This is a genomic window from Chromobacterium haemolyticum (assembly GCF_002081825.1).
Classification (GTDB): Bacteria; Pseudomonadota; Gammaproteobacteria; order Burkholderiales; family Chromobacteriaceae; genus Chromobacterium; species Chromobacterium fluminis.
Genome location: NZ_MUKU01000006.1, coordinates 114416 through 169717 on the forward strand (window position 1 = coordinate 114416; position 55302 = coordinate 169717).

The 55302-nt window shown below is 61.5% G+C and carries 55 protein-coding genes, 1 tRNA gene and 1 pseudogene (2 of these 57 only partly in view); 39 read left to right on the plus strand and 18 right to left on the minus strand.

What is annotated here, in order from left to right; genetic code table 11:
- On the minus strand, nt 1-667 hold the 5' portion of the coding sequence (gene alr / locus B0T39_RS06025) for an alanine racemase (RefSeq protein WP_081545271.1). It extends 407 nt beyond the left edge of the window; the window shows 667 of its 1074 coding nt (coding positions 1-667); the start codon lies at nt 665-667; its stop codon lies off the left edge, out of view.
- Nucleotides 668-780: 113 nt separating this feature from the next.
- On the opposite strand from alr, the gene B0T39_RS06030 reads away from it, so the two are divergent.
- On the plus strand, nt 781-1401 hold the full coding sequence (locus B0T39_RS06030) for a DedA family protein (RefSeq protein WP_019101991.1): 621 nt from the start codon (nt 781-783) through the stop codon (nt 1399-1401).
- A gap of 67 nt (nt 1402-1468) precedes the next feature.
- On the opposite strand, the gene B0T39_RS06035 is transcribed toward B0T39_RS06030, so the two are convergent.
- Nucleotides 1469-1795 carry an FKBP-type peptidyl-prolyl cis-trans isomerase gene (locus B0T39_RS06035; RefSeq protein WP_081545272.1) on the minus strand — a complete coding sequence of 109 codons (327 nt, stop codon included), beginning with the start codon at nt 1793-1795 and terminating at the stop codon, nt 1469-1471.
- A gap of 187 nt (nt 1796-1982) precedes the next feature.
- Between B0T39_RS06035 and B0T39_RS06040 the strand changes: the two genes are divergently transcribed.
- Both B0T39_RS06040 and B0T39_RS06045 read left to right on the plus strand, forming a co-directional pair.
- Complete coding sequence (locus tag B0T39_RS06040) at nt 1983-2765, plus strand: DUF2189 domain-containing protein (RefSeq protein WP_081545273.1); 783 nt, start codon at nt 1983-1985, stop codon at nt 2763-2765.
- Between the two features lie 11 nt (nt 2766-2776).
- Nucleotides 2777-3727, plus strand: coding sequence for a D-2-hydroxyacid dehydrogenase (locus B0T39_RS06045; RefSeq protein WP_081545274.1), 951 nt, complete (start codon nt 2777-2779; stop codon nt 3725-3727).
- 304 nt (nt 3728-4031) lie between these two features.
- On the opposite strand, the gene B0T39_RS06050 is transcribed toward B0T39_RS06045, so the two are convergent.
- Nucleotides 4032-4511: a DUF1841 family protein gene (locus B0T39_RS06050; RefSeq protein WP_217806201.1), complete on the minus strand. Its 480-nt coding sequence runs from the start codon at nt 4509-4511 to the stop codon at nt 4032-4034.
- Between the two features lie 57 nt (nt 4512-4568).
- Here B0T39_RS06050 and B0T39_RS06055 point away from each other — a divergent pair, with 57 nt between their 5' ends.
- Nucleotides 4569-5054: a glutathione peroxidase gene (locus tag B0T39_RS06055; protein WP_081545275.1), complete on the plus strand. Its 486-nt coding sequence runs from the start codon at nt 4569-4571 to the stop codon at nt 5052-5054.
- Nucleotides 5055-5250: 196 nt separating this feature from the next.
- On the opposite strand, the gene trmB is transcribed toward B0T39_RS06055, so the two are convergent.
- Together trmB and B0T39_RS06065 are read right to left on the minus strand one after the other, a co-directional pair.
- A complete protein-coding gene (gene trmB, locus B0T39_RS06060; protein WP_081545276.1) occupies nt 5251-5931 on the minus strand; it encodes a tRNA (guanosine(46)-N7)-methyltransferase TrmB in 681 nt (226 codons plus the stop codon).
- 36 nt (nt 5932-5967) lie between these two features.
- Nucleotides 5968-6888, minus strand: coding sequence for an NAD-dependent epimerase/dehydratase family protein (locus B0T39_RS06065; RefSeq protein WP_081545343.1), 921 nt, complete (start codon nt 6886-6888; stop codon nt 5968-5970).
- Nucleotides 6889-6926: 38 nt separating this feature from the next.
- On the opposite strand from B0T39_RS06065, the gene B0T39_RS06070 reads away from it, so the two are divergent.
- The 6 genes from B0T39_RS06070 to arcC all read left to right on the plus strand — a co-directional run bounded on the left by B0T39_RS06070 (nt 6927) and on the right by arcC (nt 13803).
- Nucleotides 6927-7955 carry a CDP-6-deoxy-delta-3,4-glucoseen reductase gene (locus B0T39_RS06070; RefSeq protein ID WP_081545277.1) on the plus strand — a complete coding sequence of 343 codons (1029 nt, stop codon included), beginning with the start codon at nt 6927-6929 and terminating at the stop codon, nt 7953-7955.
- A gap of 263 nt (nt 7956-8218) precedes the next feature.
- Nucleotides 8219-8347, plus strand: a complete 129-nt coding sequence (locus tag B0T39_RS06075; protein ID WP_019103856.1) for a DUF3149 domain-containing protein — start codon at nt 8219-8221, stop codon at nt 8345-8347.
- Between the two features lie 480 nt (nt 8348-8827).
- Entirely contained in the window at nt 8828-10267 is a 1440-nt protein-coding gene (gene arcD / locus B0T39_RS06085) for an arginine-ornithine antiporter (RefSeq protein ID WP_081545280.1), read from the plus strand.
- Nucleotides 10268-10354: 87 nt separating this feature from the next.
- Nucleotides 10355-11587, plus strand: coding sequence for an arginine deiminase (locus B0T39_RS06090; protein ID WP_081545281.1), 1233 nt, complete (start codon nt 10355-10357; stop codon nt 11585-11587).
- Nucleotides 11588-11720: 133 nt separating this feature from the next.
- Complete coding sequence (locus B0T39_RS06095; protein WP_081545282.1) at nt 11721-12731, plus strand: ornithine carbamoyltransferase; 1011 nt, start codon at nt 11721-11723, stop codon at nt 12729-12731.
- 127 nt (nt 12732-12858) lie between these two features.
- Nucleotides 12859-13803, plus strand: coding sequence for a carbamate kinase (gene arcC, locus B0T39_RS06100; protein WP_081545283.1), 945 nt, complete (start codon nt 12859-12861; stop codon nt 13801-13803).
- 68 nt (nt 13804-13871) lie between these two features.
- Here arcC and B0T39_RS06105 read toward each other — a convergent pair whose 3' ends face one another.
- Nucleotides 13872-14909: a patatin-like phospholipase family protein gene (locus B0T39_RS06105; RefSeq protein WP_081545284.1), complete on the minus strand. Its 1038-nt coding sequence runs from the start codon at nt 14907-14909 to the stop codon at nt 13872-13874.
- Nucleotides 14910-15154: 245 nt separating this feature from the next.
- Here B0T39_RS06105 and B0T39_RS06110 point away from each other — a divergent pair, with 245 nt between their 5' ends.
- Genes B0T39_RS06110 through B0T39_RS06125 form a run of 4 tightly spaced genes read left to right on the plus strand, consistent with a single transcriptional unit; the run spans nt 15155 to nt 17805 of the window.
- Nucleotides 15155-15562 carry a PadR family transcriptional regulator gene (locus tag B0T39_RS06110; protein ID WP_254894499.1) on the plus strand — a complete coding sequence of 136 codons (408 nt, stop codon included), beginning with the start codon at nt 15155-15157 and terminating at the stop codon, nt 15560-15562.
- 5 nt (nt 15563-15567) lie between these two features.
- On the plus strand, nt 15568-16656 hold the full coding sequence (locus tag B0T39_RS06115; protein WP_176219493.1) for a DUF1700 domain-containing protein: 1089 nt from the start codon (nt 15568-15570) through the stop codon (nt 16654-16656).
- 34 nt (nt 16657-16690) lie between these two features.
- Complete coding sequence (locus tag B0T39_RS06120) at nt 16691-16984, plus strand: hypothetical protein (RefSeq protein WP_081545286.1); 294 nt, start codon at nt 16691-16693, stop codon at nt 16982-16984.
- 53 nt (nt 16985-17037) lie between these two features.
- Nucleotides 17038-17805 (plus strand): hypothetical protein, encoded by a 768-nt coding sequence (locus B0T39_RS06125; RefSeq protein ID WP_141111099.1) that lies wholly within the window; start codon nt 17038-17040, stop codon nt 17803-17805.
- Between the two features lie 59 nt (nt 17806-17864).
- On the opposite strand, the gene B0T39_RS06130 is transcribed toward B0T39_RS06125, so the two are convergent.
- Both B0T39_RS06130 and B0T39_RS06135 read right to left on the minus strand, forming a co-directional pair.
- On the minus strand, nt 17865-18413 hold the full coding sequence (locus B0T39_RS06130; RefSeq protein ID WP_019103866.1) for an adenine phosphoribosyltransferase: 549 nt from the start codon (nt 18411-18413) through the stop codon (nt 17865-17867).
- Nucleotides 18414-18516: 103 nt separating this feature from the next.
- Nucleotides 18517-19815 (minus strand): annotated as a pseudogene (locus tag B0T39_RS06135) (NCS2 family permease).
- Here B0T39_RS06135 and B0T39_RS25570 point away from each other — a divergent pair.
- The 12 genes from B0T39_RS25570 to B0T39_RS06190 all read left to right on the plus strand — a co-directional run bounded on the left by B0T39_RS25570 (nt 19814) and on the right by B0T39_RS06190 (nt 30201).
- Complete coding sequence (locus B0T39_RS25570) at nt 19814-19984, plus strand: hypothetical protein (RefSeq protein ID WP_176219494.1); 171 nt, start codon at nt 19814-19816, stop codon at nt 19982-19984. The pseudogene B0T39_RS06135 and the gene B0T39_RS25570 sit on opposite strands and share 2 nt — an antisense overlap.
- The gene (gmk, locus tag B0T39_RS06140) at nt 19981-20607 is read left to right on the plus strand and encodes a guanylate kinase (RefSeq protein ID WP_081545288.1); all 627 of its coding nucleotides are present in this window, start codon (nt 19981-19983) and stop codon (nt 20605-20607) included. Before B0T39_RS25570 ends, gmk begins: the two co-directional genes overlap by 4 nt.
- A gap of 117 nt (nt 20608-20724) precedes the next feature.
- On the plus strand, nt 20725-20931 hold the full coding sequence (gene rpoZ / locus B0T39_RS06145; protein WP_019103869.1) for a DNA-directed RNA polymerase subunit omega: 207 nt from the start codon (nt 20725-20727) through the stop codon (nt 20929-20931).
- Nucleotides 20932-20951: 20 nt separating this feature from the next.
- Nucleotides 20952-23108 (plus strand): RelA/SpoT family protein, encoded by a 2157-nt coding sequence (locus B0T39_RS06150; RefSeq protein ID WP_081545289.1) that lies wholly within the window; start codon nt 20952-20954, stop codon nt 23106-23108.
- A 1-nt stretch (nt 23109) separates the two neighbouring features.
- Complete coding sequence (thiS, locus tag B0T39_RS06155; protein WP_081545290.1) at nt 23110-23313, plus strand: sulfur carrier protein ThiS; 204 nt, start codon at nt 23110-23112, stop codon at nt 23311-23313.
- 26 nt (nt 23314-23339) lie between these two features.
- Nucleotides 23340-24134, plus strand: coding sequence for a thiazole synthase (locus B0T39_RS06160; RefSeq protein WP_048414236.1), 795 nt, complete (start codon nt 23340-23342; stop codon nt 24132-24134).
- 129 nt (nt 24135-24263) lie between these two features.
- On the plus strand, nt 24264-24476 hold the full coding sequence (rpsU, locus tag B0T39_RS06165; RefSeq protein ID WP_039756346.1) for a 30S ribosomal protein S21: 213 nt from the start codon (nt 24264-24266) through the stop codon (nt 24474-24476).
- Between the two features lie 189 nt (nt 24477-24665).
- A complete protein-coding gene (locus B0T39_RS06170; protein ID WP_081545291.1) occupies nt 24666-25112 on the plus strand; it encodes a GatB/YqeY domain-containing protein in 447 nt (148 codons plus the stop codon).
- 46 nt (nt 25113-25158) lie between these two features.
- Nucleotides 25159-26943 (plus strand): DNA primase, encoded by a 1785-nt coding sequence (gene dnaG / locus B0T39_RS06175; RefSeq protein ID WP_081545292.1) that lies wholly within the window; start codon nt 25159-25161, stop codon nt 26941-26943.
- Nucleotides 26944-27107: 164 nt separating this feature from the next.
- Entirely contained in the window at nt 27108-29039 is a 1932-nt protein-coding gene (gene rpoD, locus B0T39_RS06180) for an RNA polymerase sigma factor RpoD (RefSeq protein ID WP_081545293.1), read from the plus strand.
- A gap of 109 nt (nt 29040-29148) precedes the next feature.
- Nucleotides 29149-29227, plus strand: a tRNA-Ile gene (locus B0T39_RS06185).
- A 272-nt stretch (nt 29228-29499) separates the two neighbouring features.
- Nucleotides 29500-30201, plus strand: coding sequence for a GntR family transcriptional regulator (locus B0T39_RS06190; RefSeq protein WP_081545294.1), 702 nt, complete (start codon nt 29500-29502; stop codon nt 30199-30201).
- A gap of 125 nt (nt 30202-30326) precedes the next feature.
- On the opposite strand, the gene tyrS is transcribed toward B0T39_RS06190, so the two are convergent.
- From tyrS to mltA, 5 genes are all read right to left on the minus strand, one after another.
- Nucleotides 30327-31601, minus strand: a complete 1275-nt coding sequence (tyrS, locus tag B0T39_RS06195) for a tyrosine--tRNA ligase (protein WP_081545295.1) — start codon at nt 31599-31601, stop codon at nt 30327-30329.
- A gap of 71 nt (nt 31602-31672) precedes the next feature.
- The gene (locus B0T39_RS06200; protein WP_081545296.1) at nt 31673-32902 is read right to left on the minus strand and encodes an aromatic amino acid transport family protein; all 1230 of its coding nucleotides are present in this window, start codon (nt 32900-32902) and stop codon (nt 31673-31675) included.
- Between the two features lie 124 nt (nt 32903-33026).
- Nucleotides 33027-34955, minus strand: coding sequence for a pyridoxal phosphate-dependent decarboxylase family protein (locus B0T39_RS06205; RefSeq protein ID WP_081545297.1), 1929 nt, complete (start codon nt 34953-34955; stop codon nt 33027-33029).
- Nucleotides 34956-34993: 38 nt separating this feature from the next.
- A complete protein-coding gene (locus B0T39_RS06210; RefSeq protein WP_176219495.1) occupies nt 34994-36460 on the minus strand; it encodes an amino acid permease in 1467 nt (488 codons plus the stop codon).
- 515 nt (nt 36461-36975) lie between these two features.
- The gene (gene mltA, locus B0T39_RS06215; protein WP_081545299.1) at nt 36976-38205 is read right to left on the minus strand and encodes a murein transglycosylase A; all 1230 of its coding nucleotides are present in this window, start codon (nt 38203-38205) and stop codon (nt 36976-36978) included.
- Between the two features lie 240 nt (nt 38206-38445).
- Here mltA and B0T39_RS06220 point away from each other — a divergent pair, with 240 nt between their 5' ends.
- Together B0T39_RS06220 and B0T39_RS06225 are read left to right on the plus strand one after the other, a co-directional pair.
- A complete protein-coding gene (locus B0T39_RS06220) occupies nt 38446-38739 on the plus strand; it encodes a BON domain-containing protein (RefSeq protein ID WP_081545300.1) in 294 nt (97 codons plus the stop codon).
- Nucleotides 38740-38969: 230 nt separating this feature from the next.
- Complete coding sequence (locus B0T39_RS06225; protein WP_141111100.1) at nt 38970-39266, plus strand: hypothetical protein; 297 nt, start codon at nt 38970-38972, stop codon at nt 39264-39266.
- A gap of 7 nt (nt 39267-39273) precedes the next feature.
- Here the strand turns inward: B0T39_RS06225 and lysA are convergent, their stop codons facing one another.
- A complete protein-coding gene (gene lysA, locus B0T39_RS06230; RefSeq protein WP_081545345.1) occupies nt 39274-40512 on the minus strand; it encodes a diaminopimelate decarboxylase in 1239 nt (412 codons plus the stop codon).
- Nucleotides 40513-40640: 128 nt separating this feature from the next.
- On the opposite strand from lysA, the gene B0T39_RS06235 reads away from it, so the two are divergent.
- Complete coding sequence (locus B0T39_RS06235; RefSeq protein ID WP_081545302.1) at nt 40641-41582, plus strand: LysR family transcriptional regulator; 942 nt, start codon at nt 40641-40643, stop codon at nt 41580-41582.
- A gap of 156 nt (nt 41583-41738) precedes the next feature.
- Here the strand turns inward: B0T39_RS06235 and B0T39_RS06240 are convergent, their stop codons facing one another.
- Nucleotides 41739-42446 carry an alanyl-tRNA editing protein gene (locus B0T39_RS06240; RefSeq protein ID WP_081545346.1) on the minus strand — a complete coding sequence of 236 codons (708 nt, stop codon included), beginning with the start codon at nt 42444-42446 and terminating at the stop codon, nt 41739-41741.
- Between the two features lie 196 nt (nt 42447-42642).
- Between B0T39_RS06240 and B0T39_RS06245 the strand changes: the two genes are divergently transcribed.
- Complete coding sequence (locus B0T39_RS06245; RefSeq protein WP_081545303.1) at nt 42643-43317, plus strand: pseudouridine synthase; 675 nt, start codon at nt 42643-42645, stop codon at nt 43315-43317.
- 204 nt (nt 43318-43521) lie between these two features.
- Complete coding sequence (locus tag B0T39_RS06250) at nt 43522-43893, plus strand: hypothetical protein (protein ID WP_141111101.1); 372 nt, start codon at nt 43522-43524, stop codon at nt 43891-43893.
- 31 nt (nt 43894-43924) lie between these two features.
- Here B0T39_RS06250 and B0T39_RS24855 read toward each other — a convergent pair whose 3' ends face one another.
- Complete coding sequence (locus tag B0T39_RS24855) at nt 43925-44167, minus strand: hypothetical protein (protein ID WP_141111102.1); 243 nt, start codon at nt 44165-44167, stop codon at nt 43925-43927.
- Here B0T39_RS24855 and B0T39_RS06255 point away from each other — a divergent pair.
- Nucleotides 44166-45482, plus strand: coding sequence for an NAD(P)/FAD-dependent oxidoreductase (locus B0T39_RS06255; protein WP_081545305.1), 1317 nt, complete (start codon nt 44166-44168; stop codon nt 45480-45482). The genes B0T39_RS24855 and B0T39_RS06255 overlap by 2 nt on opposite strands.
- 116 nt (nt 45483-45598) lie before the next feature.
- Nucleotides 45599-46921, plus strand: a complete 1323-nt coding sequence (locus B0T39_RS06260) for an MFS transporter (protein ID WP_081545306.1) — start codon at nt 45599-45601, stop codon at nt 46919-46921.
- Nucleotide 46922: 1 nt separating this feature from the next.
- Here the strand turns inward: B0T39_RS06260 and B0T39_RS06265 are convergent, their stop codons facing one another.
- Nucleotides 46923-47291, minus strand: coding sequence for an Mth938-like domain-containing protein (locus B0T39_RS06265; RefSeq protein WP_081545307.1), 369 nt, complete (start codon nt 47289-47291; stop codon nt 46923-46925).
- Nucleotides 47292-47539: 248 nt separating this feature from the next.
- Here B0T39_RS06265 and B0T39_RS06270 point away from each other — a divergent pair, with 248 nt between their 5' ends.
- From B0T39_RS06270 to thrC, 4 genes are all read left to right on the plus strand, one after another.
- Entirely contained in the window at nt 47540-48772 is a 1233-nt protein-coding gene (locus B0T39_RS06270) for a pyridoxal phosphate-dependent aminotransferase (RefSeq protein WP_081545347.1), read from the plus strand.
- 207 nt (nt 48773-48979) lie between these two features.
- Nucleotides 48980-50290 (plus strand): homoserine dehydrogenase, encoded by a 1311-nt coding sequence (locus B0T39_RS06275; RefSeq protein WP_081545308.1) that lies wholly within the window; start codon nt 48980-48982, stop codon nt 50288-50290.
- Nucleotides 50283-50615: a hypothetical protein gene (locus B0T39_RS06280; protein ID WP_081545309.1), complete on the plus strand. Its 333-nt coding sequence runs from the start codon at nt 50283-50285 to the stop codon at nt 50613-50615. The genes B0T39_RS06275 and B0T39_RS06280 overlap by 8 nt, the downstream gene beginning before the upstream one ends.
- Entirely contained in the window at nt 50615-52024 is a 1410-nt protein-coding gene (gene thrC / locus B0T39_RS06285; RefSeq protein ID WP_081545310.1) for a threonine synthase, read from the plus strand. Before B0T39_RS06280 ends, thrC begins: the two co-directional genes overlap by 1 nt.
- Before the next feature lie 56 nt (nt 52025-52080).
- On the opposite strand, the gene B0T39_RS06290 is transcribed toward thrC, so the two are convergent.
- Nucleotides 52081-54114 carry an autotransporter outer membrane beta-barrel domain-containing protein gene (locus tag B0T39_RS06290; RefSeq protein WP_081545311.1) on the minus strand — a complete coding sequence of 678 codons (2034 nt, stop codon included), beginning with the start codon at nt 54112-54114 and terminating at the stop codon, nt 52081-52083.
- A gap of 154 nt (nt 54115-54268) precedes the next feature.
- Between B0T39_RS06290 and flgA the strand changes: the two genes are divergently transcribed.
- A complete protein-coding gene (gene flgA, locus B0T39_RS06295) occupies nt 54269-54946 on the plus strand; it encodes a flagellar basal body P-ring formation chaperone FlgA (protein WP_081545312.1) in 678 nt (225 codons plus the stop codon).
- A 130-nt stretch (nt 54947-55076) separates the two neighbouring features.
- Nucleotides 55077-55302 carry the 5' portion of a flagellar biosynthesis anti-sigma factor FlgM gene (flgM, locus tag B0T39_RS06300; RefSeq protein ID WP_019100618.1) on the plus strand. The gene runs 71 nt beyond the window's last position, so the window shows 226 of its 297 coding nt (coding positions 1-226); the start codon lies at nt 55077-55079; its stop codon lies beyond the right edge, outside the window.

The following is a 55302-nucleotide window of genomic DNA, read 5'->3' on the forward strand; positions in this document are numbered from 1 at the left end:
CGATATCGGCGAAGGGCGAACAGCCGTAGAGCACGATGCCGGGGCGCACGATGGCGCCGTGGGTATGCGGGTGGCGGAACAGCGCGGCGGAGTTGGCGGCGCTGACCGGCAGCGCGCTGGGTGCGATCAAGGGCTGGAAGCGCCCCCATTGCTCGGCGACGCCGTAGTCGTCGTCGGCGGTGGCGAAATGGGTCATCAGCGCATCGACGCGCGCGCCGGGCTGAGCGTGCAATTGCGCCAGCGCGGCGGGGGCTTCCGCCGGGGTGAAGCCCAGCCGGTTCATGCCGCTGTTGATCTTGAGCCAGACGGAAACCGGCTGTTTGGCGGAACCTTTGGCCAGCCAGCTTATCTGTTGTTGGGAATGTACCGCGCCGCCTAGCCGGTAATGCGCCATCGCCGCGGCTTCCTCGGCGTCGAAAGCGCCTTCCAGCAGTACGATGTCCTGTTGGACGCCGGCTTCGCGCAAGCGGACGGCGTCCTCGATATTGAGCAGGGCGAAACCGTCGGCGACATCGGCCAAGGCTTGGACCGCGTCCAGCAGTCCATGGCCGTAGGCATTGGCCTTGAGCACGGCGTATGCCTTGGATTGAGGGGCCTGGGCGCGGGAAAGCAGGTAGTTGTGGCGGATGGCGGCGCGGTGGATTTCCACCTGGATAGGGCGAGTCATGTCAAGAAAGTCTGCGTTGGAGGTGTGCTATTATAAGCCCCTGGTGATGTACCCCGATAACGCAGCCGCGCCAGGATCGTCCTGAACGGAGACATGGCGGCAAGCGGAACAAAATGGACACTCTGCAAATACTTCTCGATTTTTTCACTGGCTATGGCTACGTCGCCGTATTCACCGTGTTGCTGGTATGCGGTTTCGGCGTGCCGATCCCCGAAGACATTACCTTGGTGGCCGGAGGCATTATTTCTGGCCTAGGCTACACCAATGTGCATTGGATGTTTCTCGTCGGCATGGCCGGGGTGCTGGCCGGAGACGGCATCATGTTCACCGCCGGGCGGGTGTTCGGCAACCGGGTGCTGAAGTTCCGGCCCATCGCGCGGATACTGACTCAAGAGCGTTTTGAAGCGGTGCAGGAGAAGTTCGAAAAGTACGGCAATTGGGTATTGTTCGTCGCCCGTTTTCTACCGGGACTGCGCTCTCCCATCTTCATTACCGCCGGCATGACTCGCCGCATCTCCTACTGGCGTTTCTTGCTGATGGACGGCTTCGCCGCGCTGATCTCGGTGCCGGTGTGGGTGTATCTCGGCTATTACGGCGCCGCCAACCGCGAGTGGTTGATGACCATGGTGCACCGCGGGCAGGCCGGCATTCTGGCGGTGGTGGCCGCCTTGCTGCTCGGCGTGGCCTTCGTCTGGATGCGTCGCCGTCGTCAGCATCAGTGCGTGAAGAAATAAGCTCGCGCCATCCAATGAAAAAAGCTTCCCTGGGGAAGCTTTTTTTACGTCCTTGCGCAGCTGGGGTTCAACCCACTTGCAAGAGATCCACCTCGAACACCAGAGTGGCGTTGGGAGGAATCACGCCGCCGGCGCCGCGCGCGCCGTAGCCCAGCTCGGCCGGAATGGTCAGTTTGCGCTTGCCGCCCACTTTCATGCCGGCCACGCCTTGGTCCCAGCCCTTGATCACATAGCCGGCGCCCAACGGGAAGCTGAACGGCTGGAAGCGGTCCTTGCTGGAATCGAACTTGGTGCCGTCGGTCAGCCAGCCAGTGTAGTGCACGGTGACTTCCTGGCCGCTGACGGCTTCGGCGCCGTCGCCGATCGCCAGTTCTTCGATAATCAGTTCGCTCATGAGATGTCCTTTCGCGCAAGCGCGGGATGAGGCCCGGCCCGGCGGCGCGAAGCGCGGCGCGCGCCAAGGGCCGTGGCAATCGCGGGATTATAGCAGCCGGACGGCCAGCTTGTGTTTTGCGACGCGTGGCGTATAACGGTAAGGATGCGGGGGCTGCCTCGCATCGTATCCTTGAGGGGGATTTGTCATGGACGCGACTCACGATATCCCGCGCGATCGCCCGGTTGCGCGCAAGGTGGAAACCTCCCGGCCGTTGCAATGGCTGAAAAAAGGCTTCCGCGATTTTCAAAAAGCCCCGGCCGACTGCCTGTTTTACGGCGCGGTATTCGTGTTGATGGGGTATTTGCTGACCTTGTACTCCGAGCACTCTCCTGAACTGATTATCACCTTCGCCACCATTTTCCTGTTGGCCGGCCCCTTTTTGGCGATAGGCCTGTACGACATCGCCAAGCAGATGGAGGCTTTCGACGGTCATGGACGGGTCAAGCTGGCGCACAGCATGGCGGCTTGGCGCGTCAACTTGCCTGCTTTTACCTTGTACGCGGCCTTGCTGGCGGTGCTGGTGTTCGGTTGGTTCCGGGTGTCCTTGCTGATGTTCGCGCTGTTCTACGACACTGCCGCCTTGCCGTCCTTGAACGACATTGTGGCCAACGCCTTCAACCCGGACAATGTCGCCTTCCTGGTGGCCTACTTCGCGGTGGGCTTCCTGTTTGCCCAGGTGGTGTTCTCGGTTAGCGTGATCTCCATTCCCTTGATGCTGGATAAGGAGGTGGACACCGTCACCGCCATGATCGCCAGCGTGCAAGCGGTGCTGAAGAATCTGCTGACGATGGGCATATGGGCGGCTATCATTGTGGCGCTGAGCGCGGTGGGCTTTGTGACTTATTTCCTGGGCCTGATCATCATCATGCCGGTTCTGGCGCTGGCCAGCTGGCATGCTTACCGCGATTTGATCACTTTCGAGAGATGACTGAATAGCCGATGACTCACTCCGTCGTGTTTCTTGACCGGGACAGCTTGCCTGTCCCGGTTCCGCTTTTGCCGTTCCCGTCCGAATATCACGAGTTTCCCTCCACCAGCGTCGAAGACGCGGCGATGAATTGCTCGGGGGCGGATATCGTCATCACCAACAAGGTGCCGTTGCGGCGGGAAACCCTGGAGCAACTGCCCGGGCTGAAGCTGGTGGCGGTGGCCGCCACCGGTTACAACCATGTCGATCTGGACGCTTGTCGCGAGCTGGGCATCGCCGTCTGCAACATCCGCCATTACGGCGACGACACCGTGGCCGAACACGCGCTGACCCTGATGCTGGCCCTGGCCAAGAACCTACCCGCCTATCAGCGTGACGTCGCCGCCGGGGTGTGGCAGCAATCGAGGCAGTTCTGCCATTTCGGCGCTCCGATCCGCGATTTGCGGGGCGCGACCTTGGGCATTGTTGGCGCGGGCGGCATTGGCCTGCGCCTGGCGGAGATGGCTGGGGGGTTTGGCATGGAGGTGTTGTTCGTCGAGCGCAAAGGCGCCAAGGAAGTGCGTTCCGGGCATGTGGCTTTTGCCGAGGCCCTGGCGCAGGCCGATGTGATTTCGCTGCATTGCCCGCTGACCGAGGACACCCGGGACCTGATCGCCCAGCCGGAACTGATTCTTATGAAGCCCGGCGCCTTGCTGATCAATACCGCGCGCGGCGGTCTGGTTAACGAGGAGGATCTGGTGGCTGCGTTGAAATACGGGCAACTGGGCGGCGCCGGTTTCGACGTGTTGAGCGAAGAACCGCCGGTTCATGGCAATCCTCTGTTGAAAACCCGCTTGCCCAATTTGATTGTCACCCCTCATGTGGGTTGGGCTAGCCGGCAGGCGATGGAGCGTCTGGCCGCACAGCTGGTGGACAATATCGCGGCCTTTGTCGCGGGCATAGAGCGCAATCGTTTGTTGTGAGGCGCGCCTATTTGAGGCTTCAAGCCGGCTAAGGCCGGCTTTTTTGATGATTCATTTTAAATATAATATTTATATAAATGATTTAATATTTTATTTGTTGTTAACTGTTAAAAAACTATTTGCATTTTGTTTATTGTGGGAATAGCATGAGGGTGCTCTTCTGGCTTTGCCAGTACGAGCTGCCCCGCTTGATCGCCGTGGAGGGTTTCCCCCCACGGCTCTTTTTTTGCCTGTCGCCAGGCAATGCAAAACGCCCGGCGGAACCGGGCGTTGGTCATGGGAAGCGCTTGTCGGGCGTGCGGCGTCAGTCCGGGATGTCGTTGGGGTTGATGCGGAGTTGCTCCTCCGCCCCCATGCCCAACTTGCCGCGAATACAGCCGATGTAGCGATTCACATCCGGGCCGCCGCCATGACGCTGAGCGTGCCAGATCATCTCGCCGAGACAATCCATCATCGCGTGCTGCGCCAGATGTTCGCTGCCGTGGCGCAGCGCCAGCTGTGCGTACAGCGAGCGGATGCCGAAGGGCTGGTCGATAGAGCGTTGTTCCTCAATAGCCACATGCAGGCCCAGGTGCAGGAAGGGATTGCTCTGGCCCATTTCCGGAGTCCACTCCTGTTCCATATACTGTTCCGGCCGATCCAGAATGGCGTGATACTCCGGGTGGTCTATAAGAATGGGGAGCACCATTTTTTCCAGATCGGACAAGTCCGTCCCGGATTTGGATTTCTGCCAGGTGTCGAAGAAGAAGCGCCGGGCGTCCTGCCGGCTGGGATTGAACAACATTCGGATAGTGCCTGAGTGGATTCTCGGGAGCGCTCATTATACGAGACGGAGGTGGCCATGACCACGCTTTACGACTTCACCGCCGCGCGCATAGACGGCAGCGAACAGCCGCTGTCGGCCTACACCGGCCAAGTGACGTTGGTGGTGAATACCGCCAGCGAGTGCGGCTATACCCGGCAGTACGCCGGCTTGCAGGACTTGCAGCAAGGCTTGGGCGGCCGCGGACTGGCTGTGCTGGGATTCCCTTGCAATCAGTTCGGCGGCCAGGAGCCGGGCGACGAGGCCGAGATCGAGCGTTTTTGCCGGACGCGCTTCGAGGTGGATTTCCCCATGTTCGCGAAGGTGGAGGTCAACGGGCCGCGGGCTCATCCGCTGTGGCGCTGGCTGACTCAGGCTGACTCCACCCATCCGCACCCGGTGAAGTGGAACTTCACCAAATTCCTGATTGATGCCAAGGGAAGGGTGGTAAAGCGTTACGAGCCGGCGGTGGAGCCGCACGAATTGCTGGAGGATATCGAGGCCTTGCTGCCGCGGGGCGGCTGAGAACGTGTTTACGATCTGCTGCGCGTCGGCGATACGGCGTTGAAAACGGCTTCGAAATGCTCATGTACCGTGTGTACACTCCGCTTTCTCAGCTGTTTTCGCCTTGTCTCACCTTAGCTCGCGAGATCGTAAACACGTTCTGAGAGACTTTGAACCGGCTCTGATGCCCGCCGCTTGCGGCGGGCATGGGAGGCGATCAGCGGCGGCGGAAAATCACGTCCCACACGCCGTGGCCCAGCTTGATGCCGCGGGCCTCGAACTTAGTCAGCGGACGGTAGTCCGGACGAGGCGCGTAGCCATCGGCGGTATTGGCCAGCTGCGGCTGGCTGCTGAACACGTCCATGATTTGCATGGCGTAGTCTTCCCAGTCGGTGGCGGCGTGCAGGTAGCCGCCCGGCTTGAGCTTGGTGATCAGCTTCTCCACCAGCGGCGCCTGGATCAAGCGCCGCTTGTTGTGGCGTTTCTTGTGCCAGGGGTCGGGGAAGAAAATAAGCACGCCATCCAGGCTGCCGTCGGCCAGCATGTGATCCAGCACTTCCACCGCGTCGTGGCGGATGATGCGCAGATTGCTCAATTCCTTTTCCGCGATCAGCTTGCACAGATTGCCGACGCCGGGCGAATGCACTTCCACGCCCAAGTAGTCTTGACCCGGATTGGCGGCGGCGATTTCGGCGGTGGCGCCGCCCATGCCGAAACCGATCTCCAGAATTTTGGGCGCGGCGCGGCCGAAGGCCTGCTCCAGATCGATGCGCTCGGGGCGGTATTCGATGCCCCAGCGCGGCATGCCTTCGTCCATCGCGCGTTGCTGGCCGGGAGACAGATGGCCTTGGCGCAGCACGAAGCTGCGGATGGCGCGTTGAAATGCCGGATTTTCCATAGAGAAGCCTGCTGAAAACTCAAAAAAACCGCGATGTTACCGAATCTTGGCCGCTGAGGCGAGCGCGACGGCGATGCGTTCCGGCGCTTGGGCCAGCGCCGCCAGGTAGACGGCGGTGTCGGGCCAGCGGAGTTCCGGCAGCAATTCCCGGCGCAAACGCCGGTTGTCCAACCGCCTGGACTCCATCATATAAGACCATAGACCAGCGGAGACCCGGGCGCGGACCTCTTCCCGTGGCAGCAAGGGCGGCAAGGCCAGGTCCAGCGCGGCGGCCAGCCGGCGATACCATTCGCTGATCGGCAGCGGCTGATCGTCGTTGGCGTTGTATACGCGCGGGCCGCCGCGACATTGCCGCAATGCGGCTACGCAGGCGGCGGCAAGGTCGTCGGCGTGGATGTGATTGCTCCAGCTGTCCTCTTCCGGGCGGATCAGCGGGGTTTGAGAGGCGAAGCGGCTCAGTGGCAGGCGGTTGTCGGCGTAGATGCCCGGCGCGCGTAACACGGTCAGTTGACTGCCGTGGGTTGCGGCAAAGCCTCGCAACTGGGTTTCTGCGTCCAAGCGGCGCCAGGCGCGGTCATTGTGAGGGCGGAGGCGGGCGCCTTCGCCCAGCAAAGCCCCGTCGGCGTTGCCGTACACGCCGCTGGTGCTGATATAGACTAGACGCTGTGGTATCCTGCAACCTTTTGCCAACGCAGACAACAACTTGCGCATGCGCAAGTCCTTGCGGCCGGTTTCCTGGGGGGGAGCGGTCAGCAGCAGATCGTCGGCCAGGCCGGCCAATCGGCGCAAAGTGACGGGGTCGTCCAGATCGCCCCGGATGGGCGTGACGCCCTGGCGGCGCAGCGCTTCGGCGCTGGCGCTCGAGCGGCATAGCGCCAGTACTCGCCAGCGGCGGGTCAGTTCAGGCAAAGCGCGGCGCGCGACATCGCCGGCGCCGATGATCATCAAGGTTCGCATGATGCGCATTTTAGCCAGATATTGAGTAGAGGAAACAGATGACAGCGCAGGTGAAAGTGCTCCCCAGCGGGCATACATTTGGCGTCGAGCCGCATGAAACCGTATTGGAAGCGGCGTTGCGTCAGGGAGTGGGGCTGCCCTACGGCTGCCGCGACGGCGCGTGCGGCGCCTGCAAAGGCAAGGTAGTGGAAGGCGAAGTGAGTCAGGATGGTTTCCAGGAAAAGGCCTTGACCGAGGCCGAACGCGCCCAGGGCCTGGCGCTGTTCTGTTGTTCCCGTCCTCAGGGCGACATCACCATCGAGGCTCGCGAAGTGGCCGGAGCCGGCGATATCCAGATCAAGACCTTGCCGTGCCGTGTAGAGAAAATCGAAAAAATCCACGACGTGGCGGTGCTCAAGCTCAAGCTGCCGGTATCGGAGCGCCTGCAGTTCAAGGCTGGTCAATACATCGACATCCTGATGAAGGACGGCAAGAAGCGCAGCTTCTCTATCGCAAACGCGCCGCATGACGACGCTTTTCTAGAGCTGCACATCCGTCATCAGCCCGGCGGCTCGTTCTCCGATTATGTGTTCAGCCAGATGAAGGAGCGCGAGATCATGCGCTTCAAGGGGCCCTTGGGCTCCTTCTTCCTGCGCGAGGATTCTGACAAGCCCATCCTCTTCGTGGCCAGCGGCACCGGCTTCGCGCCGGTCAAGGGTATTATCGAGCACGCGATCCACAGCGGCATCCAGCGCGAGATAGTGTTCTACTGGGGAGCGCGGACCAAGGCCGACCTTTATATGGCGGAGCTGGCCGGCGCTTGGCAGGCGCAGAATCCGAACATCACCTTCATACCGGTATTGTCCGACGCCTTGTCGACAGACGACTGGGCGGGCCGCACCGGCTTCGTTCATCAGGCGGTGCTGGAGGATTTCGAAAATCTGTCCGGCTATCAGGTTTACGCTTGCGGCGCGCCGCTGATGGTCGAGGCCGCGCACGGTAGCTTCACGCGCGAGCGCGGCTTGCCGGAGGACGAATTCTTCTCAGACGCGTTCTTCCTGTCCAAGGATATGGGCGGCAGCAAGTGAGCGCATCGGCGCGACATGAATGACGTGCGCCGATTTTTGAGATGGAACTGATCCGAACTGTATCGCTTTGCGAGCAACTGTAATGATATAAGTTACTGATTTTTAGGGAATGAGCCCCTGGCGAGAGCCAGGGGCTTTTTATTTGCCTTGCATCAAATTTGCAGGTCATGCCATTTGATTTGGGTCAATGGGCGGACGCCCCAACTGGCTAAGATGAGGGTCAAGAAACCTATATGGGGCGTGGCCCCGGAAAAGGAGTGGCGATGGAACTTCTGACTCTGCTTCTCTCCGACGATGTCGGCATTTTAAGCTTGGTGACCATTGTGGTGACCACCTTGGTGGTGCTAGGCGCTCTGGTGGCGATTTTCAAGAACGTGAAAAAGCCAGAGTAAGCGCCTGAGCAAACAGCATGTGTTTATCCTCTTGATGTGTGTGTTGGTGGATGCGGTGGTGGGCCGCATCCACTTTTTTTTGCGCCTTGATCTTGATCCCGCTCTCTTTCATCGCTTAATTGACGCGCGATGCGCGCTTATCCTGAATTTCTCCTTGCCGGAATATCCCCTTCTTGAATCTTCGCCCGCAAAGTTCCACGCATCCAATAATTAATAATTAGTTAAAAGAAAGGTAAGTAAATATTTTGTGCGCTGCACATTTTATTGTTTTGTCATTCTTGTGGGGGGGTTCTATAAAGCTTTTGTTCTATTGCCATTGTGGGTGAGATAGAGCAGGGGTGAGCTATTTGACGCAGGTCAAACGGATGTTCGACTGTTCTGGCGATCACTAAATCCGAGGTATACCATTGTCTCAGATGATAAGAATTTAATTATATAACAACAGATTTGCAGGTTAATGTACTCTCACGGAGAACGAAAATGTCTACGGAAACTGAAACCCAAGGCGGCGGCGCTCCCAAGCTCAAGCTTGGCGCGCTGACCGCTCTGGTGGTGGGCTCCATGATCGGCGGCGGCATCTTCTCGCTGCCTCAGAACATGGCGGCGGGGGCCGGAGCCGGCGCTATCTTGATCGGTTGGGTAATTACCTTCTTCGGGATGTTGACTCTGGCATTCGCTTTCCAGATGCTGGCCAACCGCAAACCGGAAGTTGAAGGCGGCGTTTATGGCTACGCCAAGGCGGGTTTTGGCAACTACATGGGCTTCAACTCGGCCTGGGGTTACTGGATTTCGGCCTGGATCGGCAACGTATCCTACTTTGTGGTGATGTTCTCGGCGCTGGCCTTCTGGTTCCCAGTGTTCGGCGAGGGCAATACCGCCACCGCCATCGTCTGCGCATCCATCCTGCTGTGGGCCTTGCACTTTCTGGTGCTGCGCGGCGTGCACGGCGCGGCCTTCATCAACACCATCACCACCGTGGCCAAATTGGTGCCGTTGGCGTTGTTCATCCTGCTAGTCGTCTTCGCCTTCAAAGTAGATACCTTTAACCTGGATTTCTGGGGCTCGGCCAAACTCGGCTCGGTTGTCGACCAAGTCAAGAGCACCATGTTGGTGACGGTATGGGTGTTCATCGGGATCGAAGGCGCGTCGATGTTCTCCAGTCGTGCGGAAAACATGAAAGAAGTGGGTAAGGCCACTGTGATTGGCTTCCTGTTGACTATCGCCTTGCTGGTTGCGGTGTCGGTGCTGTCGCTGGGCGTAATGACCCAGGCTGAACTGGCCGCGCTGAAAAATCCGTCCACCGCTTATGTGTTGGAAAAAGCCATCGGGCCGTGGGGCGCCAACCTGATGAACGCCGGCCTGGTGATCTCTGTGGGCGGCGCGTTGCTGGCCTGGACGCTGTTGGCTTCCGAAGCGCCCTACCTGGCGGGCAAGGACGGCGTGATGCCCAAGGTATTCGGCACCACTAACGCCAATGGCTCTCCGGCCGCCTCGCTGTGGCTGACCAACGGTCTGATCCAACTGTTCCTGATCATCACTCTGTTCAGTTCCGCGGGTTACCTGGCGCTGCTGTCGCTGGCCACCTCGATGATTCTGATTCCTTACCTGTTGTGCTCCGGTTACGCCTTGCTGGTTGCCAAGCGCGGCGAAGGCTACGCCCAGGGCGAGTCCAGCGGCAAAGAGTTCGGTATCGCCACGATCGCGTCGGTCTACGGCGTCTGGCTGATCTACGCCGCCGGCCTGAAGTATCTGTTCCTGTCGATGGTGCTGTACGCCCCGGGTCTGCTGTTCTACCTGTGGGCTCGCAAGGAACGCGGCGAGAAAGCGTTCACCGGTCCCGAGGCGGTACTGGCTGCGCTGATCGTGGTGGCGGGTTTGTTCGCCGGCTACGAGTTGCTCACCGGAGCGCTGACGCTCTAAGTCGGATGTTGAAGTAAGAAGATTACCGGAGGCGCGCGAGATCCACGGGCCTCCACCAGCTCCCCCAATATCATTAAGGAGTTTGTCATGACCAAGTTTGGTGTTCATTCCGAGTGTGGCAAGTTGCGAACTGTGATGGTGTGCCGTCCCGGCCTGGCGCATAAGCGCCTGACCCCGGACAACTGCCACGGCCTGCTGTTCGATGACGTCATCTGGGTAGAGCGCGCACAGAAAGACCACGCCTACATGGTTGAGCAAATGCGCTCCCGCGGCATCGAAGTGGTGGAAGTGCACGATGCGCTGGCCAAAGTATTGGACGACAAGGCCTCCCGCGCCTGGGTCCTGGACCGCAAGGTCAAGGCCGACAACGTAGGTATCGGCATGTTGCGCGACCTGCGCAGCTGGCTGGATGAAATGCCTTCGTCGCAGCTGGCCGAGCATCTGGTGGGCGGCATCGCCAAGTTCGAACTGCCGTTCGACCCGAAAGGCCTGTTTGGCGGCTACCTGGACCAGTCCGAATTCGTGCTGCCGCCGGTGCCTAACAGCCTGTTCCAGCGCGACCCGTCTTGCTGGATCTATGAAGGCGTGACGCTGAACCCGATGTACTGGCCGGCGCGCCGTCAGGAAACCCTGATCCTGCAATCCATCTACAAATTCCATCCGATGTTCGCCGGCAAGGTGAAAGTATGGTGGGGCGATTGCGACCAGGAGCATGGCGCGGCCACGCTGGAAGGCGGCGACGTGATGCCTATCGGCAACGGCGTGGTCCTGATCGGCATGGGCGAACGCACCAGCCCGCAGGCGGTAGTGCAAGTGGCCAAGCGCGTGCTGGGCAAGGAAGGCGGCGCCACTCGCGTGATCGCTTGCCAGATGCCGAAGTCCCGCGCGGCGATGCACTTGGACACCGTGTTCAGCTTCCTGGACATTGACCTGCTGTCGCTGTTCCCGGACGTGGTGGACGACATCACATGCACCAGCATGTACGTTGGCGACCGCGAAGGCGAAGTCCGTTTCGAACGCCATGAAGGCGTGCATCTGGTGGAAGTGGTGCGCCAGGCGCTTGGCCTCAAGGAAATTCGCGTGATTCAGACCGGCGGCGACGCCTACCAGCGCGAACGCGAGCAGTGGGACGACGGCAACAACGTGGTGGCGCTGGATCGCCGCGTGGTGGTGGCCTACGACCGCAACACCTACACCAACCGCCTGATGCGCGAGCACGGAGTGGAAGTGATCGAGATTCCGGCTTCCGAGCTGGGCCGCGGCCGTGGCGGCGGTCACTGCATGACCTGCCCAATCACTCGCGACGAAGTGAAACTGTAATTCAATCGTCGTGTCCCGGCCGCGGGCGCGGCCGGGAGGGAAATTCAAGATTCATGTGCAAAAAGACAGGTTGACCGCCGGTTTCCCCGGAAACGACGGCCGGCTTGCCCAGACTCTAATCAGGAGCAATATCATGGCTTTCAATCTGCGCAACCGTAACTTCCTCCGCATGCTGGACTTCACCCCGCGCGAAATCCGCTACATGCTCGACTTGGCCCGCGACCTGAAGCGCGCCAAGTATTCCGGCACCGAACAGCAGCACCTGAAGGGCAAGAACATCGCCCTGATCTTTGAAAAAACCTCGACCCGCACCCGCTGCGCGTTTGAAGTGGCCTGCTACGACCAAGGCGCCAATGTGACTTACCTTGGGCCGTCCGGTTCGCAAATCGGCATCAAGGAATCGATGAAAGACACCGCCCGTGTGCTGGGCCGCATGTACGATGCGATCGAATACCGCGGCTTCGACCAGCACATGGTGGAAACCGAGCTGGCCAAATTCGCCGGCGTGCCGGTTTACAACGGTCTGACCGATGAATGGCACCCGACCCAGATGCTGGCCGACGTGCTGACCATGTGGGAAAACAGCGACAAGCCCATCTCCCAGATCCGCTACACCTATCTGGGCGATGCTCGCAACAATATGGGCAACTCTCTGCTGGTGATCGGCGCCAAGCTGGGCATGGACGTGCGTATCGGCGCGCCCAAGCATTTGTGGCCTACCGACGAGCTGGTGGCGCAGTGTCGTGAAATCGCCGTCAAGACCGGCGCGCGCATCACGCTGACCGAAGACGCCAAGGCTGCAGTCAAAGGCACGGACTTCATCCACACCGATGTATGGGTGTCCATGGGCGAGCCGGCCGAAGTCTGGGCGGAACGCATCAAGCTGCTGAAGCCTTACCAAGTGAACGCCGCGCTGATGGCCGCCGCGGAAAACCCGCAAGTGAAGTTCATGCACTGCCTGCCGGCTTACCACAACAGCGAAACCAAGGTGGGCAAGGAGATTGCCGCGCAGTATCCGGACCTGGCCAACGGCATCGAAGTGACCGAGGACGTGTTTGAGTCCGAAGCTTGCATCGCTTTCGAACAGGCCGAGAACCGCATGCACACCATCAAGGCCATTCTGGTGTCCACGCTGGGCGACTGATAGTCGCTTGAGCATCATCCAGTGATCCGCCGGCCAAGGCTTCCCTGACCGGGAACCTTGGCCGGTTTCATATTCAAGCGCGCACGCGGCATTAAACGGCGGGCGCGGTAGTAAAAAGGAACAGAATATGCGAGTCGTCGTAGCTCTGGGCGGCAATGCCCTGCAACGTCGCGGCGAGGCCATGACCGCCGACAATCAACGCGCCAACGTCAAGGTGGCCGCCGAACAACTGGCCGGCGTGACCCGGCTGGGCCACAACCTGGTGATGTGCCATGGCAACGGGCCGCAAGTGGGCCTGCTGGGCCTGCAGAACGACGCTTATGCCCGCCACGTGGACGAAAAAGTGACGCCCTATCCGCTGGACGTGCTGGGGGCGCAGACAGAAGGCATGATCGGCTACATGGTTGAGCAGGAATTGGGCAATGTGCTGCCCTTCGAAGTGCCGATCGCCACCATCCTGACCCAGACCGAAGTGGACGCCAAGGACCCGGCCTTCAAGAATCCGACCAAGTTTGTCGGCCCGGTTTACAGCAAGGAAGAGGCGGACAAGCTGGCGGCGGAAAAAGGCTGGACGGTGAAGGCCGACGGCGAATACTTCCGCCGCGTGGTGCCCAGCCCGAAACCGAAGCGCATCTTCGAAATGCGCCCGATCAAATGGCTGATCGAAAAAGGCGTGGTGGTGATCGCGGCCGGCGGCGGCGGCATTCCCACTATGTACGAGGGCGACAAGCTGGTGGGCGTGGAAGCGGTGATCGACAAGGATCTGGCCTCCGCTTTGCTGGCGCGTGAAATCGACGCGGACTACTTTGTGATCGCCACCGACGTGAAGAGCGTGTTCGTCGGTTGGGGTACGCCGGAAGCCAAAGCGATCAAACAGGCGCATCCGGACGAAATGGACAAGCTGGGCTTCGCCGCCGGCTCGATGGGCCCGAAAGTGGAGGCCGCTTGCGAATTCGCCCGCCTGACCGGCAAGAAAGCGGTGATCGGCGCCTTGGAGGACATCGAGAAAATCGTCAAGGGCGAGGCCGGCACCGTGGTTTCCACTGAGAAGGCGGGCATCAGCTGGTATTGATGTCGTCAGTGCTTAGCCGCGCGTCAAGGGCTGCCGTCAGGCAGCCCTTTTTGTTGCCTCGTCTCGTCCTAGCCCAGCAGCTTGGTTCGGTGTTGGCGGAGGAGGTCCTGCCCGGCTTGATAGCCGATCTGATACAGCTGGGATAGATTGGAGTGCGACCAGTCCAACTCTTCCGCGCGGCGTTTCGGATCGATCAGCTTGTCGAATTGGATCTTGAGCACCTCGGTGCGTGGCCGGCCTTGGTCGTCCTTGTTGTGCAGCGCCTCGAACAGCTTCAGGTCGTCGCGCGCGATTTCGGTCAGAGGGGTGATGATGGATTGCACCCAGGCGTCGTACAGGCTGCGGGGCGGGTGCAATAGCTTGTCGCTGCCCAGCACGTCGAACACCAGGGTGTAGTCGATATGAGGGTGATCGCGGAACAACTGCTTGAAGTTCAGCGTGTCTATGGCCGCGCCTTCGATGTAGTCGCCGTCGGCCAGAGGATAAGGCGGGTAGATGAAGGGAAAGGACAGCGCGGCCAGGAAATGCTCGTGGCCGATCTCGCTCTTGTCCCAGCAACGCATCTCCCCGATGGTGATGTTGTACGCGTTCAGGTAAAACTGCGGGGGAATGGTCTTGAGGCGGTCGAAATCCACGATCTCCTCGATGAAGGGCACGTGCGCGCACAGGCCTTGGCTGTTGGGGCTCAGATCGCTGGGGCAGAGCGTGGCCAGCAGCAGCGATGTCCAATCCGCCAGCAGGCGTTGCCAGGGGCCTTGGTCCGCCTGTTGCTGAATGGACTGCAGCAGCGGATTCTGGTTTTGCCAGCTGCGCCACAGGTCGGCGGCCGGGCCGGGTTTGTTGAACACTTTGTAGTTGATCGGCAGCAGCCGGTAAATCGGATCGGATACGCCTAGATCGGCCAGCCGGCGTAAATTGTCCAGCGGCGAGCCCGTGCGCGGCGCCGCGTACAATAGGCCGACAATGGCGCCGGCGCCGGAGGTGGAGATGATGTCGAATTCGACGCCGGCCTCCATCAGCGCGACCAGCGCGCCGGCCATCAAGGTTGCGTTGGGCGCGCCGCCGCCCAAGACCAGCGCAATGCTGGGCCTGTTTGCTTTTGCCATCGAAATCTCCATCGAGAGAGTAGCCGGTTGGTAGAAACCGGCTGGTGCACGGTTAGGTCAATGTCATTATTGCTGTTGAATTATGGATCGCAAGAGGTATTTTGCAACGCAATATGATGTCAGTAATGACAATATGACTTGTTGCGAGAAAGCCGCAACAAGAGCTATTTGTCATTGTGCAATGAAAGATACCTTGCGGTACAAGGTAGTGGTTTGTATAGTGCAACCATAAGCAGATTGATGCCTTGGTCCAACTAGCTACCTTGCAATGCAAGGTAGCGGAACGGCTGGGACCGGGCGGTTTCAAGGAAGGCAAGATGAAAACCCAGTTGAAAAAGGGGACCCTGGACATGTGCGTATTGGCGGTATTGGCCCAGTCCGATAGTTATGCCTACGAATTGGTCAGCACCTTGTCGCGCACGATGGAAATCAGCGAAGGGACGATCTACCCGCTGATGCGTCGTCTGCAGAACGAGTCCTGGGTCAGCACCTATCTGGTGGAGTCCGCGTCCGGGCCGTCGCGCAAGTATTACGCGCTGACCGAGGCGGGAAAGCGGGAACTGGAGCTGATGCGGCGCGAGTGGCAGGAATTCGTCAGCGAAGTGGACAGCGTGCTGAGTCGCCTGCCGGCGGCCGGCCAGCCAGGAGAATGACAAGCATGAACCGCAAAGTGTTTTTGGAGCAGTTGGAACAGGCCTTGGCCGGCATGCCGGCTGAAGATATCCGTGAAATCGTCGCCGATTACCAAGAGTATTTCAGCGACGCGCAAGAGGCCGGTCGGACTGAAGACGACGTAGTCGCCGCGTTGGGCAGCCCGCAGAAGCTGGCCAAAGAGTTGAAAGCGCAGGCGCATTACCGCCAATGGGAGAACCATCGTTCTTTCGGCAATTTGATGAGAGTGGTGGCTTCGGTCGCCGGCCTGGGCGTGCTGAACTTCTTCCTGGCGCTGCCGTTCATGCTCTATCTGCTATGCCTGTCCATAGGCTACATGGTGTCCGGCAGCCTGTTGATAGCCGGCGTGGCGCTGGTGGCGGCTTGGGGAGGCAACAGCCTATTCGGCTGGCCGGAACTGGAGCCGAGCCTTTCGCCGGAGAACGGCAAGATCGAGTTCAAAGTTCAAGCCGAAGGGGAGCCGGTGCACGGCGTGACCCTGAAACAGGGGAGGCTGTTGCTGACGCTGGAGGAGGACGAAACCGCCAGCCTGCAATTGCGGACAGGCGATCCGGTGCGGGTGAGCTACGACGGCGGGGAGCTGAAAGTGGACGCCAGTAATCCGGCGGTGCGGCAATCGATCAAGCGAGAGGGTGAACGCTCCGTCAGCCTGGAGCGCGGGCAACTGCGCGCGCTGACGCTGACGTCGGACGGCGGGGAGAGCATGGTGCTGGCTCAGGACGGGGATGGCCGCTCACTGCGTTGGAGGATGATCTCGGCGGAAGCTTCCGCCGCCTCCGGCGAAGCCGGGCAAGCCGCCGATCTGGTGTTGAGCGACGGAGAGAGCTCGCTGGTGATCAAGGATAAGCGGTTGTCACTGAAGGACGGCAAAGATCATATCGAGATCGACGGCATCCCGGGTTTGTCGCTGCAAAGTTCGGTGGCGGTCAGCGGATTCGTGCTGTTGTTGGTTGGGGGATTAGGGCTGGTGTTCTGCGTATGGCTGACGCGGTTGACTTGGCGCGGACTGGTGCGCTACGTCCGCTACCAGATCGACTTGGTGGCAGGCAGAAACCTGGGCGGCAACGCGGTGTGACGAGTGATGTTTTGACTGGATTTGGGAGAGAAACATGAAACACGATGCATGCATTCAACAATTGCAACTGACCATGGAGCGCTTGCCCGAATCCGAGCTGCGCAAGATTCTCAGCGACTATCGCGAATACATTCGCGACGCGGTGGCCGATCAGCGCAATGAGAGCCGCCTGATCGCCGCGCTGGCGGACTCCCGGCGGCGCACCGTTTCGGCTTTTGCGCGCCAAGGATTGCCGAGCGCTCAGTGGGCGCGGCTAGCCCGCCATGCTTTGGGCGGGATGGCGGCCGCTTGCGGCGTAATCGCGATGTACTGGCTGTTCATGCAATGAGGAAAACCGCCGCCGGCCAAGGCGGCGGCTTCTACTTGGGAAAGGGGAGCGTGATGAGGCGTAGGATAGTGCGGTTGCTGACCTTGACGGTCATGGCGTGCGGCGGGACGGTTCACGCGGCGGAAGCGCCGATTGAAAAACTGGTGATCAACGGCGACGCCGCCGTGCTCAAGCTGAACGCGGACGACAAACGGCCGTATCAGCTTGATCTGAACAAAAGCAATTGGGACGCCAAGCAATGCAGCGCCCAAGTGCGGCGCGAAGGCGGCGTGGTCACGATCACGGTCAAGCTCAACAACAAGCTGCTGGGCACCGGCTGCGGGCTGGAGATCGCCGGCAATCTGAAACCGGGCAAGCAGGTGGAATTGGGGCTGGCCGCGGTCAAGGGTTCGATCCGCGGCGCTTATTCGGCGATCCGGGTGGACAGTAAAGCGGTGGATCTGACGCTGGAGGGAAAGGCTGCCAGCCTCTCCATGTCTGCCGACGCGATCAGGGCGCAGGCCAAGGGCGCTTACGACAAGCTGGCGCTCAAGGGGCAGGCGTTGACGTTGGCGTTCGAGGGCAGCAGCCGCGACATGGCTTTTGACGGCCAGGCGGTGAAGGCGAAGGTGAGGCTGACCGACGCCAAGCCCAGCGGCTCCTTGTCGTTGGACGCCACTACCGGCAAGTTGTCGCTGACGCTGCCGAAGTCCGCGACGCTGCAGTACGAGGTGCGCGGCGCAGCGGCGTCGGTGGGCAGCAAGCTGCCCAGCACCGCCGGCGCGCCGTTGAAGCTGAGCGCGCGAGGCCAGGCCTTGAAAGTGGAGGTGGAGACGGATTAAGACGCTGCCAAACAAAAACGGAGCTCGAGGGCTCCGTTCGTATGGCTGGCGAATCCGGTTCAGTAAGCGCAGACGGTGAACAACTCCAGGCCGCCATCGCGCACCAGCTTGCCGCCGCCCAGCTCGGGCAACTCAATGATGGCTGCGGCTTCCAGCACGTCGGCGCCCATGCGCTTGAGCAGCTTGTAGCCGGCCATCATGGTGCCGCCGGTGGCGACGAGGTCGTCGATCAGGATCACGCGGTCGCCGGGTTTGCAGGCGTCGGTGTGCATTTCCACCGCGGCATTGCCGTATTCCAGCTCGTATTCCTCTTCCACCGTGGTGAAAGGCAGCTTGCCGCGCTTGCGGATAGGCACGAAGCCTACGTTCAATTCGTAAGCCAGCACCGAGCCGATGATGAAGCCGCGCGCGTCCAGGCCCGCCACTAGATCCACCTTCTCCATCATGTAGCGGTGCACATAGATGTCGATCAGCATGCGGAAGGTTTTCGGGTTCTGCAGCAGCGGGGTGATGTCGCGGAACATCACGCCTTGTTGCGGCCAGTTGGGCACAGTGCGGATCCAGCCTTTCAGATAGCTGGAGTAATCGAGATTGCTAAGGTTTTCCATAGCCTTATTGTACTTCTAAATGAAGAAAGTCGCCGCGCGGCCCACAAGAAAAAGCCCGCCGCGCAGCGCGGCAGGCTAGGAGTCCGCATCAATTATTGACGTTTCAGTGGAAGAAAGCCAGCTTGAAGATCCACAGCGCGGCGATCACCAGTACCGGCAGCTTCAGATCGGAGAAACGGCCGGCCAGGATCTTGATTACCGCTTAGCTGATGAAGCCGAAGGCGATGCCGTCGGCGATGGAGAAGGTGAACGGCATCGCCAGCGCGGTCATTACCGCCGGCGCGGATTCGGTCAGGTCGCTCCAGTCGATCTCGGCCAGGCCGCGCGCCATCAGCACCGCCACGTAGCATAGCGCCGGCGCGGTGGCGTAGGCGGGCACGGTGGCTGCTAGCGGCGACAGCCACAGCGAGGCCAGGAACAGCAGCGCCACCACCATGGCGGTCAGACCGGTACGGCCGCCCACGGCGGTGCCGGCGGCGGACTCGACATAGGCGGTGGTGGACGAAGTGCCCATCACAGCGCCGGCGGTGATCGCCACGGAATCGGCCAGCAGCGCGCGTTTCAGGCGCGGTAGTTTACCGTCCTTGTCCAGTAGGCCGGCGCGATGAGACACGCCTACCAAAGTGCCGGTGGTGTCGAACAGATCCACGAAGAAGAACACGAAGATCACGCCGATCAGGCCGGCTTGCAGCGCGCCGGCGATGTCCATCTTCATGAAGGTGGGCGCCATGCTGGGCACCGGCGCTACCACGCCCTTGAACGGAGACAGGCCCATGGCAATGGACAGCACGGTCACCACAAGGATGCCGATGATGATGGAGCCCGGCACCTTGCGGTATTCCAGCGCCACGATCAGGAAGAAGCCCAGGATGGCCAGCAGGGTGGTGGGCTTGTGGATGTCGCCCAGGGTCAGATAGGTTTCCGGGTGAGGCGCGATCACGCCGGCGTTCTTCAGCGCGATGATGGCGAGGAACATGCCTACGCCGGCGGAGATGGCGAACTTCAAGGACTGGGGGATAGCGTTGACGATGGCCTCGCGCACGCGGAACAAGCTGACTGCCAGGAACACGATGCCGGAGATGAACACCGCGCCCAGCGCGGTTTCCCAGGACAAGCCCATGCCCTTGACCACGCTGAAGGTGAAGTAGGCGTTCAGCCCCATGCCCGGCGCCAGCGCGATTGGGTAATTGGCCACCAGCCCCATGATGGACGTGCCCAGCGCGGCCGCCAGACAGGTGGCGACGAAGACCGCGTTCAGGTCCATGCCGGTGCTGGAGAGAATCAAGGGATTGACCAGGATGATGTAGGCCATGGTCAGAAAGGTGGTAATGCCGGCGATGACTTCGGTCTTCACCGTGGTGCCGTGTTCTTTCAGCTTGAAGAAGCTGTCAAGGAATTGCATGGCGAAACGCGCTCCAAAGGAGATAGGTAGGAAAAAAACGAGCCATTTTATTCAGCCTGAAGAGATTCACCTAAATCTTGACGTGAAAATAACTTGGCGATTAACAGCAGGCGCACGCTTATGGTATTCTGGAGAATTACTCATTTGGCAGGAAAGCGCCTTTTCATGAGCCAGCCAACCGGTAATATCTTTATCGTGGTCGCTCCTTCCGGTGCGGGGAAAACCTCGCTGGTGACGGCCTTGCTCCAGGCGGAGCCATCCGTGGAACTGTCCATTTCTTATAGCACGCGTGCGCCGCGCAAGGGCGAAGAGGACGGCAAGCATTACCACTTTGTCGATCAGACCACGTTCAAGTCCATGATAGAGCGCGGCGATTTCCTCGAGTACGCGGAAGTCTACGGCAACTTTTATGGCACCAGCGCGCCGTGGATACGCAGCCGTCTGGAAGTGGGGCAGGACATCCTGCTGGAAATCGATTGGCAGGGCGCCGAGCAGGTGCGCAAGGTCTTCCCCGAGGCGATCGGCATCTTCATAGCGCCGCCGTCTATCGAGGAACTGGAGCGCAGGCTGCGCGGCCGCGCCACCGATAGCGAGGACGTGATCCGCCGCCGGCTGGCTTCCGCTCGCGCCGAGATCGACAAGATCGCCGAGTACGACTACATCGTGGTCAACGACGATTTCGAGCGCGCTCGCCTCGATTTGATCAGCGTCGTGCGCGCCAACCGGCTGCGCAGCGCCATCCAGTGCCGCAAGCTGGCGGCTATGCTGGCGCGGATGGGGCAGGCCGGCTGATCCGTCCGTTTGTTGGTGAGTCGACTAAAATTTAGATATAGTGATCCCTCTGGGCGTTGCCGTCGCCGCAAGAACGGCGACCGACAACGCCCTTGGCAACTTTGAGAAAGAAAGCATATGGCCCGTATTACTGTTGACGATTGCCTGGACCGCATCCAGAACCGTTTCGACCTGACCCTGGCCGCCGCCTACCGCGCGCGTCAAGTGGCTTCCGGCGCCAGCCCCTTCGTTGAAGCCGGCCGCCATAAGCCCACCGTTGTCGCGCTGCGAGAAATCGCCGCCGGCCACGTCGGCAAGGAAGTTCTGAGCCGCGGCAAAGCCTGATAGCGAGTGGGTGGTGGGTTATGGCAACCGGCATTGAGGATGAAATCGACTATAACGCCCTGATCGACAGCGAAGCGCAAGCGTTCTTCGAGTCCGTCGCGCGTTATCTCAAGCCGGAAGACGTCCAGTTGTTGCGGCAGGCTTTCGAAGTCAGCCGCGCCGCCCACGAAGGGCAGACTCGCAAGAGCGGCGAGCCTTACATCACGCATCCGCTGGCGGTGGCCGGCATGCTGGCCGAGTGGCGGCTGGACGTGCAGGGGCTTGCCGCCGCATTGCTCCACGATGTGCTGGAAGACACCGGCGTCACCAAACCGACGCTGATCGAAAAGTTCGGCAAGATCATCGCCGATCTGGTGGACGGCCTCTCCAAGCTGGAGCGGCTGGAATACCAGACCAAGGAAACCGCGCAAGCGGAAAGCTTCCGCAAAATGGTGCTGGCGATGGCGCGCGACATTCGCGTCATCATCGTCAAGCTGGCGGACCGGCTGCACAATATGCGCACGCTGGATTCGATGCGCGAGGACAAGCGGCGGCGCATCGCGCTGGAAACCCTGGAAATCTACGCGCCGATCGCCAATCGCATCGGTCTCAACAAGGTTTATCGAGAACTCCAGGACCTGGCGTTCAAGCACCTGCACCCGCATCGCTACGGCGTGCTGTCCAAGGCGGTGCGCGCCGCGCGCGGCAACCGTCGCGAAGTGGTGACCAAGATTTTGCAGTCCGTCAGCCAGAAGCTGGTGCAAAGCAATATCGAAGCCACTATCAAGGGGCGGGAGAAAAACCTCTACAGCATCTACAAGAAAATGCAGGAAAAACACCTGTCGTTTTCCGAGGTGCTGGATATCTACGGCTTCCGCGTCGTCGTCAACGACATCCCCGGCTGTTATTTGGCCCTGGGCGCCTTGCATAGTCTGTACAAGCCGATTCCCGGCAAATTCAAGGATTACATCGCCATTCCCAAGGGCAATGGCTATCAGAGCTTGCACACCACCTTGTTCGGTCCCTATGGTACGCCGGTGGAGATGCAAATCCGTACCCGTGAGATGAACAGCGTGGCCGAGGCTGGCGTGGCCTCGCACTGGATGTACAAGAGCGGCGACGGCGTCAACACCGCGCAGCAGCGCACTCACCAGTGGCTGCAAAAAATCATGGACATGCAGGAGGAGAGCGACGATCCGGTCGAATTCCTCGAGCATATCAAGATCGACCTGTTTCCGGACGAGGTCTACGTCTTCACGCCCAAGGGCAAGATCATGGTGATGCCGCAGGGCGCGACGCCGGTGGACTTTGCCTACGCGGTGCACACCGACATCGGCCATCGCTGCATTGCCGCGCGCGTCAATCACGCGCTGGTGCCGCTGCGCACCGTGTTGCGCAACGGCGACACCGTGGAAATCATCACCTCCACCCAGGCCAAGCCCAATCCGTCCTGGCTGACCTTCGTGCAGAGCGGGCGGGCGCGTTCCGGCATCCGCAACTATCTGAAGAGCCTGCAACAGGAAGAGGCGGTGGGGCTGGGCGAGAAACTGCTCAAGCAAGCGATCGGCGCGCTGGCGGTGACGCCGCTGGCGCTGAGCGATGAACTGTGGGTGGCGTATCTGGCCGCTTTTGGCGAGAAGCTCGCTTCTCATCAAGATGTGCTGGCCGATATCGGCGCCGGCAAACTGATGCCCATCGTGGTGGCGCGGCGCTTGCTGGAGCTGGCCGGCGAACGGTTGGGCGAGGAAGTGAAAGTGGGGCCGGTGACCATACGCGGCAACGAGGGCGGCATGGTGCAGCTGTCGCCGTGTTGCAATCCGCTGCCGGGTGACGACATTTTGGGTGTGATCACCAAGGGCCAGGGCCTTGTCATTCACCGCAAGGGATGTCCAAACGCGCGGCGGGCGGATCACGACAAGTTGCTGGACGTCAATTGGGAGGCGCAGCGCGACCGCATGTTCGGCGTTACCGTCGGCGTATTGTCCCGCAACGAGCGCGGCGCGCTGGCGGATATCGCCACCGCGATCTCGCAGGCCTCGGCCAATATCGAAAGCGCCGACACCCAGGACAGCAGCCGCGACGGCGACGGCCTGTTCAATATCCACTTCCGCTTGCAGGTGGAGGGCGTCGAGCATCTGGAGCGGGTGCTGAGCGCTATCCGCGTGCTGCCGGTGGTGCAGCGCGTGCAACGGAGATGAGATGCTGAAACTCAAGATCAACGGCGAGGGCTGCGAACTGGCCGGCGTAGCCAACGTGGCCGAGTTGGTGGCGGCGTTGGACCTTGTCGGCAAGCGCGTGGCGTTGGAAAAGAATGGCGAGATCGTGCCGCGCAGTCAGTATCCGGCCACCGGGCTGGCCGACGGTGACGAACTCGAAATCGTGGTGGCCGTCGGCGGAGGCTGAGCGGCAAAGCTGATAGAGGTGCAGGAGTGGCGGATCAACTGATCATCGCAGGCAAGGCTTACAATTCGCGTTTGCTGGTGGGGACCGGCAAGTATCGGGATTTTGAGGAGACGGCGCAGGCGCTGGACGCGTCGGGAACGGAAATCGTCACCGTCGCCATTCGCCGAGTCAACCTGGGGCAGAATGCCGGCGAACCCAATTTGCTGGACTTTTTGCCCAAAAACCGGTATAACCTTCTCCCCAATACGGCGGGATGTTATTCCGCCGACGACGCCATTCGTACTTTGCGCCTGGCCAGAGAGCTTCTGGACGACCATCGTCTGGTTAAGCTGGAGGTGCTGGGCGATCCGAATACCTTGTTCCCCAACGTCAAGGAAACCCTAAAAGCGGCTGAAGTATTGGTGGCCGAGGGCTTCGACGTCATGGTGTACACCTCGGATGATCCCATCATCGCCCGCGAGCTGGAGCAAATGGGCTGCTGCGCCATTATGCCGCTGGCCAGCCTGATTGGCTCCGGGATGGGGATTCTGAATCCGTGGAATTTGAAGTTGATTATTGAGCAGTCCAAGGTTCCCGTGCTGGTTGACGCCGGCGTCGGCACCGCGTCCGACGCGGCGATCGCGATGGAACTGGGCTGCGATGGCGTGCTGATGAACACCGCGATTGCCGCCGCGCAACAACCGGTGTTGATGGCCCACGCCATGAAACAGGCTGTAGAAGCAGGCCGCTCGGCATATCTTGCCGGCCGGATGCCGAAACGTTTTTATAGTGCAGTACCTAGTTCTCCTAGTGAGGGGGTGATTTCTTCCGTCAAGCCGTGATGCGTAAAGCGCCACAGATTGCTTGGTCGGAACGCTTCAGACTTTTCCAAACCGCGTAAGATTGTTAAAATGCTGTTTTTTATAGCCCCAGTCACGTCTGGGCGCTAGGAACTAAGGATACTAGATTCAATGCCGAACATTCGTGTTAAAGAGAACGAGCCGTTTGAAGTTGCAATGCGTCGCTTCAAGCGCGCAGTGGAAAAAACCGGTCTGCTGACCGAACTGCGCGCCCGCGAGTTCTACGAAAAACCGACTGCCGAGCGCAAGCGCAAGCACGCCGCTGCCGTTAAGCGCCACTACAAGCGCATTCGCAGCCAAATGCTGCCGCCGAAACTTTACTAAGAGTTCGTCTGGTCAGTAAGCAGGACCGCAGGCTTAGCCTGCGGTTTTGCCATTTGTAGTTCCCCGTTTACAGACTCTGACGGCATGGGTTTTGAATTTATCAAAACCAATGTCATCAGGGTTTGACTCTCTCTCAAGTGCGCACCCGCCGTCCGCGACGGGTGGCGGTCATCTTCCGGAAAGCAAGCAATGAGCCTCAAGCAGCGAATCAGCGACGACATGAAATCTGCAATGAAAGCGCGGGAAAGCGACAAACTGGCGGCTATCCGTCTGTTGCTGGCAGCCATCAAGCAGAAGGAAGTGGACGAGCGCGTGGAGCTGGACGATGCCGGCGTCGTCGCCGTCATCGACAAGATGCTCAAGCAGCGCCGCGATTCGATTAGTCAGTACGAGGCGGCCCAGCGGCAGGACCTGGCCGACAAGGAAAAATTCGAGATGGACGTGCTGATGGCTTATATGCCGCAGCAATTGTCCGCTGAGGAGGTTGACGCGTTGGTGGCCAAGGCCGTCGCCGACAGCGGCGCCGCTGGCATGCAGGACATGGGCAAGGTGATGGGGCTGTTGCGGCCGCAATTGGCCGGCCGCGCCGATATGGCGCAGGTGTCCGTCTGCATCAAGGCCAAGCTGGCCGGCTGAGCCTGCTTCGGGCCGCTTTGTCGGCCCGAGTCATCGGTGACCTTGCTTGATCCCTCAGGATTTTGTTGACCAGTTGTTGTCCCGCGTCGATATCGTCGACGTGGTGGATCGTTACGTCCCCTTGAAAAAGGGCGGTCAGAACTATCTGGCCTGCTGCCCGTTTCATAAGGAAAAGTCGCCATCGTTCACGGTAAGCCCGTCCAAGCAGTTTTATCACTGCTTTGGCTGCGGCGCTCATGGTTCAGCCATCGGCTTCGTGATGGAATACCAGGGGCTGGGCTTCGTGGATGCGGTGAAGCTGCTGGCCGAAGGCATCGGCATGCAGGTGCCGGACAGCCGTGCCCACGCCAATCCAGAGGCCAGCCGCGCCGCGCGCGAGCGCAAGCTGTCGCTGGAACAGATGATGCAGATGGCGGCAGGCTACTACAAACAGCAGCTGAAGTCCGCGCCCAACGCCATTTCCTATCTGAAAGGCCGGGGTTTGAGCGGAGAAGTGGCGGGTCGCTTCGGCCTGGGCTTCGCGCCGGACGGCTGGCAGAACCTGGAGACGGTTTTTCCGGATTACCAGGACGACAAGCTGGTCGATACCGGCCTGGTCATCGTCAATGAAGAGAAGGGCCAGCGTTACGACCGATTCCGCGATCGGGTGATGTTCCCGATCCGCAACCAGCGCGGCGCTATCATTGGCTTCGGCGGCCGCGTGATGGGCAAGGGCGAGCCCAAGTACCTGAACTCGCCGGAAACGCCCTTGTTCGAGAAGGGCCGGGAATTGTACGGCCTCTACGAGGCGCGCCAGGCGATACGGGATAAAAACCGCGTGCTGGTGGTCGAAGGCTATATGGACGTGGTGGCGCTGGCTCAGTTCGGCGTCGCTTACGCGGTGGCCACGCTGGGCACCGCCACCACCGGCGAACACGCGCGCAAGTTGATGCGCCACGCGGACCAGGTGTACTTCTGCTTCGACGGCGACAAGGCCGGCCAAAAGGCGGCCTGGAGAGCTTTGGAAAACAGCCTGCCGCAATTGCAGGACGGCAAGGCGTTGAATTTTCTGTTCCTGCCGCAGGAACATGACCCGGACAGCTATATCCGCGAGTTCGGCGCCGAGGCCTTTGAAAAAGTATTGGAAGAGCAGAGCCTGCCTCTGTCCGTTTACTTCACCCGCGAATTGTGTCGCGAGGTGAACCTGACCACGCCGGAAGGCAAGGCTGATCTGATCCGTCAGGCCGCGCCCCTTCTGGCGCAGATTGCCGCTCCGGCACTGGGCTTCATCATCAAGAAAAGACTGGCGGAACTCGCCGGTGTGGATGTCGACGAATTCGACATGTTGACGACGGGCCAACGGAAGTCGGAGCGCAAAGGCAAGCGGGAGCACCGTTTGCCGGAGGTATCGCATCGCCCGCCACAATCCTCCATGGTGACGCGCCTGATCAAATGGCTGCTATTGAACCCTAGTTGGGCCGGTGATGTGCGTTTGCCGGACAGTATGGCACTGTCCGACGAGCTTGCTTGTTTTGCCATGTTGGCCGAATGCGTGCAAGGGCACGACCAGCCGCCGAATACGGCGCAATTGATGGAAAGCCTGCGTGGCACTCCATACGAAGGGCTGGTGGATAGTGTTCTGCAGCAGGCCATGCAGGATCCGGACGAGTTCGCCGATCCCAGCGAGGAGGATAGGCAGCAGTTTCAGGACGGCACTGCCAAGCTCCTGAAAATGCTGCATCAAACTCAGGTGGAGCGGCTAAAACAAAAGGACCGGAACGAAGGCCTGACTCCGGAAGAAGTCAGATTGCTAGGGGAATTGCTGCGGGATTTGCTGGCGCCAAACGCTTGACGACGTCGCCGCCCCGGCAGATTGCAGAGCAGTCGGGCGCACGCGCCGGATTGCCAAAAGCGATGCCGCGGTTTTAAAAGCGCCCCGCAGGGCTACACAAACAGCGTTGTTTGCTTGTGTTATTATCAACTGTTTTTTTCGGCTTATTTCAAGCAGGAAGCGAAATGGCGGCCTCTCCCGAAAATCAAAAAGACGTGCAGGAAAACGAAACCGAAGTGATGAGCCTGGAAGAGCAGCGTAAACGCCTGCGCCAGTTGATCGCCTTGGGTAAAGAGCGTGGGTATCTGACCTACGCGGAAATCAACGACCACCTGCCGGAAGACGTGTCCGACGCTGAGCAGATCGAAAACATCATCACGATGATTTCCGGTCTGGGCATCCAGGTTTCCGACGAGGCGCCGGATGCGGACACTCTGCTGATGTCCGACGCCACCCCGCCGGTGGCCGACGAAGACGCCGTGGAAGAAGCCGAAGCGGCGCTGTCCTCGGTGGATTCCGAATTTGGCCGCACCACGGATCCGGTGCGCATGTATATGCGCGAAATGGGTTCAGTGGAGTTGCTGACCCGCGAAGGCGAGATCGAAATCGCCAAGCGGATCGAAGACGGCCTGAAGTACATGATCCAGGCGATTTCGGCTTGTCCGGGCACCATCGCCGAAGTGTTGGAGCTGGTGGAGCGAGTCGGCCGCGACGAAGTGCGCGTGGACGAGGTGGTCGACGGCTTCATCGATCTGAACGCGCCGTCCGAGGAGGAGGCCGCGTTCGCCGCGCAGGCGGAAGAGGACGAGTTGCTCGACGCCGAGGCCGAAGAGGAAGAGGAAGAAGAGGAGGAGGAAGGCGACGCCGCCGACGCCGCCGGTATCAACCTCGAAGAGCTGAAGCAGCATGCGCTGGAGCACTTCGCCGGCGTGCGCATGTTGTTTGACAAGATGGTCAAGGTGCTCTCCGCCAAGGGTGCGCAGAGCAAGGAATACCTGGAGCTGCAAGACGCGATCACCACTGAGTTCATGCTGGTGCGCTTCTCCACCCGCCAGGTGGAAAGCCTGTGCGACTCGCTGCGCAGCCGCGTCAACGAAATTCGCACTTACGAGCGCGACATCCAGGATATCTGCGTCAGCCGCGTGCGTATGGAGCGTGCTCACTTCATCAAGGTGTTCCCGGGCAACGAGACCAATCTTGATTGGGTGGAAAACGAGATCCATTCGGGCAAGGGCTGGGCGGAGGCGTTGACCCGCTTCAAACACGCGATCATCGAGAAGCAGACCAAGCTGTCCGAGTTGCAGGATCGCGCGATGCTGCCGATCAAGGCGCTTAAGGAAATCAATCGCCAGATGTCGGCGGGCGAATCCAAGGCGCGCCGCGCCAAGAAAGAGATGATCGAGGCCAACCTGCGTCTGGTGATCTCCATCGCCAAGAAGTACACCAACCGCGGTCTGCAGTTCCTCGACCTGATCCAGGAAGGCAATATCGGTTTGATGAAGGCGGTGGACAAGTTCGAATACCGCCGCGGCTACAAGTTCTCGACCTATGCCACCTGGTGGATTCGCCAGGCGATCACCCGCTCCATCGCGGACCAGGCGCGCACCATTCGTATTCCGGTGCACATGATCGAGACCATCAACAAGATGAATCGCATCAGCCGTCAGATTCTGCAGGAAACCGGCCACGAGCCGGACCCGGCCGAGCTGGCGGAAAAGATGGAGATGCCGGAAGAGAAGATTCGCAAGATCATGAAGATTTCCAAGGAGCCCATCTCCATGGAAACCCCGATCGGCGACGACGACGATTCCCATCTTGGCGACTTCATCGAAGACCAGAACAACCTGGCGCCGTCCGACGCTGCGATGTACTCCAGCCTGAAGGACGCCACCAAGGAGGTGCTGGACACGTTGACGCCGCGCGAGGCGAAGGTGCTGCGCATGCGCTTCGGCATCGACATGAACACCGACCACACGCTGGAAGAGGTGGGCAAGCAGTTCGACGTGACTCGCGAGCGCATCCGCCAAATCGAAGCCAAGGCCCTGCGCAAGCTGCGTCATCCGACCCGTTCGGAACGCCTGCGCAGCTTCCTGGACAACGAGCCGGGCGGTCAGTGATTCGATGTGACGCCGGTTTAGGCTAAAAGCTTGAGCTGGACGAAAACCCCAAGCCGTCGGTATTCGGCGCTTGGGGTTTTGCTTTTTGGCTGTTATAATGCGCAACTCTGGGCCTCTAGCTCATGCTTGGTTAGAGCAGCGGACTCATAATCCGTTGGTGCCGAGTTCGACTCTCGGGGGGCCCACCAAGACTTCCACGTGGAACGCGGCGGTTCTTGGCGATTCACATCAGAAGCCGACGCTTAAGTCGGCTTTTTTGTTTCGGTCGGCCACGCCGCGGTCGCGACACCTCCCGTCTCTTTGTTGAGCGCTTCCCCGCCTGCAGATTTCCGTGCCGGATAGACGTAGCTTTTAGCTATTTTCCCGCTATGCCGATGGGGAAAATCAATATGCGACGTTGTTTTCAGTTACTATCTAGCGTTTCGCGCAATATTGCGCGCTCTCATGTGGAAAAGACCGAATGCCCCAGAAGGAAAAAAAGGCGGCAAGCAGCAACGCCACATTGGCCGACAAGGTATTTCAGGAGTTGCGGCGGGATATTCTGCTGGGCGTATACCGCCCGTCGCAGAAACTGCTGTTGCATGATCTCAAGGCGCGTTACGACGCCGGAGGCTCTCCTATCCGGGAGGCGCTATTGCGCCTGAGCTGGTGCAAATACGTGGAGATGGAACCGCAGCGCGGCTTTTGGGTGGCGCCGATTTCCCGCCATGAGCTTTACGATATTCTGCTGGTGCGCCGAGTGCTGGCGGAGGAGGCGGTGCGCCGCTCGCTGGAGCAGGGCGATGAGGCGTGGGAACTGGAGGTGTTGGCCAGCTACCACCGTTTGAGCCGGATAGATCTGAACGACGTGAATGTGGATCTGCAGGACTGGGCGGACCGCCACATGACGTTTCACCTGGCCATCATCAGCGGCAGCCACTCGCCGGTGATTGTGGAGGTGATGGAGTCCTTGTACAACCGTTTGGAGCGCTATCGACACATCTGGTTCGATCCGGCCTTGCCGACCTCCAAGCGCTACAGCGACGAGGGCGAGCATCAGGCCATCATGCAGGCGGTGCTGGCCAGGGATGCGGACCGGACGCTGCAATTGCTGGATCAGCACTATTCCCACGTGATGCAGGTGGTGGAAGGCCTGAGCACGGAAGCCTTTCAGCCCCGCTAGCCCACTGGCCCGCTGGCCCGCTGGCCGGTCCGAGGCCGGCGGCCCCGCCCGTTCGCCATCAGGCTCGGGGCGAGGGGCGAGCCCGGCGCTTCAGCGTCCGGGCTGTTTCATGCGGTTTCTCGCGTTTATTCCCAAATCAACAGACAGTATTGCTTCTTGCCGCGCCGCAACAAGGTATAGCGTTGATGGCGGCGGTCGGCCGGATCTAGTCGAGCTTCCAGCGCCTCCGCTCTGGCGCCGTTAACGCTGACCGCGCCGCTTTGCAGCAGCGTGCGGGCCTCGCTTTTGGACGCGGCCAGGCCGCTTGCCGCCAAGGCGTCGATCAGCGGCGTGGACTGCTGCGGCAAGGTCAGCCGCGGCATGCCGTCCTGGGCCAGTTGAGCGAAGTCCTCGGCGCTGAGGCGCTCTACATCGTTGTCGAACAGGCTGAGGGTGATGCGCTGGGCGGCGGCGAGCGCGGCCGGGCCGTGAACCAGCTCAGTCACTTGCTCTGCCAGGATGCGCTGAGCCCGTGGCTTGCCGCCGGAGACGCGGTCCTCGGCCTCGATGGCCTCGATCTCCGCATTGGATAAAAAGGTGAAATAGCGCAGAAAGCGGTAGACGTCGGCGTCGGCCGCGCCCAGCCAGAACTGGTAGAAGGCGTAGGGCGAGCACTTGTTCGGGTCCAGCCAGACCGCGTTGCCTTCGCTCTTGCCGAACTTGGTGCCGTCGCTATTGGTGATCAAGGGCATGGTCAGGCCGAAGGCCTGCTGCTGGTTCACCCGTCTGACAAGGTCGACGCCGGCGGTGATGTTGCCCCATTGGTCGGAGCCGCCGATCTGCAGCTTGCAGCCGAAGCGGCGGTTCAGTTCAACGAAGTCGTGGCTCTGGAGCAGGCTGTAGGCGAACTCGGTGAAGGAGATGCCGACATCGTCGCGGTGAATCCGCTGTTGTACGGATTCCTTCTTGATCATGGCGTTGACCGAGAAGTGCTTGCCTACATCGCGCAGGAAATCCAGCGCGCTCATGCTGGCGAACCAATCGTGGTTGTTGGCCATCAGGGCCGGGTTGTCGCCTTCGAAGCTGAGGAAGGGCTCCACCTGACGGCGGATCCTGTCCACCCAGCCGGCCACCACGTCCGCGGTGTTGAGCTTGCGCTCGCTGGCCTTGAAGCTGGGGTCGCCTATCATGCCGGTGGCGCCGCCTACCAGGGCGATGGGGCGGTGCCCGGCCATCTGGAAGCGCTTGAGCAACAGCAGCGGCACCAGGTGGCCCAGGTGCAGGCTGTCGGCGGTGGGGTCGAAACCGCAGTACAGGGTGACCGTTTCCCGAGACAGCAGCGCGTCGAGCGCGTCCGCGTCGGTGGCCTGGGAGATCAGGCCGCGTTGCTGCAGATCCCGGATCAGGGTCGATTGCTTCATTTCGTTTACCTCCATGATTGCGGCGCGCGGCCGTATTGGCCGCGCGTCCGGACGACGGCGCGGATGCGCCGTCAGAACACGGGCAGCAGTCCCCGCATCACCAATATCTGGAACAGGATGATGGCGAGGCCGGAGCCGCCTATCGCCCAGTGCAGAGTGCCGCCGCCGCTGACCTGGTAGCCGGGCTGGTAGTTGTCCTGGCTACGCAGCTTGATCAGGGCCAGCGCGGGGAACAGGATGGCAAGCACCACCAGAAAAATGGCGGCGGCGCCCAGCGCGGCGACGAAGCCGCCGGGGAAGAACAGCGCGAAGCCCAGCGGCGGCAGATAAGTGATCAGCGCGGTTTGCAGCCGCTGCCGCAGGCTGTCGCCGCGTTTCAGTGTGCTGGCCATGGCGTCGAACAGGCCGAGCGATACGCAAAGATAGGAAGTGAACAGCGCGATGGACGAGAAGGCGGACAGCAGGGAAGGCACTTGCGGCGTGGGCACCAGCGCGTGGAACTCGTCCAGAAACATGCCCACCGAGCCGTTGTGGGCGGATATGGCCTGGAAGCTGTGGCTGCCGTAGCGCGGCAGCGTGCCCAGGGTGTTGAACACCCACAGCAGGTAGACGCCCATGGGAATCAGACTGCCGGCGATGAAGACGTTGCGCAGCGTGCGAGGTTGGTCGCGGCCCAGGTATTTGACCATGCTGGGTACGCTGCCGTGAAAACCGAAGGCGGTCAGAAACATGGGGATGGCGGCCAGCATGTATTTGGCCGAATCCGTGCTTTCCGACAGGTTGCCGGTGTCGACGTAGGGCTGGATGAACGCGCTTAGCGCGAGAAAAATCAGGATGTTCAGGCTGAACAGCAGCCGGTTGACCTTGTCCACCGCCGTGGTGCTGGCGAAGACGATGCCACCGATCAGGGCGGTGAAGACCAGCGAAACCTGGGCGGGAGACAGGCTTAGGCCCAAGTACTGGTGCAGGCTGGATTGATAGGTGGAGCCGCCGCCGGAGATATAGGCGGAGGAGAGCGCATAGAGCAAGAGCAGCAGGCTGGCGTTGATCAGATAGCTGCCCTTGGCCTTGAACAGCGAGCGGGCGATGGCGTCGAAGCCGTAGCCTTCGGGAAAGGACAGGCAAACCTCCAGCAGCATCAGGCCGGTGTAGGTCATCAACGCCCAGATCAGAAACAGGGTCAGGCAGGCGTAGCCGAAGCCCATGCCGGCGGATACCAGCGGCAGCGCCAGCATGCCGGCGCCCAGCATGGTGCCGGAAATCAGCAAGGTGGCCCCTATGGCCTTGAAATTGACTTGCATGTGGAATCCTCAACCATCCTTGATGAAGAGAAGGATGCGTTCGTAAAAACCGGACAAACTCATAGTCGGTATTGGGTCTGGTGATGAAAAAAACGCTCCCGGCCAGGCCGGGAGCGGAGGGGGATCAGGCGGCGATCAAGGCGTCGGCGCCGGTCTTGTCTTCCATGTCCACGATCTGGGCCAACTTGGCGGCGAAGACCTCGCGCAACTGTTCCCAGTAGGCGTCGAAATCCTCTGCTTTGCGCAGGAAGTGAGTCATCACGGCGGCGCGCAGGATGTAGACGCTTTCCACCTTGTCCCATTCGGCGCGGCTGAAGCCGCGGCTGGCCACGTAGTGCCACGGGGTGTCGCCGTACTCTTCCACCGACAGCGAAGTCGAGGAGGTCAGGAAGTCGTTGGTGTAGGTGCGGCCGGAAGCGTAGGAGCAGATCTCGTACATCTTCTTGTTCAGCCGGTTGTGGTCTTCCAGGCTGTCGTTGCCGATTTCCTTGAAGGTGAAGTTCACCATGTGGAAGTCAGGGTGCATGATGGGACGCACTTCGAACTGGCGACGGCCGACGATCAGCGGCTTGGCGGCGGCCAGACGCTGGGCGAACCAGTCCGCGGTCACGATGCCGCGGCCAATCACCTTGCCGTAGCCGCCGATGTTCAGCGGCACCAGGCGGTGGGCCGCCCATACCGCGGCGGCGGTGGCGCCGGCCTTGGAGCCTTCCATGATGGAGGAACCCAGCACCACCTTGGTATCGGCGCCTTCGGCTTCATCCACTTCTTCGAACACATAGGCCGCGTGGTAGGAGATCAGGTCGACGATGCGCTTGTCCTTCATGCAGACAGCGCCGGCCGCGTACTGGATGTAGCCCACCTTGTGCGGATCCACGGTGATGGAATCCGCTTCCGCCATCGCTTTGAAGCCTTCGTAAACATCGCGCTTGGGCCAGGTGACGCCGGCCGGAATGATGTCTTCGGCGCGGTAGCGGGCCAGCAGCGCGTCGTAGTCCATGAAGCGGTTGTCCTCATCGAGGAACATCGCGCGCACATAGCCGCCGTAGGCCGCGTCCACGTGTACGTAGAAGGAGGCGCCGTATTTCCGTTCGCATTCGGCGCGCAGCTTGATCACCTCGTCGACATGGTCGATCGAGCCTTCCTCCGTGGTGCCCACCACCGACACCATGGCCAGGATGGGATGGCCTTCCTCGATCAGGCGGAAGGTGATCTCGCGCATCTTGGCCACGTCGGTGCGGTAATTTTCGTCCACCGGCAGCGGTACGATGTGTTCCTGGCCGATGCCCAGCACGTCCATCGCCTTCATCCACGAGTAGTGCTTGGATTGCGGCACCAGGATCTTGCCCAGCGAGCCTTGCTTGATGCCGACGCCGCGGCAGGACAAGGCGCGCACTTCTTCGAACAGACCGCGTTTTTTCAATTCGTCGGTCAGGTCCAGCACCGCGCTGGGCGACAGGTTCAGCAGTTCTTTCTCGCTCTTGCCAGCGACCAGATCGCGGGCTTTTTCATGCTGGGCGATGGCCAGCGGAATGGTCTTCAGATTGCGCGCCACCCACATGCCTTCGTAGTTGGCCACGGTGCCGCCGGAGGTGATGTGGCCCCAGCTGCGCTTGGGGTCGTAGCCGAACATCCGGCACAGGTCGAGGCCGGCTTCCACTTCCAGTTCGGTGGTGGTGGGCGAGGCTTCGTGCGCGCAGTTGTTGGGGTTGTACATCATGGTCATCACGTAGGCCAGGTTGGACACCATCAGCGTGTCCGCATTCATGTGACCCAGATAACGCGGGGAGAACCAGGGCACCGAGGTGTTCTTCAACTTGGAGGACAACTGGCGCAGGATGCCTTCGGTACGGTACAGGGTCTGGCGGAAATCGCCGGCGTGCTGCTCTACCGGGGTGACCAGAGCCGGGTCTTCCGGATGGAAGTCCGCGCGCCAGTGCAGGTGTTCGGACACGGCGTATTCCATCATTTCCTTGAAGAACACGCGGTTTTCGGATTTGGGGCCGATGAACAGGGCATCGACGTTAAGCGGGGAGGCGTTCGGAGTGTTCATAACAGATTAACCTTGTAATTTAGGGGGGCGTAGGCGGCTCATTTGCCTTCGGCGGGACGCGCTTTGCTGGCGGGAGAGGTGCGCGGCGCGACGCCGGCGGAGCGGGCGTGTTTGGCTTTTTGGCCGTAGGCGTACACCAGGAAGGGAATCACCAGCATGATGGCGAGCCCGATGAGCTGGAACTGCAGGTATTCATGCGCGGAGCCATGGAAGCTGCCCGGCGGGATGAAGCCGAGGTAGCCGGCCAGCAGCGAAATGACGATGCCCAGGCCGGAGCAGATCCACATGCCCGCCTTGCCTCCGGGTACGCGGAAACTGCGTTCCACGTCCGGGCGCTTGTAGCGCAGGTAGATGGCGGCGGAGAACATGAACAGATAGGCCACCAGATAGACGAGCCCGGTCAGGCCCATCAGCATGAAGTAGAAGTTGTCCACGTTCGGCATCACGGTGATCAGGACGCCGACGAAGGTGATGGCCGCCGCCTGGATCAGCACCAGAGTGACCGGCACGCCGTGGCGGTTGGTGGTCTGCAGGAATTTGGGCAGCGCGCCGGAGTCCGCGGTGGCTTGCAAGCCGCGCACCGGGCCCAGCACCCAGGAGTTCACCTGACCCACCAGACCCAGGCCGATGCACAGGCCCATGACCGGAGCCAGCCAGCCCATGCCCCATTGATTGAAGTAGAGCTCGAAGGCCTGCATCAAGCCGGCGGTCATCGAGATTTTTTCCTTGGGGATGGCGATGAAGATCGCGGCGGAGCCGATCACCGACAGCAATACCATGATCACCGACACCAGGATGATGGCGATGGGATAATTGCGCCGGGCGTCTTTGATGGAGGACACGTTGGACGCGGACACCTCCATGCCCATCACCACGAAAATGAAGCCGATGAAGAGGCCGAGCGTGCCACTGTCGCTAAAGCTGGGGACCAGGTTGTTCCAGCTCCAGGACACGTCGGTCATGATGGGGTGGCCGCCGGCCAGATAGGCGATGCCGCAGCCGATCAGCACCACGCCGGGCATAAACACGCCCAGGCTCACGCAGATGGTGGATACCCAGCCCAAGGTTTTCACGCCGCGCATGTTCACCAGAGTGCAGGCCCACCAGATGCCCACGATCATCGCCAGCATGTAGAGCTTGTTGCTGGCGAGCGCAGGATCGAACACATAGGCGAAGGTGGCGGCGATGATCATGATGATGGAGGTCATGCCGAACACCATCTGTATCCATTGCATCCACACTGCGACAAAGCCCATGCGTTCGCCGAAGGCCTCGCGCACCCAGATGAACAGGCCGCCATCCTGCGGCCAGGCGGTGGCCAGTTCGGCTGACACCAGGGCGGTAGGCACCAGGAACAGCAGCGCGGCCGCCAAGGTCAGGAAAATCGTCATCATCCCCGGTTGAGCCGTCATCGGCAGCGTACGGACGCTGACGACTACGGCGGCGGTGATCATGACAAAGGCGAAGACGCTGATCTTGGGAGGCGCCTTATCTATTGTCGTCATTTTCATCTCCATCGAATAAAACAATAAAAACGTAAAAATATAAAATTTCGAAAATATTATTTATTTCGTGATGTTCTGCGTTTGATGAAAGTCAATATTGGGAAAATTCAATAAAAGATAATTCGAATAGAATATTGTTTTGGACGACGGCAAGCCTTGTCTGAAAAGGGCTTTACGGGTGTTTGGCCGTAGGGAGCATCGAGGACGCGTTTGGGCTGGAAAAGGGGTGAGAGGGGTCTTTTTGTGCGGATCCGTGGCCGTATCGACGACGCGCAGCGCACTTTGAACGAGTTTTCGCGAGCTAAGGCCCTGAGGCTGGGGAAGCGCAACGGACAAATGCGAAGGGGTTAGATGGAAAGGCGCTCGCCGCGTCAGCTTGGACATCGCGCCGCCAAGGCCGCGGGCAGGCGAGAATAAAGCGGCTGGATCGCCGGAGGAGGGGGAGGTTTGGCGCTGTTGGGAACGGAAGGAGGCGACGGCGCTAGCAAGCGCGCCGCCGCCGGGGGGCTAAAAGTTTACAGAGCCTGGGACGGGTTCATGCCTTTGGGCAGCAGCATCCATAGATTGCCTTGCTGCTTCATTCTGCCGGCGTACATGCCGGCTTCGGTGCCGTAACCCCAGAAGAAATCGGCGCGCCCCGCGCCCTTGATCGCGCTGCCGGTATCCTGAGCGTGCACCAGCCGCGTCAACGGCTGGGTGGAATGAGGCCAGGTGGTGACCAGGTAGACCGGCGCGCCCAGCGGGATGTAGCGCGGGTCTACCGCGATGCTGTAGCCGCCGGTCAGCGGCACGCCCAGCGCGCCCATTGGCCCGCCGTTGTCGCCCGGCAAGGTTTTGAAGAACACATAGCTGGGGTTCACCGCGAACAGCTCCAGCCGGCGTTGCGGGTTGCGGGCCAGCCAGTCCTTGATGCCCTGCATCGACGCGTCGCCCAGGGTCAGCTCGCCCTTGTCCACCAGCCATTTGCCGATCGATTGGTAGCCATAGCCGTTTTGCTCGGCGTAGCCGACGTGGATGAAGCTGCCGTCGTCCAACTGGATTCGGCCCGAGCCTTGCACTTGCAGGAAGAACAGCTCCACCGGATCTTCGACCCAGGCCAGGATGGGCGCGTTGGCCACGCCCTTGCCCTGGTTGATTTCGGCGCGTGTGTAATAAGGCAGCAGGCGTTTGCCGTCCAGCCTGCCTTTCAGCCGCGTGCCGCGGTTGTCGGCGGGAAAGTCGGCGGGGCGGATCTCAATGTCGCCGGCCGCGCTCAGCGTCAGCCGGTTGGGGCCGCTGCGGCTCGCAGCCAGGCTGGACTTGCCGCGGACGGATGCCGGCACGTCCACGCTGTAGAAGTCCGCTGGGATGCCGTACACCGGCCAGGGGGTGCGTTCGCTGCGCGTCCGGCTGCCGCTGAGCAGCGGCTCGTAATAACCGGTGATCAAACCGCTGTCGCGGCCGCCGTCGTTGATCTTCCAGGCGGCGAAGCGATTTTCGAAGAATTGGCGCACAGCCTGCGCGTTGTCGGGGGCAATGCCGTCGGCTTGCTTGCACACTTCCGACCAGCCCGGTTTTCTGGCAATGGCTTTACAGCTTTGCTTCAGCGCGACGAGGGTATCGCCCAGTTCTTGCTGGCTCCAGGCCGGCAACGAGGTGGGCGCGCCGCTTTCACGCGCCGCGCCGCCAGGCTTGCCGGGCGGGCTGGAGGTGGAGCAGGCGGCCAGGCCGACGACGAGCAGTAACAACAGCCATTTTCTAAACATGCGGTAGGTTCTCTGAAACAGGGCTAGGGCAGCGACGCGCTGCGAATCGGTCTGATTCTACGCTGGGACGCACATGACGGGGCGATGACAGCCGCGGCGAATGTTGCGGCGGCGCCAACGGTAGGAAGCGTCATGCCGCGTTGTCATGGACCGGCAACAAAATTGAAAAGTTTCCTCGCTAGTATGCGGTAAAACATTCGCGCTGAAGCTTGGGCTTGAGCCATATCACTGGAGAATCTGATGAAACGTTTTTGCATCCGCGCCTTGTTGTTGACCACCTTGTTGTCCGCCGGTCTGCCGGCCTACGCCGAGCAGACCCCGCCGACCGATGAAGAGTTGGCCGCCAGCGTGCAACAGGCCTTGAACGGCGATGCCGAACTGCAGTCGTTGGGCCTGAAGGTGAGCAGCAAGAAGAGCGAGGTGACGATTGAAGGCGGCATGACCGACGACCAGCAAATGTTCAAAGCGGGGCAGATTGCCGAAAAAGTGCCGGGCGTGAAATTCGTCATCAACAATATGGTGCTGAAAAACTAAAAAGTTTGGTCCGGCGGCAGCAAAGGGCGCTTCGGCGCCCTTTTGTCATTTTATTCATTCCGTTTTTCGCTGGGAATTTAAGATTAATCCGATTGTGGTGCTTTCTCTTATTGCGAAAAATATGTGGTGTTGCCGGCTGACGGCCTTTCCGGAGGCTGGAGCCGGCAAGGTTTTTCCAATCAGCAGTATGGATCGCACGCCGGCCCACTGCGAAGCACCGGACACGACTCATGGAATATGCATCCGCACTTGGCAAGAGGCTCTCCCACCGCATGATGCTGCAACCGGCGGAGCAGGTGGACAAATTGATTTCACGGCTGGAGGGCGCGGACGAAGCCAAGCTGGTGTATTGGGACGAGCGCAGCCAGCGGCTGCGCGCGCTGAGCCCGCGCTCGCGCCGCGGCCGGCAACTGTTGGCGCGCGGCTTGCAATCGCCTCAAGTGGTGGGCGTGTTCGACGGCTACGCTAGTTATCAGGATATCTATCAGGCCTTCCAGCAGACGCTGGACGACCTGAAGCTCAGCTGAGCAGGACCTAGACGCGCTCCAGCTCCAGCAATTCCGCCATGGTTTGGCGGCGGCGGATCAGGCGGCTGGAAGAGCCGTCGATCAAGGCTTCGGCCAGCAGCGGCCGGCTATTGTAGTTCGACGACATGGTGGCGCCGTAGGCGCCGGCGTCATGAAACACCAGCAGATCCCCCACCTGAGCGTCCGGCAGCGGACGGCTTTCCACTAGGCCGCCTTCCTGTTGCGTGAAGACGTCGCCCGATTCGCACAAGGGTCCGGCTACCACGCAAGGCGCGCGCTCGCCGGATTTTTCCGTTCCGTCCGCGCCCAGGACGGAAATATCGTGATGGCTGCCGTACATGGCGGGGCGCATCAAATCGTTGAATCCCGCGTCCACCAACACGAAACGTCGACTGCCCATGGTCTTGACCGCTCTCACCTCGGAGATCAGGGCGCCGGACTCCGCCACCAGGAAACGGCCGGGTTCGATCTCCAGCCGTACCGGATGTCCCAGATGTGCGGCGATCCGCCGCCGCGCCTCGTCCCATAGTTCAAAGTAATGCGCGGTATCGATGCGCGCGTCGCTGTCGCGGTAGGGAATGGACAGGCCGCCGCCGGCGGAGATCGCTTCGATGTCGTGACCTAGTTCGGTCGCCAGCTTGACCATGGCGCCGCAGACCTGCTGCAGGTGGCCGTAATCAACGCCCGAACCGATGTGCATGTGCAGGCCCACCAAGTGAAGGCCGAACTGACGGATCACCTCCAGCGCGTCGGACACCTGCTCATGCCAGATGCCGTGCTTGCTGTTCTCGCCGCCGGTATTGGTTTTCTGGCTATGGCCGTGGCCAAAGCCGGGGTTGACGCGCAGCCAGACCCGATGGCCGGGCGAGGCCGCGCCCAGCTGACGCAGCATGTCGATGGAACCGGCGTTGACCGCGATGCCCGCGGCCGCTACGCGTTCCAGCGTGGCGCGGTCCAGCACGTCGGCGGTGAAGACGATGTCGGAGGGCTTGGTGGAGTCGGCCTTGTAGCCGGCGGCGAGCGCGCGCTCGATTTCGCCCAGCGATACCGCGTCCACTTTCACGCCCTGTTCTCGCATCAAGCTGAGGATATGGATGTTGGAGTTGGCTTTTTGCGCATAGCGGATCACGTCGAAGCGCTTCAGTTCGGCGATGCGCCGGCGAATGGTGTCGGCGTGGTAAACCCAGAGCGGGCTGCCGTACTGGCGGGCGAGTTCGGTCAGTTGGCGGGCGTCAAAGCATTTCATGGCGTGGGCTTGGCTGGGGTGGCAGACAGACGCATCATGGCGCGCGTCGCGGCAAAAATAAAATATCAAATTATCGACACTTCTTTCATTTATGATATGGATTGCCAAGTTGCTTAAGGGGAGGCGGCATGGACATCAGCCTGCGCCATATTGAAGTGTTTCGCGCGGTGATGACTACCGGCAGCGTTACCGAGGCAGCCGTTTTGCTGCGCACTTCGCAGCCCACGGTCAGCCGCGAACTGGCGCGCTGCGAACAATTGTTGGGCATGGCCTTGTTCGAGCGCAGCCGCGGCCGCTTGCGGCCTAGCGCGCAGGGGCTGCTGCTGTTCGAGGAAGTGCAGCGCAGTTATCAGGGCCTGGAGCGCATCGTCAGCAGCGCAGCGGCGATTCGCCAGTTCGAGCAAGGACAATTGTCGATCGCCTGTTTGCCGGTGTTCGCGCAATCGTTGTTGCCGGCGGCGTGTCGGCGTTTTTTGTCGCATGCGCCGGGCATCAGCCTGAACATCGCGCCGCAGGAATCGCCCTTGCTGGAGGAGTGGCTGGCGGCGCAGCGTCATGACCTGGGCTTGAGCGAGAGCGCGCACGCGCCGGCGGGAACGAGGGTGGAGCCCTTGCTGCAGGCGGACGAGTTGTGCGTGCTGCCGGAAGGACATCGCTTATTGAGCAAGACGGTGCTGACGCCCGAGGACTTCGAGGGCGAGGCCTTCATCAGCCTGGCGGCGACCGATAGCTATCGGCAACAGCTGGATCAGGTGTTCTCCGAGCGGGGGGTCAAGCGCCGCATGGTGGTGGAGACGCATAGCGCCGCCTCGGTATGCGCAATGGCGCGGCAGGGCATAGGCGTGGCCGTCGTCAATCCGTTGACCGCGCTGGATTACGCCGGCACGGGCCTCGCCGCGAGGCGCTTCAGCGTGTCCATTCCGTTCGCGGTCAATCTGGTGCGGCCGTTGCACCGCCCCGTCTCTCCGTTGCTGGAGCGCTTTGTCGATAGCTTGAAGGTCGAATTGGCCGAGATTAGCGAACGGCTGGCCGTGCCGGCGGGGGTAGAGCCTGTTCACAGGCTCGCTTGAACTCGCAAGAGTTTAGAACAGACTTTTAGAGCCCGTTTACGACCTCGCGAGCTAAGGCGAGACAAGGCGGAAACGAGCGAAAAAGCGGAATGTACACGTGGTACATGAGCATTTTGTGCAACGCTTCACGACGCGCAGCGGATCGTAAACAGGTTCTTAGTCGCGCAGCGCCACCACCACCCGCTTGTTGCGCGCGCCTTTGCTTTCAATTTTCTTCACCACGACCGGGCCGATCTCGCCGGTGCTGCGCACATGAGTGCCGCCGCAGGGCTGTAGATCGATGCCGTCGATATTGATCAAGCGGATTTCAGGCAGGTGCAGCGGCGGTGTCACCGACATGGTCTTGATCAACTCCGGTTGCCGCTGCAGCGCCTCGCCGCTGCTCATTTCGATGCGCACCGCGCGGTCTTCCGCCACCAGCCGGTTCAACTCGTTTTCGATGTGCTCGCGGTCCAACTCCATGCCCTCGGGCAGGTCAAAGTCCAGGCGACCGGATTCCGCGCTCAGATTGCCGCCGGTGACACCCGCCTTGATCACCACGGACAATAAGTGCAGACAGGTGTGAATGCGCATGTGGCGATGGCGGCGTGCCCAGTCCAGTTCCTGTATGACTGGCGTGCCGGCGGCGAGCCGCGGCCCATCGGCGGGCACCAAGTGGACGATGGCGCGTGTTTCGCGGTCTCGCCGGGTATCGCTTATCGCACAGCCGCCGCCGTCCCAGCTCAGCGTGGCGGTATCGCCGGGCTGGCCGCCGCCAAGCGGGTAGCAAAGCGTGTCTTCCAGCACTAGGCCGGCGTCATCGTGCCGCGCCACGCGGGTTTCCAGCCGAGTTTGATAGGGGTCGATGTAAAAGCGTTCTGCCATGCGGGGGCTCCTTTTCAGGCTATGCTGGGAAGACCGGCGGCGTTTGCGGCCGTCGGAGGCGATGATCTTGAGAATGCTGCCGCCGGCTGTGTATTTCAAGAGACAGCGCTAGCTAAAAATCATGGCAACAGCTTGTCGCAGCAGCGTTTAGCGCAGATAATCGCCGCCTTTTTCCGCATTCCTTTCCATTGCCCCCATGACCATTCGCCATAATCTGGAACATTACAATCCGCCGCCGGACACAGGCCTAGACGTGATCTACGCCGACGAGGCCATCCTGGTGTTGAACAAGCCTGCCGGCTTGCTGTCGGTGCCGGGCCGCGGCGAGGACAAGGCGGACTGCTTGATCAGCCGCGCTCAGCGGCTTTATCCGGACGCGCTGACCGTGCATAGGCTCGATATGGCGACATCCGGCCTGGTGGTGCTGGGGCGCGGCGCCAGCATGCAGCGCGAGTTGTCTATCGCCTTCATGGATCGCAAGGTGGACAAGCGCTATGTGGCGGTGGTGGACGGCATTGTCGAACAGAATAGTGGCACCGTGGATCTGCCGCTGATCATTGATTGGCCGAACCGCCCGCGTCAGAAGGTGGATTTCGAGAACGGCAAGCAGGCCGTTACCCATTACCGGGTGGTGCTGCGCGACGGCCTGCGCCAGACCAGCCGGGTGGAACTGGAGCCCTTGACCGGCCGCGCCCATCAGCTGCGCATGCATATGCTGCATCTGGGCCATCCCATTCTGGGCGACGACATCTACGCGCCGGAGGCGGTGCTGGCGAAAGCCGAGCGCTTGCTGCTGCACGCGGAGCGGCTGACTTTGCGCCATCCGATCACGCGCGAGGAAATGGAGTTTGTCGCCAAGGCGTCTTTTTGAGCGCTCGTTGAAAGCTTCGCCGGGGCAAGCGGCCGCCGCGCCTTGACCCTGCCGGCTCGTCTGGCCGAGACTGGGCGGCGGGTCATGGCGTGAAAGCTCCGGAACGGTTGGAGCGCAAGGCGTGTTTACGCCTCATGTCGTGAGTGCTGCGCCCCGCGGCGGTGAGCGGGGCGGCAAGATGTCTTCCACACAGGAGGCTTCATCATGAAATCTTGGTTTGCTCCCCCTCTCCGTCATCGGCCGTCTGAGCTTGAAGCCAGGGAAACGGCCTTGCCCTATGTCCGTTATATCCCCGGTCGCGCTGCGCCTCATTATTGGCAAGTGCCGGAGGCGAGGGAACTACGGCATGGCCACGACATCGGCTGCGAAGCCGCGGATGAATTAGCCCTGTGGCTGGCCGCGAATCCGGATTGCGTGGGCTTGGGCTTGCTTGGCCGCATCGTCGACGACATCGATTTCGAGAACGAGGCGCAACGCGGCCAGTGCGAGGGCTTTTTCAATCAACTGGAGCAGTTGCTGCTCCTAGGCCTGGACGAACTGGAAGCGTCAGCTGGCGACGAACCTAGCCGGCACTGATTGTTTCCAAGTCGCCAGTCTGCGGACGCCTTCATTGTCCGCAAGGCTTACCCGGCCCGGTTTTCATGGCGAAATCCGGGCCGGCTTCATCTCGGGAGGCTGGCTTCGCCGCTTTCCCCTGCGTCATGTCTTCGGTTTTTTCTGCCGTGTAATCTTGGCTTGCACTGCCAGCCTGTGCATACTTCTTCTTTGATCTGAAGCAAGAACTCCCTAAACAAGCGTGTTGCCGCCAGAACGTTTGTTTAGTGATTTCTACCTTGTAAGGATCTGTCATGTTAAGTCGCAATTCCGCATTGCCCAGCATCGTCGTCGTTGGCGGCGGCGCCGGCGGCCTGGAACTCGCCACCCGGCTGGGGCGCACCCTGGGCGCGCAACACAAGGCCCGCGTCGTGCTGGTCGACGGCTCGCCCACCCACATCTGGAAGCCGCTATTGCACGAGGTGGCCACCGGCGCGCTCAATACTGGTGAGGACGAGGTCAATTACTTCGCTCATGGCTATCGCAACGGCTACGAGTTCGAGTTCGGCTATATGCAGTCGCTGGACACCGAACGGCGCAGCATCCAGCTTGCCGAAGTGCGCGATGCCGGCGGAGCGCAACTGAGTCCGCCGCGCGAAGTCTCCTACGACTGGTTGGTACTGGCGGTGGGCGCGGAGGCGAACGACTTCGGCACGCCCGGCGTCGGCGAGCACGCGATGTTCCTGAACACCCCGGACGACGCGGAGAAGCTGCGCCACCGGGTGCTGGAACTGGCCTTCCGCTGCAGCAGCGGCCTACAACCGCTGGCCAAGCTTGGAATCGCCATCGTCGGCGGCGGCGCCACCGGAGTCGAACTGGCGGCGGAACTGAACCACACCTTGTGCGAACTGCATCATTACGGCGCGCGCCTGCAGCCGGAGCGCGTGGAAATCAGCGTGATCGAGGGCGCGGACCGCATCCTGGCCGCCGCGCCGCCGTCTTTGTCCGCCTATGCTCAGGAGCAATTGGCCGCGCGCAACATCAAGGTGCTGACCGGCAGCCGGGTAGCGGCCGTGCACGCCGACGGCGTGGAGCTGCAGGGCGGCGACAAGGTGGCGGCCGACATCACCGTCTGGGCCGCCGGGGTCAAGGCCCCGGCCTGGTTGGTCGGCTTGGGAGGCTTGCAGACCAACCGCATCAACCAATTGCAGGTGGATAAGTGGCTGCGTTGCCAGGGCGCCGCCTGCGTCTATGCGCTGGGCGATTGCGCCGAAGCGCCGGACGGCGACAGCGGCCGCAATCTGCCGGCCACCGCCCAGGTGGCGCACCAGCAGGCGCGCTGGCTGGCGGACGAACTGAGCCGGCGCGTGGCCGGCCGCCAGGGCAAGCCCTTCGTCTTCAAACCGCAGGGCATGCTGGTGTCGCTGGGCAAGCACAGCGCGGTGGGCAGCTTGGCGGCGGTGGTCGGCCCCAAGCGCGACTACTATGTGGAGGGCCGCGGCGCCAAGCTGATCTACAGCTCCCTGTATCGCATGCACCAAGCGGCTGTACACGGCTGGGTGCTGGCCGGCCTGCTCTATGTCGGAGACAAGTTGCGCCGCGCCGCGCGGCCGTCCTTGAAGCTGCACTGATCCGGCTCAGGCCAAAGACAAGCCCACCCTCGAGGTGGGCTTTTTGTTGGCGCGGCTTGACCAGTCGACGCTTTGCGGACATCTTGTTTGCCGTTGGCATAATTGGGGAGGCAAAGATGGCGCAAGCTTCAAGTTTGGAGATCGACGCCTGGCTGGATCAACGGCCGCTGGGCGGGTTTCAGCGTCGACTGTTGCAGCTTTGCGGCTTGCTGATGATTCTGGACGGGTTCGATGTGCAGGCCATGGCCTACGTCGCGCCGGCGCTGCTGGCGGATTGGGGCTTGGCCAAGCCGTCCTTGGGGCCGGTGTTCAGCGCCGGTTTGCTTGGTTTGCTGCTGGGCGCTTTACTGTTCAGTCCGCTGGCGGATCGCTTCGGACGCCGTGCCTTGCTGTTGTTGTGCACCTTGTGGTTCGGTCTAGGCATGCTGGCCACTGCCTTCTCCGCCACGCTGGAGCAATTGCTATGGCTGCGTTTCCTGACCGGCCTGGGGCTGGGGGGCATCATGCCGAACGCGATGGCGCTGGCCGGCGAGTACAGCCCGCTCCGGCGCAGGGTCAGCATGATGATGCTGATTTCCTGCGGCTTCACCGTAGGCGCGCTGTTGGGCGGCCTGCTGGCGGCCTGGCTGGTTCCCGCCCACGGTTGGCGCGCGGTGTTCGCGGTCGGCGGGGCCGCGCCGCTGCTGCTGGCGCTGTGGATGTGGCGGCAATTGCCGGAGTCGCTGCAGTTTCTGTTGTCGCGGCAACGGCGGGAACAGGCGCTGTTCTGGCTGAGGCGTCTGGATCCGGCGATGAGCGGGGCGACGGCGTCTTGCCTGACGCTGCGGGAACCCGTCGCCGCGGCGTCGTTGCCGCATTTGTTTCGGGCCGGCCGCGCGCAGCTGACGCTGACCTTGTGGACGCTCAGCTTTTTGAATCTGCTTCTGCTCTATTTCCTGTCCAACTGGATGCCGGCCTTGGCGCGGGATGCCGGCTTGGCCACACAAAGCGCCATTCTCGCCGGCGCCGCGCTGCAACTGGGCGGCGTAGCCGGCACCTTGCTGCTGGGGATCTGGATAGACAAACTGGGTTTCTTGCGGGTGATGCTGCCAAGCTTCGCGCTGGCGGCGGCGGCCGTTGCCATGCTGGGTCAGTTGGGCGCGCAGCAGGCCGGCTTGTTCGGCCTGTTGTTCGCCGCCGGTTTTTGCGTGGTGGGCGGCCAGCCGGCGATCAACGCCCTGGCGGCCAACGCCTATCCCACCTCCTTGCGCGCCACCGGCGTGGGCTGGAGCCTGGGCGTCGGCAGGGTGGGGTCGGTGCTGGGGCCGTGGCTGGGCGGCGAGTTGCTGCGCCAGGACTGGAGCCTGGCCAGCCTGTTCATGCTGGCGGCGACGCCGGCCTTGTTGGCGGCATGGCTGGTGTGGATGTGTCCGCAGGCGGTGCGGCCGGCCGCCGGTTGAGTCAGATCGCCAGCAGCGCGGCGACGACGCGGCGGTCTTCCGCCAGCAGGATGTTGAAGGTACGGCAGGCCGCCTGGGTGTCCATGGTTTCCACGCCGATGCCGGCGTTGGCCAGCGCGGCGGACAGGCGCGGGTGGCAAAAGCGCAGGCTCTTGCCGGTGCCGAACAGCACCACTTCCGGCTGCAGCGCCAGCAGCGCGCTGAAATGGCTTTCCTGCAAATCCTCGAAAGCGGCCACCTGCCAAGGCGCCACGCTGTCCGCGGTGACGATCAGATTGCCTTCGTGACGCTGGGCGTTGATCAGAACATGGCCTTCGCCATAGCCGGTGAACAAGTTGCGGCCTTGTCCCAGCGATTGCTGCATTTTCATGTGAGCGGATTCCCGATTGCGAGCGCTGCGGCGGACGGCCCTTTTTGGGCGCGAATAACCTGCTGCAGTGCATCAGAGATTGGGATAGGATTATAACTCGACCCCGCCGCTGATTGCCGCCACAACGTCAACGTGGTCATCGCTTCAGCGGGGACATCCAAAGAGATCAGATGAAAGAACACAAACCGCGCCGCCAGGGCAAGACCGCCGTCTCCGGCGGGCGGCAAGCCACGGAAAACATCGTCGTCATGCAGCCAGTCCATAAATCGCAAAAACTCGCCAACGTCTGTTACGACATCCGCGGTCCGGTGCTTGAGCACGCCAAGAAGATGGAAGACGAAGGCCATCGCATCATCAAGCTGAACATCGGCAACCCCGCGCCGTTCGGCTTCTTCGCGCCGGACGAAATCATCGAGGACGTGATCGTCAATCTGCCGTCCGCTTCCGGCTATTCCGACTCCAAGGGCCTGTTCGCCGCGCGCAAGGCGATCATGCACTACGCCCAGCAAAAACAGCTGCCCAATGTGGGCATGGACGACATCATCGTCGGCAACGGCGTGTCCGAACTGATTGTTATGGCGATGCAGGCGCTGCTGGACAACGGCGACGAAGTGCTGGTGCCGGCGCCGGACTACCCGCTGTGGACCGCAGGCGTCAGCCTGGCCGGCGGCAAGGCGGTGCATTATCTGTGCGACGAAGAGCAGGGCTGGTTTCCCAGTATCGACGACATCCGCGCCAAGATCACGCCTTCCACCCGCGCCATCGTGGTGATCAACCCCAACAATCCCACCGGCGCGGTCTACCCGCCGGGGCTGCTCAAGCAGATCGTGGAAGTGGCTCGCCAGCACCAACTGATCATCTACGCCGATGAAATCTACGACAAGGTGCTGTACGACGAGGTCAAGCACACTTCCATCGCCTCCCTGGCGCCGGACCTGTTCGTGGTTACTTTCAACGGTCTGTCCAAAAACTACCGCGCTTGCGGCTACCGCGCGGGCTGGATGATTCTGTCCGGGGAAAAGAAACACGCGAAGGACTATATCGAAGGCCTGAATATGTTGGCCTCGATGCGTTTGTGCGCTAACGTGCCGGCGCAGTTCGCAATCCAGACGGCGCTGGGCGGCTACCAGAGCATAGACGACCTGGTGGCGCCGGGCGGCCGCCTCGCGCGCCAGCGCGATCTGGCGCACAAGCTGCTGACCGACATCCCCGGCGTCAGTTGCGTCAAGCCGCAGGGCGCGCTCTACCTGTTCCCCAAGCTGGACCCCAAAGTCTACCCGATAGGCGACGATCAGCAGTTCATCCTGGAGCTGTTGCAGGAGGAGAAAGTATTGCTGGTTCAGGGCTCAGGGTTTAACTGGATTGCGCCCGATCACTTCCGCGTGGTATTCCTTCCCAACTCGGACGATTTGGTAGAGGCCATCGGCCGCATTGCGCGTTTCCTGGAAAATTATCGCAAACGCCACGGCGGCGAAGCCTGAAACCGTGGTTGCTTAAGGCTTGAGCGGAGGGACGGGGGCTGCGGCTCCCGTCTTGCCATCAGGCTTTCCTTGTCAGCGGATACGGTCCGCTGACAAGGAAAACTTGGGACACGCGCCCGCCGCGCGGGCATCGGCTTGGCGGCAGGGCTCTTGATCAGGGCCGGCCGCCGCGGGCAGGGACAAAATACTAGAGACAGGGAGCAGATAATGAAACCGATCAATATCGGCCTATTGGGCGTGGGGACTGTGGGTGGCGGCACCGCCACCGTTCTCAAACGCAACGCCGAGGAAATCAGCCGACGCGCCGGCCGCCAGATCCGCTTGCTGCAGGCGGCCAACCGCAACCAGGCCCGCGCACAATCGCTATTGGGTCCGGACGTGGACGTGGTGGCCGACGCGATGCAGGTGGTGAACAACCCCGACGTCGACATCGTGGTGGAGTTGATCGGCGGCGACACCGTGGCCAAGGAACTGGTGCTCAAGGCCATCGCCAACGGCAAGCACGTGGTTACCGCCAACAAGAAGCTGCTGGCGCTGCACGGTACCGAGATTTTCGCCCGCGCGCAGGAACAGGGCGTGATGGTGGCTTTCGAGGCCGCGGTGGCCGGAGGCATCCCCATCATCAAGGCGCTGCGCGAAGGCTTGTCCGCCAACCGCATCGAGTGGATTGCCGGCATCATCAACGGCACTTCCAACTTTATTCTGACCGAGATGCGCGAGAAGGGCGCGAGCTTCGGCGAAGTGCTGGCCGAGGCGCAGCAGTTGGGCTACGCCGAAGCCGATCCCACCTTCGACATCGAAGGCCATGACGCCGGCCACAAGCTCACCATCATGGCAGCGCTGGCCTTCGGCATTCCGATGCAGTTCGACCGCTGTTATCTGGAAGGCATCAGCAAGCTGGAAGGGCGCGACATCAAGTACGCCGAGGAACTGGGCTACCGCGTCAAGCTGCTGGGCCTGACCCGCCGCACTCCCGCCGGCGTCGAATTGCGCGTGCATCCAACGCTGATCCCGGCGCGCCAGTTGATCGCCAACGTCAACGGCGTGATGAACGCGGTGCTGGCCAAGGGCGACGCGGTGGGGCCCACCTTGTACTACGGCGCCGGCGCCGGCGCGCTGCCCACCGCCTCCGCGGTGGTGGCCGACATCGTCGACGTGACCCGCTTGCTGACGGCGGACCCGGAGCACCGCGTGCCGCATCTGGCCTTCCAGCCGGACCAGCTGCAGAACCTGCCCATCCTGCCGATCTCCGACGTGGTCAGCTCCTACTATCTGCGCATCGGCGCCGCCGATCGCGCCGGCGTGCTGGCCAACATCACCCGCTTGCTGGCGGAGAACGGCATCTCGATCGAGGCTGTGATCCAGAAAGGCTCGGTGTCCGACGGCACCGCCGAAGTGGTGATCCTGACCCATCGCGTGCAGGAGCAGGCGATTGACCGCGCCATCACCGGCATCGAGGCGCTGGAAAGCATCACCGGCAAAGTGGTGCGCCTGCGCATGGAAGAGCTGAATGATTAAACGCTGGCTGACCGGCCTTGGCGCCGGTCTGATCCTGGCGAGCGCCGGGGCGACGCCCTTGTCCCCCGGCCAGCACAGCCTGTTGCAGGGCTTTTTGATGCGTGGCTGCGTCAAACGCACTCCGGCTTCGGACGGCGTTGGCCAGCACTCGTCGGAACAAGTGCAGAAATATTGCCAGTGCGCCAGCCAGCATCTGGCCGGCCGCTTTTCCTCGGAAGAGGTGATGGGCGTGCTGACCGGCCAGATCAAGAAAGACGACCCGCGCGGCAAACAGCGGATGAAGGACGCCTCCGCCGCCTGCGCCCAATATCTGGAAACTTCCTGATGCGTTATATCAGCACCCGAGGGGGCATGGCCCCGCAATCGTTTAGCGACATCCTGCTGATGGGCCTGGCGCCCGACGGCGGCCTGGTGTTGCCGGAAAGCTATCCGCGGATCGATCGCGAGCGGCTGGACGCCTGGCGCGGCCTGTCCTACGCCGAACTGGCCTTTGAAATCATCCGCCTGTTCGCCACCGATATCCCGGAAGACGATCTCAAATCCATCGTGAAGCGCACCTATACCCGCGCGGCTTTCGGCAGCGAGGAGATCACGCCGCTCAAGCGGCTGCATGACGGCCTGGCCATCCTGGAACTGTCCAACGGCCCGACGCTGGCCTTCAAGGACATGGCGATGCAGTTGCTGGGCAATCTGTTCGAATACGTGCTGGCCAGAAAGGGCGAACGCCTGAACATCCTGGGCGCCACCTCGGGCGACACTGGCAGCGCCGCCGAGTACGCGATGCGCGGCAAGGCCGGCATTCAAGTGTTCATGTTGAGCCCGGACGGATTGATGAGCCCGTTCCAGCGCGCGCAGATGTACAGCCTGCACGACGCCAATATCCACAATATCGCGATCAAGGGCATGTTCGACGATTGCCAGGACATCGTAAAGGCGGTGCAGAACGACCACGCCTTCAAGGCGCGTCACAAGATAGGCACCGTCAACTCGATCAACTGGGCGCGAGTGGTGGCCCAGGTGGTGTACTACTTCAAGGGCTATTTCAACGCCACGGCGAGCAATGAGGAAAAGGTCAGCTTCTGCGTGCCGTCCGGCAACTTCGGCAATGTCTGCGCCGGTCACATCGCGCGTCAGATGGGCTTGCCGATCGAACGTTTGCTGGTGGCCACCAATGAGAACGACGTGCTGGACGAGTTCTTTCGCACCGGCGCCTACCGCCCGCGCGGAGCGGCCAACACCTACGTCACCTCCAGCCCGTCGATGGATATTTCCAAGGCCTCCAACTTTGAGCGCTTCGTGTTCGATCTGCTGGGGCGCGACCCCGAGGCTTTGAAAGCGCTTTGGCGTCAGGTGGACGCCGGAGCCGGCTTCACCTTGTCCGCGGAGCAGACCGCCGCCGCCGCAGAGGTCTTCGGCTTCGTTTCCGGCAAGAGCAGCCATGCCGACCGCCTGGCGACTATCCGCCAGTTGGACCGCGAAGACGGCGTGGTAGTGGACACTCATACCGCCGACGGCGTCAAGGTGGCGCGCGAGCTGCGCCGCGCCGGCGAAACCGTGGTCTGCCTGGAAACCGCCTTGCCGGCCAAGTTCGCCTCCACTATCCGCGAAGCGCTGGACCGCGATCCGCCGCGGCCGGACGGCTTCGACGGCCTAGAGGACTTGCCGCAAAAAGTGTCGGTGTTTCCGGCGGACGCCGGCGAGGTCAAAGCCTTCATCGAACGTAGTTTGAGCTGAAGCGCCTCGGACGCGAAAACGGCCCCCAAGGGGCCGTTTTCGCGTCCGCCGCGGCGTTAGAACGTCAGCGCCACGCCGATATTGCCGGCGGTCTGGCTGCTGCCGCTGCGGCCGCTGGCGGCGCTGAGCTGGCCGAACATCGACACGCTCTTGCTTAATTGGGCGCTGAGGCCGGCGGTCCATTCCAGCCAATCCGCCTTGGGCTTGCCCAACTTAACGTTGTAGTCGCCCAGCGTGGTGGCCAGGCCGGCGGTGACTATGCGGTCGTCGCGCTTAAACTCGTGTGCGTAGCTGAGTTTGGCGTAAGGGCTGAAACGGCCAATATCCGCCTCCAGCTGCCAGCCGACGCGGGCCACCAGCGAAGTGCCGTTTTGCGCGTTGAAGGCCATGCTGCTGCTGTTGCCGCCCTGCTCGGTGAAGCCGTTTACCTTGACGTGGGCGTAGTCCAGGCCGGCGATGGGGCCGGTGCGGTAGGCGCCCAGCGGCATCAAATAGCCGCCGGCAACACGCATGCCGTATTGGCTCTGACGAGCCGTGCCGTTCAGCGCGATTCGTGCCGCGCCCAGCGATACTTGGCGGCGGGTGTCGATATCGCCGGCGCCGATGTGGGCGTCGCCGTCCAGCCAGAACCGTTCTTGCTTGTAGCTGAATAGCGCGCTCATCAAGGTGCTGCGGTCGTCTACGCTGCCGGGCGTTGCAATGCCGTTGATGTCGGTTTTGCCGTTTTGGCGAGACATCGCCAGCCCCATGCTCAGCGCCGGGGTGGCCTGAAAGTCCAGGCCCACGGTGTACAGCTGGCCTTGCGGTTTGGCGGACAGACCGTCGTAGCCCACCTTGTCGTCGTTGAAGGCACCGCTGACGAAGGCACTGACCGCGCCGACTTCGCGTTTCTGCGCGCGGATGGCCTGGTAGCGGCTGTCCAGCGTCCCGCCCAGTTGGCGGGCATTGTTCAGCGCGGACTCCGGCAGCGCGCCGGCGAAATAGGGCGCTTGCAGCAGGCCATATATATAGTCGCCAATCAGTTGATAGGCTGCCGGAGTAGGATGCAAGGCATCGGTGAACAGATAGCTTTGCCCGGGTATGACGGCGGCCAGGCAGTACAGCGCGGACTGAGGGCAGGCCGCGCCGGAGGTATTGCTGAAGCCATAGGCTTGCGGATTGGCCAGAAGCTCCGTGAACAGACCCGATATATTGGCCCTGACTATCCCGTGTTGCAGATTGCCGGCGCTAAGCGCCATGTCTACCAACTGGTTGTAGCCGCTGGCGCCTTTCTGAAGATTGGGCTGCACCGCGGCGTAAACGCTGCTCAGCGTGCCGGCGCTCAGACCGGCGGCGGTCTCCGCCTGGCTTAGCGCCTGATTGATCAGGACGGGGGAATTGCTGGTTTGACCGGAGCTCAGTATCTGCCATGCGGCGCCCCAGGCGGCGACGACTTTGCCGGCATTGCCGGCGCCGGGCAGGGCGGTCTGAATGGCGGCGAGCACAGAGAGTGGAGCCGCCGAGATATCAGGCAGATTGGGCAAAATGACGGTATTGGCCCCGGCGGCCTTGAGCGCGGCCACGGCTTGTACGGTGTAGGCGGCGGAGGCGCCCAGATAGGCGGTCGGATCGCTTTGGCTGCCGGCGGCAATGACGTCGTTGCCGCCGATCCAGATGGCGTAGGCAGCGTTGGGGTCGGCTTTTTGGCCTTTCTGGCCTAGGTAAGCGTTGATCTGGCCCGGCAGATCGGTGACCGCGATCGCATCGGCGGAAGGGGTCTGGCTGGGGGTGTCCGGATTGGTGTTGGGTGGGCTGGCCGGCTGCGCACGCGCATCGCCCTGAGCGTAATTATTGCCCGCAGTATTTGTGATGTGGCTGTTTAGGCTGTTGTTGGGCGATACGTTTTGGCCATAGTGCTTGGCCAAGACTTCAGCCCAGCCTGTGCCGTAGCCCAGGGTCCAGCGGGCGTTACCGGGCAGACCACCCAGGCCGCCGAAGGCGCCGGTGTCGGTCAGACTGTCCCCGAAAAAATAGAAATTGCTATAGGCGTTGGCGGCGGCCGGCAGGGCCAGCAGAGTGGCCATGGCCAGCGTGTTCAGGCGCTTGCGCATTTGGAATGTCCCCTTCCGGATAAAACTTTGGTTTTATTTGATTTAGATTTAAGAGTCTAAGCTCTATTCGAACGATTATTTTAATTTCTTTGTTGCATTGTCAATAGGAGGGCACAGGCTGCAGCCCCGGCTCCGCTTGAGCTAGAATGCGGGTATGCGACGTTTACTACTTTGGATGATGTGTTGTGTCTGGGCCGCGGCGGCATCGGCCGCGGGCATGCAGGACCTGGGGCGTTTGGAGACCTTGGCCGGAGACTTCCTCAAGCACGAATTGTCGATGCGTCCCGCCACTTGGACCTTGGGGCAACTGGACCGCAAGCTGGCGGTGCCGGCCTGCGCGCAGCCCAAGGCGGATTGGGCGACGCCGGGGGTGACCACCGGCGCCACCTTCGTCGCGGTGTCCTGCCCGGAGCTGGGCTGGGCGTTGCGGATTCCCGTGCGGATCAATGAAAAGAAAATGGGCGTGGCCCTGAGCCGCGCCGTGGCGGCCGGCGAGGTGCTGAGCGCCGCCGACGTGCGCTTGGTCGACGTGGCCAATCCCAGCTTGGCGCGTAATGTCTTGGACGACCTGCAGCAGGCCATAGGCAAGACCATGCGCTCCGGCGCGCCGGCCGGCGCCTGGTTGCGTAGCTTTATGGTTCGCGCGCCTTATCTAGTGAACAGCAACCAGCGGGTGAAGGTGGTGGCGTCGGGAGAAGGTTTCGCCGCGGCGGCCGACGGACTGGCGATAGGTAATGCCGCCGAAGGCGAGCAAGTGTCGGTGCGCATGGCCTCCGGGCGGGTGATACGCGGGCAAGTGCAGGCGGACGGCAGCGTGATGGTGATATATTGAGACGGCTCGTCGGCAAGCCGAGGTGGCGATTGCGGCGCGCGGGGGCGGATAATTAGGAGAAAGTCTTCAAGATATTGTTTTTCCGTCCGATAATAGAGGTAATCCAGGTTCCCTTTGGGAAGGCCATGCCATGAAAGTAGATAACTCGGGCAAGCTGTCAGCAAGCTACAGCACCCAGAACAAGGCAGCGCCGCGAGATGCGGCCGCCAACGCCAACCCTGCCGCCAGTGGATCCGACAGTGTGACGATCAACCCTTTGGCCAGCCGTCTGAGCGCGGTGGAAAGCAAGGTCAGCGGCGATTCCGGCTTTGACGCCGGAAAGGTGGCCGCGATCAAGTCGGCGATTGCCGCGGGTA

Excerpts from the sequence above, each read along its gene's own strand:
- thiS (WP_081545290.1), top strand. The coding sequence starts at position 23,110 with ATGCTGAAACTCAAGATCAACGGCGAGGGCTGCGAACTGGCCGGCGTA.
- B0T39_RS06210 (WP_176219495.1), bottom strand. The coding sequence starts at position 36,460 with ATGACGACAATAGATAAGGCGCCTCCCAAGATCAGCGTCTTCGCCTTT.
- B0T39_RS06050 (WP_217806201.1), bottom strand. The coding sequence starts at position 4,511 with ATGTTGTTCAATCCCAGCCGGCAGGACGCCCGGCGCTTCTTCTTCGAC.
- B0T39_RS06040 (WP_081545273.1), top strand. The coding sequence starts at position 1,983 with ATGGACGCGACTCACGATATCCCGCGCGATCGCCCGGTTGCGCGCAAG.
- trmB (WP_081545276.1), bottom strand. The coding sequence starts at position 5,931 with ATGGAAAATCCGGCATTTCAACGCGCCATCCGCAGCTTCGTGCTGCGC.
- B0T39_RS06130 (WP_019103866.1), bottom strand. The coding sequence starts at position 18,413 with ATGGAAAACCTTAGCAATCTCGATTACTCCAGCTATCTGAAAGGCTGG.
- B0T39_RS06190 (WP_081545294.1), top strand. The coding sequence starts at position 29,500 with ATGCCCCAGAAGGAAAAAAAGGCGGCAAGCAGCAACGCCACATTGGCC.
- lysA (WP_081545345.1), bottom strand. The coding sequence starts at position 40,512 with ATGAAATGCTTTGACGCCCGCCAACTGACCGAACTCGCCCGCCAGTAC.
- B0T39_RS06280 (WP_081545309.1), top strand. The coding sequence starts at position 50,283 with ATGATTAAACGCTGGCTGACCGGCCTTGGCGCCGGTCTGATCCTGGCG.
- B0T39_RS06235 (WP_081545302.1), top strand. The coding sequence starts at position 40,641 with ATGGACATCAGCCTGCGCCATATTGAAGTGTTTCGCGCGGTGATGACT.
- B0T39_RS06045 (WP_081545274.1), top strand. The coding sequence starts at position 2,777 with ATGACTCACTCCGTCGTGTTTCTTGACCGGGACAGCTTGCCTGTCCCG.
- mltA (WP_081545299.1), bottom strand. The coding sequence starts at position 38,205 with ATGTTTAGAAAATGGCTGTTGTTACTGCTCGTCGTCGGCCTGGCCGCC.
- B0T39_RS06170 (WP_081545291.1), top strand. The coding sequence starts at position 24,666 with ATGAGCCTCAAGCAGCGAATCAGCGACGACATGAAATCTGCAATGAAA.
- thrC (WP_081545310.1), top strand. The coding sequence starts at position 50,615 with ATGCGTTATATCAGCACCCGAGGGGGCATGGCCCCGCAATCGTTTAGC.
- B0T39_RS06120 (WP_081545286.1), top strand. The coding sequence starts at position 16,691 with ATGAAACACGATGCATGCATTCAACAATTGCAACTGACCATGGAGCGC.
- B0T39_RS06250 (WP_141111101.1), top strand. The coding sequence starts at position 43,522 with ATGAAATCTTGGTTTGCTCCCCCTCTCCGTCATCGGCCGTCTGAGCTT.
- B0T39_RS25570 (WP_176219494.1), top strand. The coding sequence starts at position 19,814 with ATGGCGAAACGCGCTCCAAAGGAGATAGGTAGGAAAAAAACGAGCCAT.
- arcC (WP_081545283.1), top strand. The coding sequence starts at position 12,859 with ATGCGAGTCGTCGTAGCTCTGGGCGGCAATGCCCTGCAACGTCGCGGC.
- B0T39_RS06035 (WP_081545272.1), bottom strand. The coding sequence starts at position 1,795 with ATGAGCGAACTGATTATCGAAGAACTGGCGATCGGCGACGGCGCCGAA.
- rpoD (WP_081545293.1), top strand. The coding sequence starts at position 27,108 with ATGGCGGCCTCTCCCGAAAATCAAAAAGACGTGCAGGAAAACGAAACC.
- B0T39_RS06055 (WP_081545275.1), top strand. The coding sequence starts at position 4,569 with ATGACCACGCTTTACGACTTCACCGCCGCGCGCATAGACGGCAGCGAA.
- B0T39_RS06220 (WP_081545300.1), top strand. The coding sequence starts at position 38,446 with ATGAAACGTTTTTGCATCCGCGCCTTGTTGTTGACCACCTTGTTGTCC.
- B0T39_RS06200 (WP_081545296.1), bottom strand. The coding sequence starts at position 32,902 with ATGCAAGTCAATTTCAAGGCCATAGGGGCCACCTTGCTGATTTCCGGC.
- B0T39_RS06225 (WP_141111100.1), top strand. The coding sequence starts at position 38,970 with ATGGAATATGCATCCGCACTTGGCAAGAGGCTCTCCCACCGCATGATG.
- B0T39_RS06255 (WP_081545305.1), top strand. The coding sequence starts at position 44,166 with ATGTTAAGTCGCAATTCCGCATTGCCCAGCATCGTCGTCGTTGGCGGC.
- B0T39_RS06090 (WP_081545281.1), top strand. The coding sequence starts at position 10,355 with ATGACCAAGTTTGGTGTTCATTCCGAGTGTGGCAAGTTGCGAACTGTG.
- B0T39_RS06245 (WP_081545303.1), top strand. The coding sequence starts at position 42,643 with ATGACCATTCGCCATAATCTGGAACATTACAATCCGCCGCCGGACACA.
- B0T39_RS06275 (WP_081545308.1), top strand. The coding sequence starts at position 48,980 with ATGAAACCGATCAATATCGGCCTATTGGGCGTGGGGACTGTGGGTGGC.
- B0T39_RS24855 (WP_141111102.1), bottom strand. The coding sequence starts at position 44,167 with ATGACAGATCCTTACAAGGTAGAAATCACTAAACAAACGTTCTGGCGG.
- B0T39_RS06065 (WP_081545343.1), bottom strand. The coding sequence starts at position 6,888 with ATGCGAACCTTGATGATCATCGGCGCCGGCGATGTCGCGCGCCGCGCT.
- B0T39_RS06075 (WP_019103856.1), top strand. The coding sequence starts at position 8,219 with ATGGAACTTCTGACTCTGCTTCTCTCCGACGATGTCGGCATTTTAAGC.
- gmk (WP_081545288.1), top strand. The coding sequence starts at position 19,981 with ATGAGCCAGCCAACCGGTAATATCTTTATCGTGGTCGCTCCTTCCGGT.
- B0T39_RS06150 (WP_081545289.1), top strand. The coding sequence starts at position 20,952 with ATGGCAACCGGCATTGAGGATGAAATCGACTATAACGCCCTGATCGAC.
- tyrS (WP_081545295.1), bottom strand. The coding sequence starts at position 31,601 with ATGAAGCAATCGACCCTGATCCGGGATCTGCAGCAACGCGGCCTGATC.
- B0T39_RS06240 (WP_081545346.1), bottom strand. The coding sequence starts at position 42,446 with ATGGCAGAACGCTTTTACATCGACCCCTATCAAACTCGGCTGGAAACC.
- B0T39_RS06030 (WP_019101991.1), top strand. The coding sequence starts at position 781 with ATGGACACTCTGCAAATACTTCTCGATTTTTTCACTGGCTATGGCTAC.
- arcD (WP_081545280.1), top strand. The coding sequence starts at position 8,828 with ATGTCTACGGAAACTGAAACCCAAGGCGGCGGCGCTCCCAAGCTCAAG.
- B0T39_RS06105 (WP_081545284.1), bottom strand. The coding sequence starts at position 14,909 with ATGGCAAAAGCAAACAGGCCCAGCATTGCGCTGGTCTTGGGCGGCGGC.
- B0T39_RS06115 (WP_176219493.1), top strand. The coding sequence starts at position 15,568 with ATGAACCGCAAAGTGTTTTTGGAGCAGTTGGAACAGGCCTTGGCCGGC.
- B0T39_RS06125 (WP_141111099.1), top strand. The coding sequence starts at position 17,038 with ATGAGGCGTAGGATAGTGCGGTTGCTGACCTTGACGGTCATGGCGTGC.
- B0T39_RS06205 (WP_081545297.1), bottom strand. The coding sequence starts at position 34,955 with ATGAACACTCCGAACGCCTCCCCGCTTAACGTCGATGCCCTGTTCATC.
- B0T39_RS06095 (WP_081545282.1), top strand. The coding sequence starts at position 11,721 with ATGGCTTTCAATCTGCGCAACCGTAACTTCCTCCGCATGCTGGACTTC.
- flgA (WP_081545312.1), top strand. The coding sequence starts at position 54,269 with ATGCGACGTTTACTACTTTGGATGATGTGTTGTGTCTGGGCCGCGGCG.
- rpoZ (WP_019103869.1), top strand. The coding sequence starts at position 20,725 with ATGGCCCGTATTACTGTTGACGATTGCCTGGACCGCATCCAGAACCGT.
- rpsU (WP_039756346.1), top strand. The coding sequence starts at position 24,264 with ATGCCGAACATTCGTGTTAAAGAGAACGAGCCGTTTGAAGTTGCAATG.
- B0T39_RS06265 (WP_081545307.1), bottom strand. The coding sequence starts at position 47,291 with ATGAAAATGCAGCAATCGCTGGGACAAGGCCGCAACTTGTTCACCGGC.
- B0T39_RS06260 (WP_081545306.1), top strand. The coding sequence starts at position 45,599 with ATGGCGCAAGCTTCAAGTTTGGAGATCGACGCCTGGCTGGATCAACGG.
- B0T39_RS06070 (WP_081545277.1), top strand. The coding sequence starts at position 6,927 with ATGACAGCGCAGGTGAAAGTGCTCCCCAGCGGGCATACATTTGGCGTC.
- B0T39_RS06270 (WP_081545347.1), top strand. The coding sequence starts at position 47,540 with ATGCAGCCAGTCCATAAATCGCAAAAACTCGCCAACGTCTGTTACGAC.
- B0T39_RS06290 (WP_081545311.1), bottom strand. The coding sequence starts at position 54,114 with ATGCGCAAGCGCCTGAACACGCTGGCCATGGCCACTCTGCTGGCCCTG.